Origin of the sequence: Aquimarina muelleri DSM 19832, assembly GCF_000430665.1 — a bacterium.
GTDB classification, from domain to species: domain Bacteria; phylum Bacteroidota; class Bacteroidia; order Flavobacteriales; family Flavobacteriaceae; genus Aquimarina; species Aquimarina muelleri.
In genome coordinates, this window is the sequence record NZ_AUML01000040.1 from 1 (window position 1) to 43211 (window position 43211).

Annotated in this window: 36 protein-coding genes; 9 read left to right on the top strand and 27 right to left on the bottom strand. The window is 31.2% G+C overall.

The genetic code is table 11. The features are described 5' to 3' along the window. Window positions 1–322 (bottom strand): type VI secretion system tube protein TssD (gene tssD, locus H527_RS0115380; RefSeq protein ID WP_027413518.1); only part of this gene is annotated, 322 nt, incomplete at its 3' end. A 936-nt stretch (window positions 323–1258) separates the two neighbouring features. Between tssD and H527_RS0115395 the strand changes: the two genes are divergently transcribed. The 4 genes from H527_RS0115395 to H527_RS0115410 all read left to right on the top strand — a co-directional run bounded on the left by H527_RS0115395 (window position 1259) and on the right by H527_RS0115410 (window position 6912). Further along, the gene (locus H527_RS0115395; RefSeq protein WP_027413521.1) at window positions 1259–2770 is read left to right on the top strand and encodes a carboxypeptidase-like regulatory domain-containing protein; all 1512 of its coding nucleotides are present in this window, start codon (window positions 1259–1261) and stop codon (window positions 2768–2770) included. Between the two features lie 297 nt (window positions 2771–3067). Next, window positions 3068–4483, top strand: a complete 1416-nt coding sequence (locus H527_RS0115400; RefSeq protein ID WP_027413522.1) for an FAD/NAD(P)-binding protein — start codon at window positions 3068–3070, stop codon at window positions 4481–4483. A 1-nt stretch (window position 4484) separates the two neighbouring features. Continuing rightward, entirely contained in the window at window positions 4485–5744 is a 1260-nt protein-coding gene (locus tag H527_RS0115405; RefSeq protein ID WP_027413523.1) for an ATP-grasp domain-containing protein, read from the top strand. Next, entirely contained in the window at window positions 5710–6912 is a 1203-nt protein-coding gene (locus tag H527_RS0115410; protein WP_027413524.1) for an MFS transporter, read from the top strand. The genes H527_RS0115405 and H527_RS0115410 overlap by 35 nt, the downstream gene beginning before the upstream one ends. Here the strand turns inward: H527_RS0115410 and H527_RS0115415 are convergent. The 14 genes from H527_RS0115415 to H527_RS0115480 all read right to left on the bottom strand — a co-directional run bounded on the left by H527_RS0115415 (window position 6907) and on the right by H527_RS0115480 (window position 25913). Then, window positions 6907–7500, bottom strand: a complete 594-nt coding sequence (locus tag H527_RS0115415) for a GNAT family N-acetyltransferase (RefSeq protein ID WP_027413525.1) — start codon at window positions 7498–7500, stop codon at window positions 6907–6909. The two genes, H527_RS0115410 and H527_RS0115415, sit on opposite strands and share 6 nt — an antisense overlap. Window positions 7501–7555: 55 nt before the next feature. Then, window positions 7556–8137, bottom strand: coding sequence for a nicotinate (nicotinamide) nucleotide adenylyltransferase (gene nadD, locus H527_RS0115420; protein WP_027413526.1), 582 nt, complete (start codon window positions 8135–8137; stop codon window positions 7556–7558). 53 nt (window positions 8138–8190) lie between these two features. After that, entirely contained in the window at window positions 8191–8763 is a 573-nt protein-coding gene (gene gmk, locus H527_RS0115425; RefSeq protein ID WP_027413527.1) for a guanylate kinase, read from the bottom strand. Beyond that, on the bottom strand, window positions 8763–9620 hold the full coding sequence (locus tag H527_RS0115430; protein ID WP_027413528.1) for a YicC/YloC family endoribonuclease: 858 nt from the start codon (window positions 9618–9620) through the stop codon (window positions 8763–8765). The genes gmk and H527_RS0115430 overlap by 1 nt, the downstream gene beginning before the upstream one ends. 631 nt (window positions 9621–10251) lie before the next feature. After that, window positions 10252–10803: a CopD family protein gene (locus tag H527_RS0115435; RefSeq protein ID WP_027413529.1), complete on the bottom strand. Its 552-nt coding sequence runs from the start codon at window positions 10801–10803 to the stop codon at window positions 10252–10254. A gap of 408 nt (window positions 10804–11211) precedes the next feature. Next, window positions 11212–11874, bottom strand: a complete 663-nt coding sequence (locus H527_RS0115440; RefSeq protein WP_027413530.1) for an ABC transporter ATP-binding protein — start codon at window positions 11872–11874, stop codon at window positions 11212–11214. Between the two features lie 83 nt (window positions 11875–11957). Then, window positions 11958–14375: an ABC transporter permease gene (locus H527_RS0115445; RefSeq protein WP_027413531.1), complete on the bottom strand. Its 2418-nt coding sequence runs from the start codon at window positions 14373–14375 to the stop codon at window positions 11958–11960. Between the two features lie 29 nt (window positions 14376–14404). After that, window positions 14405–16828: an ABC transporter permease gene (locus H527_RS0115450; protein ID WP_027413532.1), complete on the bottom strand. Its 2424-nt coding sequence runs from the start codon at window positions 16826–16828 to the stop codon at window positions 14405–14407. A 57-nt stretch (window positions 16829–16885) separates the two neighbouring features. Then, entirely contained in the window at window positions 16886–19276 is a 2391-nt protein-coding gene (locus H527_RS0115455; protein WP_027413533.1) for an ABC transporter permease, read from the bottom strand. A 58-nt stretch (window positions 19277–19334) separates the two neighbouring features. Beyond that, window positions 19335–21749 (bottom strand): ABC transporter permease, encoded by a 2415-nt coding sequence (locus H527_RS0115460; protein ID WP_027413534.1) that lies wholly within the window; start codon window positions 21747–21749, stop codon window positions 19335–19337. Window positions 21750–21795: 46 nt separating this feature from the next. Continuing rightward, window positions 21796–22545 (bottom strand): head GIN domain-containing protein, encoded by a 750-nt coding sequence (locus tag H527_RS0115465; protein ID WP_035088369.1) that lies wholly within the window; start codon window positions 22543–22545, stop codon window positions 21796–21798. A gap of 38 nt (window positions 22546–22583) precedes the next feature. After that, window positions 22584–23279, bottom strand: a complete 696-nt coding sequence (locus H527_RS0115470) for an ABC transporter ATP-binding protein (RefSeq protein WP_027413536.1) — start codon at window positions 23277–23279, stop codon at window positions 22584–22586. A 23-nt stretch (window positions 23280–23302) separates the two neighbouring features. Then, on the bottom strand, window positions 23303–24553 hold the full coding sequence (locus H527_RS0115475; protein ID WP_027413537.1) for an efflux RND transporter periplasmic adaptor subunit: 1251 nt from the start codon (window positions 24551–24553) through the stop codon (window positions 23303–23305). A gap of 1 nt (window position 24554) precedes the next feature. Further along, entirely contained in the window at window positions 24555–25913 is a 1359-nt protein-coding gene (locus tag H527_RS0115480; protein ID WP_027413538.1) for a TolC family protein, read from the bottom strand. Window positions 25914–26134: 221 nt separating this feature from the next. On the opposite strand from H527_RS0115480, the gene H527_RS0115485 reads away from it, so the two are divergent. Further along, complete coding sequence (locus H527_RS0115485; protein WP_027413539.1) at window positions 26135–27499, top strand: sigma-54-dependent transcriptional regulator; 1365 nt, start codon at window positions 26135–26137, stop codon at window positions 27497–27499. Beyond that, entirely contained in the window at window positions 27499–28851 is a 1353-nt protein-coding gene (locus H527_RS0115490; protein ID WP_027413540.1) for a sensor histidine kinase, read from the top strand. The genes H527_RS0115485 and H527_RS0115490 overlap by 1 nt, the downstream gene beginning before the upstream one ends. A gap of 10 nt (window positions 28852–28861) precedes the next feature. Here H527_RS0115490 and H527_RS0115495 read toward each other — a convergent pair whose 3' ends face one another. The 9 genes from H527_RS0115495 to hemA all read right to left on the bottom strand — a co-directional run bounded on the left by H527_RS0115495 (window position 28862) and on the right by hemA (window position 36957). Next, a complete protein-coding gene (locus tag H527_RS0115495) occupies window positions 28862–29266 on the bottom strand; it encodes a hypothetical protein (protein ID WP_027413541.1) in 405 nt (134 codons plus the stop codon). Window positions 29267–29322: 56 nt separating this feature from the next. Further along, the gene (locus H527_RS0115500; protein WP_027413542.1) at window positions 29323–29925 is read right to left on the bottom strand and encodes a hypothetical protein; all 603 of its coding nucleotides are present in this window, start codon (window positions 29923–29925) and stop codon (window positions 29323–29325) included. A gap of 583 nt (window positions 29926–30508) precedes the next feature. Then, window positions 30509–31411: an oxygen-dependent coproporphyrinogen oxidase gene (gene hemF, locus H527_RS0115505; protein ID WP_027413543.1), complete on the bottom strand. Its 903-nt coding sequence runs from the start codon at window positions 31409–31411 to the stop codon at window positions 30509–30511. 25 nt (window positions 31412–31436) lie between these two features. Next, complete coding sequence (locus H527_RS22350; protein WP_051316807.1) at window positions 31437–32225, bottom strand: EI24 domain-containing protein; 789 nt, start codon at window positions 32223–32225, stop codon at window positions 31437–31439. Window positions 32226–32510: 285 nt separating this feature from the next. After that, window positions 32511–33002, bottom strand: a complete 492-nt coding sequence (locus H527_RS0115515; protein ID WP_027413544.1) for a DUF6973 domain-containing protein — start codon at window positions 33000–33002, stop codon at window positions 32511–32513. Window positions 33003–33004: 2 nt separating this feature from the next. Further along, on the bottom strand, window positions 33005–34036 hold the full coding sequence (gene hemE, locus H527_RS0115520) for a uroporphyrinogen decarboxylase (RefSeq protein ID WP_035088372.1): 1032 nt from the start codon (window positions 34034–34036) through the stop codon (window positions 33005–33007). Between the two features lie 98 nt (window positions 34037–34134). Beyond that, a complete protein-coding gene (locus H527_RS0115525; protein WP_027413546.1) occupies window positions 34135–34791 on the bottom strand; it encodes a uroporphyrinogen-III synthase in 657 nt (218 codons plus the stop codon). A gap of 1 nt (window position 34792) precedes the next feature. Next, a complete protein-coding gene (gene hemC, locus H527_RS0115530) occupies window positions 34793–35707 on the bottom strand; it encodes a hydroxymethylbilane synthase (protein ID WP_155837917.1) in 915 nt (304 codons plus the stop codon). Continuing rightward, on the bottom strand, window positions 35707–36957 hold the full coding sequence (hemA, locus tag H527_RS0115535; protein WP_027413548.1) for a glutamyl-tRNA reductase: 1251 nt from the start codon (window positions 36955–36957) through the stop codon (window positions 35707–35709). The genes hemC and hemA overlap by 1 nt, the downstream gene beginning before the upstream one ends. Before the next feature lie 202 nt (window positions 36958–37159). Between hemA and H527_RS0115540 the strand changes: the two genes are divergently transcribed. Further along, the gene (locus tag H527_RS0115540; protein ID WP_027413549.1) at window positions 37160–38050 is read left to right on the top strand and encodes a helix-turn-helix transcriptional regulator; all 891 of its coding nucleotides are present in this window, start codon (window positions 37160–37162) and stop codon (window positions 38048–38050) included. A gap of 16 nt (window positions 38051–38066) precedes the next feature. Here the strand turns inward: H527_RS0115540 and H527_RS24035 are convergent, their stop codons facing one another. Then, window positions 38067–38237, bottom strand: a complete 171-nt coding sequence (locus H527_RS24035; protein ID WP_155837918.1) for a hypothetical protein — start codon at window positions 38235–38237, stop codon at window positions 38067–38069. Between the two features lie 319 nt (window positions 38238–38556). Here H527_RS24035 and hemH point away from each other — a divergent pair, with 319 nt between their 5' ends. Then, entirely contained in the window at window positions 38557–39594 is a 1038-nt protein-coding gene (gene hemH / locus H527_RS0115550; protein ID WP_027413550.1) for a ferrochelatase, read from the top strand. Further along, complete coding sequence (locus tag H527_RS0115555) at window positions 39594–40988, top strand: MATE family efflux transporter (RefSeq protein ID WP_027413551.1); 1395 nt, start codon at window positions 39594–39596, stop codon at window positions 40986–40988. The genes hemH and H527_RS0115555 overlap by 1 nt, the downstream gene beginning before the upstream one ends. 258 nt (window positions 40989–41246) lie before the next feature. On the opposite strand, the gene H527_RS0115560 is transcribed toward H527_RS0115555, so the two are convergent. Beyond that, entirely contained in the window at window positions 41247–42407 is a 1161-nt protein-coding gene (locus H527_RS0115560; protein ID WP_027413552.1) for an SH3 domain-containing protein, read from the bottom strand. A gap of 6 nt (window positions 42408–42413) precedes the next feature. Beyond that, window positions 42414–43211: hypothetical protein (locus H527_RS24220; protein WP_051316808.1), on the bottom strand; the 798-nt coding region annotated here is incomplete at its 5' end.

The following is a 43211-nucleotide window of genomic DNA, read 5'->3' on the forward strand; positions in this document are numbered from 1 at the left end:
CCTCTCTATACTCTACTATGGCAGCATCATTAAATTTATATCTTTTTAAAGGGGGATTATCAAAAGAGTTAAAGTAAAATACCACCTCTCCTTCGCTTAAATAATAAAAATCTTCATTTTTTTTATTATGTACCGATGGCATTTGCATAAAGTACAAAAACACCTCCTCGTTATAACCTGTTATAAAAGTACATTCTATTAATCCACCCAATACCATAGGGGCAGGTTTTCCTTTTTTGTCTATAAGCGTTTGGTAGAGCATGGTACAGTTTTGTAACTCTCGTACCTGACCAAAAATAGTAAGTTTTGCTAGTATGCCCATTGTAGATATGTATCTTATGATTATCGAATTATTTTGGTTTAAATTCAGCTAACAAAACAGGTTTTGGGTACGCAAAGTAACGTAAAATATTGCGGCTTTTTATACGTACGTTAAAAGTTTGTGGTTTTACCATAATATTTTGTCTAATATCTTATAACAGAAGGTCTTTTATATAAAAAAAGATCTACTTCGATCTTTAAATTTTTAACCAAAGGCCTTGAAATTTTAACCATGAAGGTTAAAAATTCGACCTGCTGCGTTAAAAATTCTGCTTTTAAGGTTAAAAATTTCGTCTTTTTAATCAAACGGAAGGTCTTTTGAGGTAAATACATCTGTTTTGATATGCTAGCTTTAATCCAAAATCTGTAATTGTGGGGTTTTGTAACAAAAAGTTTACTTCTGGCTTTTGAGTTTTTAGAAAAAAGTGCTGTTTTTAATAGATTCTTCTGCATACCTTCTGCCTTTTATTTTTTTATGTAAAAGATACCCACTTATACAAGTACCCCTACCCACTTGTTAAGTACCCCACCCCACTTAAGAAGTACCCCTGGGTACTACAACTGTTAAAGCTCGCGGTAACTTTGTCAGTGTACCCACTTGCTTAGTAGGGGTGGGGTACTTCAGAACCGGGAATTTTATGCAACTTTGTCAGTGGATCCACTTGGTTGTATAGAAATACCCACTTCATTACTTGGTCATCGGGGTAACTTTGCTATCTGTAGGGCAAATTTTGAGGTACAGCTTGTCTTTTTTGTAGGAGATCGTACAAAAATGGATGTCCTTAATCTCTTTTTGGATATCCAACCTAAAGAATTAATACCCCTATATAGTTTGTAACAATTCTATACCAGTATCGTCTTCTTTTTATCGAGACGAAGCAACTTATAAAAGAATGTCTTGTCTATAGTATCATAGGATCTCCTAAATTTTAGAATTATGTTATATAACAAAGTATTATTTACTACTTTTTGGATTAGTCTTATAAGTACTATCGCAGTAGGACAAACTATTACGTCTAAGATAGTGGATAAAAAAACCAACCAACCCATACCTTATGCTACGATACAAGTATCTAAAAACGAAGGAGTAATCACTAATGAAGAAGGTAGATTTAGCTTAAATCTAGGAGACAACTTTTCTAAAACAGATTCTATCTATATATCTTCAATGGGTTATGAAAAAGTGGGAATTTCGATTCAAAATGTTACTGATAGTATTATTTATATAGAGCCTAAGGCTATAGAGTTAAAAGGTGTTTTTATTTCTAATAAAAATCTTACGGTCGATGAAATAATGGAAAATGTAGAAAATAATTTATCCAAAAATTATGATTTTAAATTATCTCATAAACGATTATTTTTTAGAGAATCTGAGTTTAATACCGTAAAAAAACTGAAGGTTGATTTTAAAAAATCTACTATCAAAGAGCTTAATAAAAAATTTATTGATAGCGTAACCTCTATTATTCCTAAAAAATCTGAATATTATACAGAAGTTTTATGTGATTTTTATAACAGTTCTGAAAAAGCAAAACTTCATATCATTAAAGCTGCCGAACTATATGATAAAAACAATATGGGATCTATGGATGCTATATCCAAAAAGATGGAGACAATTTTTAAGGATAATGTAAAACCCGACTCCTATTTAAAAATAAAATCAGGAATATTTGGTACCAAAGTACAAGTCGACTCTATTCTCGAAAACGATAAAGAAGCTTCGGCAGTAAAAAATGAAATAGATGAGCAAAAGAAAAAAGAAGATAAAAGCAATTTTTTAAACAATCAAAAATCTGGACTAAAAAACATTTTATCCAGTTTGTTTTTTAACAAAGATGTACTATCTAATTTTATACATAAGTCCGGACGATATAATTTTGAACTTGTAGATTATACTTATATCCATGATAATAGTGTATATATTATTGAATTCTCTCCTAAATGGAGAGGAGATTTTAAGGGTACCTTATATGTAAATACGCAGGATTTTGCAATCCTTAGAGCTGATTATGAAAATGTAAAACCTCTTAAAAACTTTAAACTTCTAGGGATAATGTATCAAGATAATCTGTATCGCAATACCATAATCTTTACTAAAGGTCAAAATAATATTTACGATCTTAAATACTTAGAAATGCATAGAGGCAACATTTTTGGTTTTGATCGCCCTTTAAAAGTGATCGAAAAAAACAAACACGTTAAAGGAAAGCGTAAACAAAATGAATTATCTCTTGATTTAGAAGCTTTTATGTCTAACAAGAATAAAGTAGAAATCGTAGTTTTTGATTCTAAACCCATAACCGAAACCGATTATAAAAACAGTACTGAAAACAAAAGTATACAACCTGAATATTTATCTGCTTACAATCCAGATTTCTGGAAAGGATATAACATCATAGAGCCCAATACTGCTATTAAGGAATTTACTGCTGTTCCTGAAACTGAGTAGATGTATAGTAAAACTTGGGTTTCATTATCAATATCGATTCTGTCTATTGTATTTTAGAATAATTATAAAGTTGAGGTGCTTACAACTTTTTTACTATATATAGTAACACGAATAATACATCAATACTTAAGCCCCCTTCTTAACTTAAGTATAATAATATCTCCTAGTTTACAACAATTCTATAACATAGATAATATTTACTCTTAATTTCAAAGAAATATTAATTCACTTCCTTTACTATATATTTGATTATCATTTTTATAACATCAATTTAAGCCAACTTAAATAATAATAATTATGAATATTTGTATAATAGGAGGAGGAGCATCTTCTGTACTTATTTTAAATAGAATTCTTAAAAAACATCACGAATTTAAAAATACAGAGATTGTTATTTATGAAACAAGACCAGCTATTGGCCCAGGTTTAGCCTATAACGAAAATAATGGATATCGTATTTTAAATACTTCTCCCAACAAAATGAGTATAGGAGAGGATAAATATGATTATGTAAGCTGGTGTCTAGACCAAAATAAAAATGAATTATTAAGGAAAACTTATGGTAAATATCTAGAATATAAATTTTTAGAAATATGCAAAGAATTACACCATCATAATATTATAGTTAATGCTAAACATGAAGAGGTAAGAGATATAAAAATTCAAGAAGATAAAGTGTGTATAAAAGCTGTTTTTTCAAATAGTTACTATAATATAGGCATAATTGCAAGTGGTGGTATTATTAATGAACCTTTTAGTTTTCTTCAAAAATCTGATAGATACTTTTCATTTTTAAATTTTTTAGATTTTGATAAAATATTATCTAATAATGCCAAAACCGTTGGAGTTATTGGCACTGGCCAAAGTGCAGTAGATGTTTCTTTGATGCTACAAAATAAAGGGTATACAGGTAAAATAATTATGTTTTCCAAAAAAGGTGTTTTACCAAAAGTTCGTCCAGATAATATTCTTACAGATGATTTTAATGAAGAATTAGAAAAACTTATCAATACCAATAAAACATCTCTTCATGATCTTATTAAGTTTTCAACTTCTAATATAGAATTTGGTATCGCAGATGAATATCAGGATTGGAAAAAATTCATTAAAGAAATAGAAGAGTCCAGAAAAAGCTTACCTAGATGGAATAAGCTTATGAACCAATTTACACCTCATATTATCCAATTGTGGAGTAAACTAAGTGAAAAAGATAAAAAGATTTTTAAACTCAAATTTCTTGAAACAACTCAAAGATTGAGAGGAGGCATCCCTTTATTTAGTGGTGAAAAAATCCTAAAATTAATTTCTAATGAGCAACTTAATGTTATTAAAGATATTAATAAAATAGAAATTTTAGAAGATGGGTTTTCTATACATCATCTGGAAGGAGAAAAATTTGAAGTTGATTTTATAATCAACGCTGCTGGTATTTCTGCAAATGGAGTGTTTAAAATCATAAACGGATTATTAAAAAACAGAAATGTTTTAATGAGCGAATATGGAGGCATAGAAGTAGATATAGCAACTAACCAACTTATAGATCATAATCACAATGCTATCAAAAACCTCTATGCTATCGGTTATCCAACAAAAGGTGTTTGCCAATTTGTAAACTCTATTGAGTTTTTAAAAACATTTGCAGACAGAATTATCAATAGTATAATAGTCGAAAAGAATAGCAAATTAAAAACTGTATCAGAAAATTTTATTTAATATGAAATTACAAGCTATTTTATTATCCTCAAGAGGGATTAAGTTTTTGGGATCAAAAATTTTTGAAAAAACGGATGTTCATTTAATTTGTAGTACAAAACAGGAAGAATCCATCCCACAATTTATACAAGATAAATTAAAGAAAAAATACATTGTAGAAGAAAATTTTAATAAAACTACAATGGTTATGGAGTACAATAAAGATGAGGTAATTCGAATTTTCGAAAAACTTTTGAAAGAATTTTCAGTACAAAATATCAGAGTCATTTGTAGCCAAGAAGCTAATCTAGAACTAGCTTCAAATATACGAGATAGATTTTCAATAAAATATGGTTTAAAACCAGATTCACTTGTGTTTTTCAGAGATAAGATCAAAATGAAAAAGAAACTTTTGAATAATGAGATAAGAGTACCAAAATTTTTAGAAGAAATACCAAAACTAGAAAAAAATCAAAACTTGTTTAAAGAGTTACAATCATTTTTCAATAGCCCAATGGTTATTAAACCTAGGTTTTCTGTAGGAAGCAGAGGTGTTTATAAAATAAGAAAAGAAAAAGATCTTATAGATTTTTTAAACGACTGTCGAGACGAAATACACCTTTATGAAGTAGAAGAACTGATAGAAGGAGATATGTATTATTGTGATTTTGTAATCCAAAACAGAGAGATTCTGGTAGAACTGGTTTCCAAATATAGTTTCAATACTACAGATTTTCAAAAGGGTAAAAATCTAGGTTCTACTCCTTTATTAAACAAAGATCCATTAACACAACGTCTGCTTGGTTTTGCAAGAGAGGTACTCAATTCTTTTGGAAACATAGATGGTTGTTTTCATATGGAACTGTTTTTAAGCATATCCAATGAAATTGTTTTCTTGGAAATAGGTGCAAGACCCCCAGGAATATTAGCCGTTCCTGTTTATATAGATACTTTTGATATTAATTTATTAGAAATGGATTTCTTTATCCAGACAGGTCTTCCTATAGAGCAAAAAAACATTATTTTAGAATCTAATAATTATTCATTTTTTATGATGTTTCCTAAATTGAGTGGGAAAATTGAAGCCTTAAATCATCCAGAATTAGACAGTAAATATAATTTAAACTGGAAGGTTAAGGTTGGAGAAGTTACTCAAAAAACAGATACAAATATTAACTATGCAGGTGTAATTCAAGTATGGAATGAGGATTATGATAATTTACAAATTGATTTTGAATATTTAAAAAATGAATTTATCCCAATCCAATACAGTACAAACTAAAAAATTAAAGGCTTATACTCCTTTGCTAGCTTCAATTTTAATATTAATTGTGGCACAATTGGGTATAAGTCTTTATTTGGTTGCTTTACCAGAAATAGCACTTTTTTATAAAACAGATCAAAACACGGTTGCTGCTACGCTCTATGCATATCTTTTACCGTATGGGGTTTCTCAACTTCTATTTTCAGTGGTCTCACTTAGATTAGGTTTTAACAAAAGTATCTGTATAGGGTTTGCAATATACTGTTTAGGCATTGTGATTCTAATCTTTTCTACAAACATTGAATTATTTACCTTTTCTAGAGTTATTCAAGGATTTGGTGCAGGAATTTTGTCTATTATCGTAAAGCTTACTATCAAAGATAAGTATAAAGGAAATCAAATTAATATTGCCTTTTCTTATCTAGAGATGTTTGCTACCATTACTCCTGCATTAGCACCATTATTAGGTTCTTTTTTAATTAAAAACTATGAATGGCGATTTTTATTCGTTTTTATGTTATTGCTTGCAGGACTGATCTTCTTTATTGTATACCTTATTAAAATCAAATTAACAGAGAATTCTAATTTAAGTATTGTAAAAGGGTTTAAAGACTATGGTCTGGTAATACAAAGTAAAAAGTATTTATTAAGTATACTCGCCATTCTATTGGTTTATTCTACGATATTAATTTACTTATCTGGTTCTTCATTTTTATTCATATCCAAATTTAGGCTTTCTCCTTCTTCATATGGATATGTTATGATTTTACCAGCTATTGGTACGTTTTTAGGTTCCAATCTTTCTGCTTGGATGATTAATAAGTCTTTTTCTGATTTAATTTTTAAAATTGGATTAACCCTTACCTTTTTATCTGGCTTTTTTATGATAGTAGGCTATGCTATTCTAAATACTTTAACTTGGGTTTCATTATTAATATCGATTCTGTCTATTGTTTTAATATCTATTTCATATGGGCTCTTATTTCCAAACATCATTGCTAAAATTATCAAGTTGAAATTAGGAAACTCAGGAGCTGATATTGCTTTAGCAAGCAGCATACAATTAATAGGTGCCTCTATTATCAATTTATTATTAACACAAGTACAATTTGATTGGCAGTTAATGATGGGAGTATTATTTATGATCGTTGGAGCAATCTTAGTTTATTTATTAAAAAGATTATAGTTTTTTTAATAAAATAGATTTTACAGTATCAAACCATTCATTTTTGAGTATACTAAGGATCATACTATCTCTTCTTCCATTTTCAATTGTATAATTGCTTCTTAAAATACCTTCTGGGGTTGCTCCAATACTTTTTAAGGCATTTATGCTTCTTATGTTATTACGATCTACTTTAAACTCTATTCGCTCTACCTGCATCTGTTCAAACGCGAACTCAAGTAATAAAAATTTGCAATGTTTATTTAATCCTGTTCCTTGAAAATTTTTTCCATACCAAGTATATCCTATTCCTGCTGTTTTATGAAAAACTTTTATATCATAAAACCGAGTGCAGCCAGCATATCTATTTGTTCTTTTATCATATATAATAAAAGGATAAGAGTCTTCTTTTTCTCTAGCTTTTATAGCAGAGTTTATGTATCGAATAAGGTTTTCTTTACTATTAGGAGGAAACAGTGAATGTTGCCAAATCTCAGGTTCTTGAATTGCAAAATATAATAGATTATCAAAATCTTCTTGAGTTATTGGTCGTAGTAAAATAACTTCATTTTCAATAGCGTAGTATTGATCAAATTTTAAATGGATCATTTCATCTTAATTTAATGCTTCAAACACTTAAAAATAGAACAAAAAATTGATAGTTTTATTTATAAAAATTCATTTCATCTATATACTTCCAGACTGTAGCAGGAAGTAGTGGTCTTATATTTTTACCCTCGGCAATAGATTTACGAATAAAAGTTGAGGAAATCTCCATAATAGGAGCGTTAATCCGTTGTATTTTAGAATGGTTAGAAAATTGTGTTTTCACTACTCCTTCTGCGATTCGAGGATATACATAAACATTGTGTTTTTCAAGAATTACTTCATAGTTTTTCCACTTATGAAAACTCTTTAGGTTGTCTTCTCCCATGATAAGGTGAAACTCTTTATCTGGGTATTTTTCTTGAAGATGTACAAGTGTATGCACTGTATAATTAGGCTGAGGCAACTTAAACTCTACATCACTTGGTTTTAATTTGGGGTAGGATTCTATTGCTCTATATACCATTTCAAGACGGTGATAATTATCCAGTAGTGTTTTTTTCTTTTTATGAGGATTATGTGGGGTAACAACCATCCATATTTCATCCAAATCAGAAAATTCAGCCATATGATTAGCTATTGTTAAATGACCAATATGAATAGGGTTGAACGTTCCGAAATACAAACCGATTTTTTTCATAAAAAAAGAAGGTTTTTACCTAGCTTAAAAGCTGGTTTTTGATTACTAGATAATTATTTTAAAAGAAATTTACTTACCAATTGATACACTTCATTTTTAGCTTTTTCTAAATCGTCATTAGTTATAATAGCATCAAATTGAGGTGCTGTAGCCATCTCTGTAGAAGCTTTTGCTACCCGCATATTGATTTTATCTTCAGACTCTGTTTTCCTTTTTTTTAATCTAATTTTTAATTCTTCAATACTTGGTGGTTTTACAAAAATTGCCAGAGTTCGATCTGGATATATTCTTTTAATATCCAACCCCCCCACTACATCTATATCAAAAATAACATGTTTTCCTTTATCCCAGAGTCGTTGTACTTCGGTTTTTAAAGTGCCATAAAAATTATCTCTGTACACTTCTTCCCACTCCAAAAATTCATCACTCTTAATCTTATTTTTAAACTCTCTTAAGGATAAAAAATAATAATCTGTTCCATGAATTTCTCCACCTCTTGGTTCTCTGGATGCTGCAGAAATAGAAAACCCAAGATTAAGTTCTTCTTTATGAAGTAAATATTTAACTAAAGTAGTTTTTCCGCTTCCAGAAGGAGCTGAAAGCACAATAAGTTTACCTTGGTTCATTACAATACGTTTAGCAATTGTTCTTTAATTTTTTCAAGCTCATCTTTCATTTGTACTACTAATTGTTGCATAGGCGCATGATTAGATTTACTACCAATAGTATTAATCTCCCGACCTATCTCTTGTGTAATGAAACCTAGCTTTTTTCCATTAGAATCAGCAGAATTTAATGTAGTATCAAAATATTCTAAATGATTAGATAGCCTAACTTTTTCTTCCGTAATATCAAATTTTTCGAGGTAGTAGATTAATTCTTGTTCAAACCGATTTTGATCCACCTCTTCTTTTAAATCAGAAACTGCTTTGTGTAGTCTTTCTTTAACAGTTTCCATACGATCAGGATCCATTTGTATTACTTGCTTTAGTAATTCACTTATGTTTTTAATGCGAATAGCAAAATCCTTTTCTAATGCTTTTCCTTCGTCAACTCTATATTGTTCAATTTTTACTAATGCATCTGCAAGAGCTGTTTCGATTGCTTTAAATTCTTTTTCATCAATTTCTTCACGCTCCGTTTTTAAAGCATCAGGCATACGTACCGCCATTTTCATTAGCTCCAAACTATCTCCATTATGTATTGCAGATAATTGTTTGATATATTCTTTTACAATTACTTCATTAACCTTGGTAGATGTTTCCTCTCCTGTGGCCTCTACATATAGTCCAAAATCAACTTTCCCTCTTTCTAAAGCTTTAGCTATAGTGTTTCGCATTTGTAACTCCTTTTCACGATATTGAGAAGGTGTTCTTGCATTAAGATCTAAGTTTTTGCTATTAAGTGATTTAACTTCAATAGTTATTTTTTTTGTAGGTAACTGAAGGATAGACTTCCCAAAGCCGGTCATAGATTTGATCATATAATTATGCTAAAAGTTGCACGAAGATAAGGAAAACTACTGAGGTTAGCTCTCTAGGCTTTAATGACATCCATTTTTTTATACAGAAAAAGAGTAAAATAATGTATCGATCCAATAATACAAATCAATAACCTTGAAGAATTAAACTCCACAATGTGGATCTAAAAAGAAACTTTATAGCAATCCAGATAGTTTAAAGCCCTATTTTTATATAATGTGATACCTACCAGATTAGTTGCGTATACTTCTAACCAATATTTTTTAGTAAAATATTGGGTCTTAATCTTGAAAAAAAATAATTCAATGTAATTATACGCCATCAAAAAATTAAATTAAATATAATATCTTGATATTTCCAATAACATTCTCCCCCACACTCTACTACTACTAGTAATAAGCTGCTAACTTAAATTTGATAGAAGAAAATTTACGTCGGTATATTCAGTAGATAAAATTTTTATTGAATGTCTCAATTTGATAGCTTTTTTTATGAATTTATTACTTCAAAATGAGATTCTTAGGCTGTTTTTTTAGATACTCTACTTTTAAGTTTAGCATTTTTTTACCTCCTTAATTATAACCAGAATACCAAATCTGGTTGTATATGATTTTTATAGAATTATTAAAACTATTATGCGTTAGGATTTTTATCTCGTATTTTTTTATAAAGTTTAATCCCCATCATAAGAGATATAGCTAAAACCAGAATGCCAATTACACCATAAATCCAATTTACAGCATCTCGTACAATTACCAAAAATATAACAGAAAAAAGAATAATAGTAGAGCCTTCGTTCCACATTCGCATTTTACCAGAAGACCATTTAATAATATCCTTTTGTAGCTGTTTATATATATAGTGGCATTTTAAGTGATATGCTATAAGCAATATTACAAATCCTAGTTTTACATGCATCCAAGGTTGTTCTAGCCAGCCAGGCATTAAAACAAGTAACCAAACAGCAAATAAAGTTGCCAAAATAGCAGAAGGCCAAGTGATAATAAACCAAAGACGTTTTGCCATTAATTTAAGTTGATCCCCTAAGATTTTTTTGTCTGGTAAAGGTTTTTGAAATGCTTCAATCTGATAAATAAATAATCTGGGTATATAAAATAATCCTGCAAACCAAGTAATAACAAAGATTAGGTGTAAGGATTTTATGTAGTTATAATATTCAAGCATTTTTTTGTTTTAGTTACCTAAAATTTCACTCGCAATAATAAACGATTTTTTATTCTTCTACAAAAAGATAATTAAGTTGCAAGATATTGAACTCTATATTAAAAAAATTAATTTCTGAAGAAAATCAATAACCTCGGAGCAAGCTCACGAGGCATACTTTCGAAAATATATTTTGTTTTCGGGGAAATGAACTTTACAATATGGATTAAAATCTCTTATTTTTTATAGATTGATATGCTTGACCTGCTACTTTTATTGTACTAACTAATACCATTTATTCTGATACTGAGGCGAAAAAAGAACATTTTATTACGGTAAATTCAAATTGTAAATGGTATAAACAAGGATTCATAAGCGTTTTAAATGTATACATTTCAGAGCAGGTTTGGAATGATAATAATAAATGTCTTACTCTATCTTACCATCTAATAAATTAATAATTCGAGAACCATATCCAGCATTTTTCTCAGAATGGGTTACTTGTATAATGGTAACTCCATCTTTATTTAGCTCCGTAAATATTTCCATGATTTCATCCCCTTGTTTAGAATTTAGGTTTCCGGTAGGTTCGTCTGCCAGAATCAGTTTTGGGCTGGCAATAAGTGCCCTGGCAATACCAACTAATTGTTGTTGTCCCCCACTTAATTGCGAGGGAAACAAATCTTTTTTGCCTACTATATTAAAACGATCCAACATATCTGCAACCAAAGATTTTCGCTCGCTACTACTGTGTTTTTTATATAAAAGTGGCATCTCCAGATTTTCTTTTACAGTTAGCTCATCAATTAAATGATATGCCTGAAAAACAAATCCAATGTATTGTTTGTAGAGATTAGCCCTGTGTTTTTCTTTAAGAGAATGTACAGATTCTTCTAAAAAAGTATATTCTCCTTCATTAAAATTATCGAGCATCCCAATTATATTTAGCAAAGTAGATTTACCCGATCCCGATGGTCCCATGATGGATATAAAATCTCCTTCATGCACCCATAGATCCACATCTTTTAATAAAAACGTTTTCTGTCCGCCAGAGTTTACCCATTTGGATATGTTTTTTAGTTGTACTAACATTATGTATATATTTTTATTTTTTAGTTGACTGACAAAGACCTCGCAGATTTTTCAAAAACCTGTGAGGTCTATACTGATTTAATTTATTCGGTTCTTAAACTTTTTATAGGATTCATAGATGCAGCTCTAAAGCTTTTCCATCCTATAGTTATAAATGCTATAAACACAGTGATGCCTCCTGCCAAAACAAATACCCACCACTGTATTTGCGCATGATACGCAAACCCCTGAAGCCATATATTCATAAAATAAAAACCAAGCGGAAATGCTATTAAAAATGAAATAAATACCAGTTTTATAAAGTCTGCGGAAAGCATTGCTATAATTTGTGGTATGGTAGATCCAAGTACTTTTCGAATACCGATTTCTTTAAATCTTTGTTCTGCAGTAAAAGTCACTAACCCAAACAACCCCAAACATGCAACAAAAATGGTAAGGATAGTAAATATAGTAAGGATATTACCCATTTTTTGCTCGGTAAGGTAGGTTTGGTTATATGCTTGATCTAATAAGATATAATGAAATGGTTCGCTACTTTCAAAGCTGTTCCACGTGTTTTCAATACTTTTTATAAGTCCTGCCATTTGTGCTGTTTTTGCTCTTATAATTAATCCTCCATAAGGATTATTTAGCATTAGCAAAGGCTCTATAGTTTGGTGCAGGGACTTAAAATGAAAATCTTTTACTACTCCTGTAATGGTTAGTTGTTGTTTGCCATCATTAGTATCTCTTATAAATGTTTTGCCAAGGACATCATCTTTTTCAAAGCCAAGTACTTTTACCGCTTTTTCATTAAGAATAACATTACCAGAGTCTGCCCCATAATCTTTAGAAAAATTTCTTCCTGCTATTAGCTCCATCCCCATGGTTGGGATATAGTTATCGTCGATATTATAAACAAACATTCGTCTTTTAAATTTATTATCTACAAAAATCCCAGACATATTATTGTCGGATGGCCCAATAGGAGCAAAAGCCGAATGAGAAACATTTGCTACTCTGGCATCTTTTAAAATTTCATTTTTTAAAGAGATATTATTGTTTCCTAAAAGATACGACTCATTAAGTACCACTATTTGATCTTTATCAAATCCTAGTTTTTTATTTTGAATAAAAGACATTTGCTGTTCTATAATGAGCGTAGCAAATATGAGAGTGACAGAAATAACAAATTGAAAAACTACTAATACACTTCTAATACCTTTAGAATTTCCTGTACCAGAAAATTTACTTTTTAATGCGGTTAGCGGTGTAAAAGAAGATAGATAAAATGCTGGATAACCACCTGCCAATAATGCTATAAAAACGGTTAATCCTGTAAGAATAATAAATGTATAAGGGTTAAGTAAATAAAACCACTGTAGTTCTTTGCCAGATACGTTATTAAAAAACGATAGGGAACACACCACTAATACAGCTGCTAGTATCATTGCTAGTATGGTCGTTAATAATGACTCTGTTAAAAACTGATATATCAAATTGTTTTTTCCAGAACCTAATACTTTTTTAACTCCAATTTCTTTACCTCTTTTTGCTGCGGCTGCAGTGGACAAATTCATAAAATTAATACAAGCAATAAGCAACATAAACAAAGCAACAGCACTAAATATATAAATATACTTTATGTCTCCTCCTTGTTCTAATTCTGAAGATGCTACAAAATCTGACTCTAAATGAATACTTGTTAATGGTTGTAAAAAAAGCCCTAATTGATTGTCTTTTGTAAACTCATTATACGATACTCCAAGTTCTTCTTGTACCTGAGGCCCCATATATTTTTTAAGGATTTGTGGCAATTTTGCTTCTAATAATTTATAATCATAGTCTTTTTGTAATACGAGATAGGTATGAAAATTTGAATTTGTCCACGAGGTAGATTGTGCATCCTCCCGAGAATTCATAGAAGCCAATATATCAAAATGAAAATGAGAGTTTTTAGGCATTTCTTCTATTACCGCAGTAACCTCATATACCGCTTCTTCATTATTTAGCGAAACCATTTTACCTATTGCTGCATCTGTGCTTCCAAAATATCTTTTAGCCTGTTTTTTTGTAACAACAAGGGTATTTGGTTTTTGTAACGGTGCAATCGTATTACCTTTTATAATTGGTAAGGTAAATACCTCTAAAAAATTAGGGTCTACATACGCAAGAGTACTATTCCTATACGAACTGTTTTGATACGTTATTTTTGAATTTCCGATATTTCTGATGCGTGTAGTTTGTACTACCTCTGGAAATTCGTTTTTTAAAGTTTGCCCAACAGGGGCCATAACCACTGCTTCTTTTATTTCTTCTCCATTTATTTTGGCATTAAATACCACTCTTACTATCTGCTCTGCTTTTTTATGAAAACGATCATAACTAAATTCATCTATTACAAATAATGCGATGATTAATGCGGTAGCAATCCCTATTGCTAAACCAATACTATTTATGGCAAACAAACTTTTATGCTTTAAAAGGGTTCTCCAAGCTATTTTAATATGGTTTTTAAACATAATTTTGTTTTTTATTCATTGATACCCTACTACTCATCTCTTAGTACATTAACGGGGTTTCCGCTTGCAGCTACAAAACTCTTCCAACTTACTGTAAGTAATGTAATTACCAGCGTTACTATTCCTGCCAGCACAAATATCCACCAGCTTATCGTGGTCTTTACTGCAAAATTTTCGAGCCAGGAATTCATAGCGTACCAAGCTATTGGAATCGCTATGACAAAAGCAATTCCTATCCATTTGATAAAATCAATGTTTAGTAATTTCAGAATCTTAAAAATACTTGCTCCGTTTACTTTTCTTATCCCTATTTCTTTTTTGCGTTGTACACAGGTATACGATGTTAACCCAAATAACCCTAAGGCTGCAATACATATGGCAAGTATGGTAAAAGCTCTGAATACTTTATTAAATTGCCTGTCATCGTCATATTGTGCATCAAATTGCTTATCAACAAATGTATAATCAAACGTACTTTCAGGAAATGTTTGTTTCCATACATTTTCTATTTGAGTAATGGCTTGCGTATACCCTGATGCAGAGGTTATGGTAGTATCAAATTTGACTAACATATAATTATCTACTTTACTATAGCGTATAATAATTGGTATCACAGAGGCTTTTAATCCAAAATGGTGGTAGTTTTTTACGATTCCTGTAATATTCCATTCTTCGTTCCAAAATTTTATTTTTTTACCTACGCCTTCTTTTGGATTACTAATCCCTATCATTTGTGCCATTTTTTCGTTGATTACCACTTGTTGGTTTTTCTCTTTGTGGTTAGGCAAAAATGTACTTCCGGCAACAAATTTCATATCCATCATTTCAAAATACTCTGGATTATTTACTTCATAACTATAATTTACGTTATGATCATCTTGTGTTCCGTCTGGATAAGTTATTCCTACAGAAGAGGATAAGTTTCCAAAACCATCCCCAGGAAATGTATTAGAAGTCACCACATGGGTAACATAAGGCAGCTTCATAATTTCATTTTTCATTACCTCATATTTTTTCTCTAAAACTGCGTCTTTTTTAGTGAGCAATTCTCCTGAAAAAGCTATAATGTTATTCAATGAAGTCCCCAAAGGCTGATTTTGCAAATGATTAATTTGCTTGGTAATCACTATAGTACTCATAACCAATACTATTGTAGCTAGAAACTGTGTAATAATTAATCCTTTTCTTATATGCAAACCATTGGCAGAAGCTCTTATTTTTCCTTTTAAAGCTTTTGAAGGACTATAGCTACTTAATACCCATGCGGGATATAAACTAACCAGTAGTATTGCAAGAATTACAATGGCGATAACAGGAGATAGTTGTTTTATTGTTTCTACAGTTAAAGCTAATTCACTACCAGTAGCTTTGTTATATATAGAAAGTACAAATATACTTATGCATATAGCCAGTAGTATTGCCCCAAAATTTAGAATCATTGATTCTATAACCGATTGTATCCCTAATTGTGCTCGTTGCGCCCCTGCTACCTTGCGAATACCTACTTCTTTGGTACGCTCCAAAGATTTTGTTGTAGATAGATTAATATAGTTTAACCAGGCAAGGACAAGAATAACAATGGCAATGGCAGTCAAAAATTTCACTCGCACCGCACTTCCGTTTACTTCTGCCTCGTAGGGTTTATTAGAGTACAAATGAATATCTTCTAGGGATTCTATATTATGCCGTTCCCGAAAATTGCCTTGAAAATCCCAAGCGATTATTTTTGATTTGAGCGCATCGATATTTGTATTTTTATCTACCTTAAAGTAGGTAAAAAAGTGATTTTGATTCCAATTTGGTTCTCTATAATAGTTTCCGAATGTATCCCAAGTATGGATCGTGGCATATGAAATCAAAAAATTTGTTTTCATATGAGTAGTCTTGGGTACATTATTCATGATACCAGTAACCCTTAGTAGTACTTCGTTTCCTGCTGAAAAAGCGACTATGTCTTTACCTATGGGATTTTCATCTCTAAACAACTTTGTTGCCAAATTTTGTGTTAAAACAATGGTATTAGGCTCCTGTAAAACACTATTCAGATCTCCTTTTAGTAATGGATATTTAAAAATATCAAAATAGGATGGATCTGCCAATGCCCCATCTTTTTCTTTAAAGATCTTATTGTTGTAGGTAAATACTACTTCATCAAATTTATAAAGGCGTACTTGCTCCAATACTTCTGGAAATTTATTTTTTATCGTGGGTCCAGTAAGGTTGTAGGTTTGCGCATCTCCAGGAACAAAAGTATCTCCTTGTTTATAATCCATATATACACGATATACATCTTCAGACCCATCAAAACTGTCATAACTACGCTCATAATTAACATAAACCATGATCAAAATGAAAGAAGCTACTCCGATAGATAATCCCAAAATATTGATTACAGAATAGAGCTTATTCTTTAAAAGATATCTAATTGCTATTTTAAAATATAAGGTATACATGATATATTATTATTTACCCCTAACAAGTTTTATAAAACTTGTGAGATTAGAACTTATTTATTCTGTTCGTAAACTTTTTACCGGATTAACAACAGAGGCTTTTATGGCGTGAAAACTAACCGTTACTAATGCGATGAGTACTGCAGATATTCCTGCTATAGCAAACATCCACCATTGTATTTCTATTCTATATGCAAAGTCTTCTAACCAATACTTCATTATAAACCATGCTAAAGGTGCTGCTATTATAAATGCAATACCTACCAGAGTTATAAACTCTTTGGATAAAAGAGTAACTACTTTGGTAACAGAGGCTCCTAATACTTTTCGTATTCCTATCTCTCTTTTACGCTGTAAAGTACTGTATGCTACAAGTCCTAACAATCCCAAACAGGATATCAAAATTGCCAATACTGCAAAGCACAAAAACAAGTTTCCAAAACGCTCTTGTGTGCGATATTGTAGATCAAAAGCTTCATCCAAGAAATAAAAATTAAATGGATCATCGGGTAAAACTACTTCCCATTTTTGTTGTATTGCAGATAGGGTTTCTTCTATATTTTTTGCACTTATAGTAACCGCCAAAAGGTCTGTTCTATCTGGTGCTATTGTCATCGTTAACGGACGAATATTTTGTTGTAATGATCTAAAATGAAAGTCTTTTACTACTCCTATAACTTCTCCGTTTTTACCCCATTGCGAAAAATGAGCTCCTAAAATTTCTTGCGGGCTACTGTACCCTAATAACTCAACGGTTTTTTCGTTAACCACCATAGCTTCTGTAGAATCTGTTGCAAAATCCCTGGAAAAACTTCTACCTGCTACGATGTCTAAACCAAATTGGGATATAAAATTATAATCTATAAAAAAGGCATCCAGATTTGCTACCTGTTCTTCTCCATCTTTGTTTTTCATTAGCGAATATGCTGTATTGTTGTATGCCCCAGGAACACTTGAAACAAGACTGGTAGAGAGTACTCCTTTAAGGTTATCCAGATTATATTTTAATTCTTTTTGTGCCGGCGAAATATTAGTTTCTAAAACAAGGATCTGGTCTTTATTAAATCCCAGCTCCTGATTGCGCATAAAATGCATCTGGTTATAGATAATTATCGTGCCAATTATTAATGCAATTGCAATTGTAAATTGTGTTATAACCAGTCCTTTTCTTAAAACCACTCCTCTTTTTCCTGTAGAAAAACTACCTTTTAAAACATGAACAGGTTTAAAAGAGGATAAAACAAATGCAGGATACGTTCCTGCTAACGTTCCTATCGCAAAGGCTGTAAAAAAAAGAATCCCCAAATGTGCTGGGTTTACAAAAATACTACTGCTTATAATTTTTCCTGATATAGCATTAAATGTTGGTAAAAGCAATACTATAAAGACTATAGATACTATAGATGCTAAGAGCGCTATAATAATAGATTCTCCTATAAATTGTAATGCCAATTGTTGTTTTTGTGCTCCTATTACTTTGCGTACTCCTACTTCTTTAGCACGTTCTACAGAACGTGCTGTAGTTAGATTAATAAAGTTTATGCATGCAATTAATAGTATAAAAATTGCAATTATAGAAAATACATAAATCGAGTTCATGTCCCCACTTATCGTGCCTCCTCTAGGAGAGTGCAAATAGACCTCTTTTAATGGTTCTAAGAAAAGAGAGACATAAGCTTTATCTTCTCGCATGGATTCTCCAATATTTTTTTCTAAAAATTCTGGAAATTTAGACTCTAAATACTTGGGGTCTGTATTGGAGTGTACCAAAATATATGCCGAAGGGTCGTATGTCCCCCAATAGTCATCCAAATCTGTAAGAACACCTTGCGTATACGTAGTCATAGAAATTATCATATCTGCATGAATATGAGAGTTTTTTGGCATATCCTGCATTAATCCTGTAACAGTAAAACTACGATCATCTATATCTTCATTTTTGATTTTGAGGGTTTTCCCAATAGGGTTTTCGTTTCCGAAATATTTTTTTGCTGTGGTTTGAGATACCACAATACTAAAAGGCTCTTTAAGAATGCTGCTTCTATCTCCTTGCACCAATTTAAAATCAAACATATTAAAAAAAGAAGAGTCTGCTGCTATAGCATTTTTTTCTTTTAATTTCACTCTATCATTACGTACATCCAGGGTTATATTCATCACCCTAACTGCACTAATAATCTCAGGGAATTCTTTTAACAGATGTGGTGGTACTGCACAAGATGGCCTGCTCATTTCCATAAGATCTGTGGGCGTTTTAATATCTGCTACTACCCTATATATAGAGTTTGATTTAGAATGAAAACGATCATAACTTAACTCAAATCCAACATATAATAAGATTAGAAACCCGCAAGTTAATCCAATAGCCAATCCACATATATTTATAAGTGAAAAACCGCGATGCCTCCAAAGGTTTCTAAATGCTATTTTTACATAATTCTTAAACATAATTTTATTTTTTAATAGATCTCACAGATCTTGAAAGGCTTGTGAGATATGAACTGATTTATTCTGTTCTTAAACTTTTAACTGGATTTTGTAAGATCGCTTTTATGGTTCCGAAACTGATCGTGATTAACGCAATACTTAAAGCTAGTACTCCTGCTGATACAAAAACCCATATACTTAACTCCATTCTATATGGATATTCTTCAAGCCACTGATTTGAGTACCACCAGACAATAGGTACCATAATTACAAAAGCTATAATTACCAATTTGATAAAATCTTTGGCTAATAATACCAGTAATGATACTGTACTGGCTCCTATGATCTTGCGCACTCCTATTTCTTTAGTACGTTGATTAACCACTAAAAGGGATATCGCTAATAATCCTATGCAACTCAAAGTAATTGCTATTGCCGCTCCACTGGTAATAATGGTGGTCATCGTTTTTTCTTTTTTTAATGTTCTTTCAATATTGTCATCCAAAAAAGAGCCTAAGAACGTTGCATTAGGTTCTAATTTTTGCCAAGTCTCTTTTATACTATCAAAAGTGTGAGCAATAGTAGACGGTGCTATTTTTATATAGGTATACTTTACTTGTTTTTGATTTGTCATAAATAAGGTCATGGGTTCTATAGCCCTATTTAAGTCCTTGAAATTATAATCTTTCATAACGCCAATAATAGTATGTTTGAAATCACTTATAACTTCAAGCTGTTTCCCTATAGGGTCTTCCTCCTGAAGCTCTCTAGCCATTGCTTCATTAATGACAACAGATGTGCTATCTGCTATAAAATTACGGTCAAAAGATCTTCCGGAAAGTAGTGCTATGTCTAAGGTTTCTAAATAGTCATGATCCACAACCAACATATGGGTTCCGACTTTGTGATCTTTATAATCGAACCCTAAACGACTAGTGGATTGACTCCCATCTCTACCCCTGCCTAAATTATTGTCTGATGCAGTAATACTTATAACATTTGGGTTACTTTTTAGTGTTTCTTTTAATAATCGTACGACTTGATAACTATTTCTTTTTCCATTTAATGGTAAAGAAATTACCTGCTCTTTATTAAACCCTAGATCTTTATTTTTCATATACTGTAATTGCCCTCGCAACACGAAAGTGCCACTTACCAATAGGATAACTATAGCAAACTGTACAATCATCAATACATCTCGCACTTTATTACGACCATTAACCTGTACCTTGCCCTTAAGCGCCTGTAATGTTCCTAATTTGCTAAGCAAAAATGCCGGGTACCCTCCTGCTACCAGCGTAACACTCATAAAAACCAATATAAAGCCAATACATATTCCTAAGGATACGGTATTATCAAAAGAAGCATCTGTATTAAATAAGGATTTGAACGTATCTAAACATAGGATGCTTAATAAGATACCAAATGATAACGTAGCTAAAAAAACCAAAATACTTTCGCTCCAAAACTGAAAGAAAATATGCTTTTTTGCCGCCCCTAAACTTTTACGCATTCCTATCTCCTGCAATCTTGCTGTACTCTTAGCAATACTCATATTCATAAAATTAACACAAGCAATAAAAAGGAGTAATGCTGCAATTCCTAATATAATATAAGGGAACACTTTACTAACAGTTGCTCTTCCGTTTTGATAGTGGGTAAAATAAACATCCTTAATGGGTAAAAGATGTAATTGAATATATTGTCCGTTCTTATCTGGTAATGCACCATCTCGTTTTCTATCCTCAATGTTATCTTTGAAACGAATATTGGTAAAAGCACGAGTATTTTTTTCAAATTGACTTGCTTGCATTCCTTGTTGTAGTTGAATATATACTTCGTGATTTGAATGATCCCATCGATTTTTAAGTTTCTCATAACGAGGGTTGTTAATAAAATTACCAACAGCCTCAAATTCAATACTGCTATTGGCAGGTATATTTTTAGCCAATCCCGTTACTGTAAAGGGTTGTTTTTTACCATTTATTAAAAAGTCTACCGTTTTTCCGATAACATTAGTAGAACCAAAAATAATAGTGGCCATTTTTTGGGTTATTACTATTGAGTTTTCTTTTTTAAGAGGGTTTCTGGTATTTCCTTCGATTATAGGAAAGGAAAACATAGTAAAGAAATCGGGATCTACCCAATTTATATCTATTACCAATTCTTTATCTTGATAGAACAACAGAACCTCATCATCCAGATACCTCGATATCTTGTGAATTCCTGGAACATCCTCCTGCAAAGCTGGTGCAAAAGGAATAGCATTTGTTTCGGTGGCTTCTATTCCATCTGGGTTTTGTTCGCTATGGTATATTTTATACACATCATCTGCATATTCATGAAAATTATCATAGGACAATTCAAATAGTGAAGCCATACTTAATAATATTGCTACACCAAATGCAATGGAAAGCCCAATGATATTAAGAAATGTAAAACTTTTGTTTTTCAATAAACTTCTCCATGCTATTTTTAAATAATTTGTAAACATAACTGTCGTTTTTTGATGTGATGATTATAACAAGATTGATGAGTTCTTAGTTTATTTGTTTAATAGTTGCTTCTCCTATAATAATTCCTTTATTTACTTGAGGGGTTCCGTTATATGCTACAGTAGCCTCTCCATAAGCAGTTACTTTTAAATGATCCGAAACTTTTATTCTAAAGCTACCTTCTCCGTAGGCAGTTATCTTAGCCTTTTTATTTTCCATTCCCAATGTGTTTATCGTTCCTTCTCCGTATACGGTATATTTCTGGTTGCTAGTTATGCCTTGTTTAATTTCTAAATAACTTTCTCCATACATAGAAACGTATAAAGATTCTACGTTTACAGAATTCATTGTCACTTTAGATTCTCCGTAGATTTTTAGAGTAAAATCTTCTCTTTCTATTGGGCTTTCACAAAGCATTATCTCTTGTCCTCGTATTGAAAGTTCTTTTAGCTTTGTATAGGTAATGAGGGCTGTTACCATGGTACCTTTATATATTGGTTTCTTACTTTTCCAACCATTTTGGTTGGTTTTTACATTTTTGGTAGTTGTTTTTGCTCCCTCCAGATACATGTGAAGCGTTTTTCCTGTAACTTCAATATGAATTTTTTCTTGTGGTAAGCGTGTATCTTTAATAGTAACCGTTTGTGTAGTACCCTCTACAAATGTTACTTGAATATGAGGGCTTACAATTATCTTATCAAAATCTGTTACGGGTACGGTTTTTGACTGTCCATAACAGAAATGGATACAAAAAAGTAGAATTGTAATTGCTAAATGAAATACTTGTTTTACCATGACTATAGTTTTAATAAATTATTCAAAAAAGTAAAATATTATAGTTGAACTCCAATAGCGCGATTTTGACTTTCGGTAACAATTTGTCCATCAAATAGATTAATAACTCTATGTGCATAATGAGAATCTCTATCAGAGTGCGTTACCATAACAATAGTGGTTCCTTCCTGATTAAGTTCTGTAAGTAAGTTCATTACTTCGATCCCATTTTTAGAATCCAAATTACCGGTAGGTTCATCTGCTAAAATTAACTTGGGATTGGTTACTACTGCTCTGGCAATGGCTACTCGTTGTTGTTGCCCCCCAGATAGTTGTTGCGGAAAATGTTTTTCGCGGTGTGCTATTTTCATTCTCTCCAGCACTTGTCTAACTTTTTGTTCTCGTTCGCTTTTTTTAACGTTTAGATAGATAAGTGGCAGTTCTACGTTTTCAAAGACAGTAAGTTCATCAATAAGGTTAAAGCTCTGAAATACAAATCCTAGGTTTCCTTTTCTAATTTTGGTGCGTTGGTTTTCTTTTAGTCCACCAACTTCTTGCCCATCAAAATGATAGTATCCTTCGTTTGGATTATCCAGCATCCCAATAATATTAAGCAATGTAGATTTACCACATCCCGATGGTCCCATTATCGCTACAAACTCTCCTGTTTCTACTTTTAGATTTACATTATTTAGCGCCAAAGTTTCTACCTCTTCGGTTCTAAAACTCTTCTTTAACTTTTCTATCTGTATCATTTTTTGATTGATTTTTACGAATGCTATTTTAAAACTATTTTTTCTGCGTCTCCAAAGCTATCATAACTTGAAGTTATTACTTTTTCTCCTGCTTCTAATCCTTCTAGTAACTCATAGTATCGTGAGTTTTGCTTTCCTATTCTAATCTCTCTTCTCCAAGCGACTTCGCCAGACGTATCTACTACAAAAATCCATTGTCCCCCAGTACTTTGAAAAAAGCTCCCTCTGGGTAATAAAACAGCATCGTTAGATTCTCCTAATTGTAGCTTGATATTATAGCTCTGTCCGGATCTAATTGTTTCTGGTTTTTGGTCTACAAAAACCAGATCTACTTTAAATTTCCCGTTACGTACTTCGGGATACACTTTACGAAGGCGCAATTGGTATTCTTTACCATTACGATCCAAAACAGCAGTGAGATCTCTTTTTATTCTATCAATATAATGCTCATCGATAGTTGCTTCTATTTTATAGTCTGTTAATACGTTTATTTGTCCTATTCTTTGCCCTTGTTGAATATTCTGCCCTATCTCTGCATCTAAAAACCCTAGTTGTCCATCTGCAGGAGCACGAACATTTAAATGATCTATACGCTCATAAACCATAGATAGAGTTTTTTTCATTCTTGCCAAATCTTCATCTAATTCATGCAAAGAAGTGCTTCGTAATACATTATCTTGTTCTGTTTGTAATTCGATAATTTCAAACTGCTTTTGTGAAAGTTCGTAATTTTCTTTAGAAGTCAGATATTCTTCTTTGGATATTAATTCTTCTTCGTACAAAGCTTTATTTTGCTCATAATTTCTTTTAAGCTTTTGTAATTCGTATTTAGAGCTTACCAAATCTTTTTTACCTTCTACCTGTCTCGAATCAAAAGTTAATTTGGTAGATCGCAAATCATTTTGTTTTAATGCAAGGTTGTTTTCACTGGCAAGAATCTGCTCATAAAGCCCTCTATTTTCTAATTTTAATATAATTTCTCCTTTCTTTACCATAGCTCCTTCTTCGATAAGCTTTTCTGTAACTCTTCCTCCTTCATAGGCATCCATATAAATAGTACTTATTGGTGCCACTGCCCCATTAATGGTTATATAGTCATCAAATTTTCCGAAAGAAACTTCTGCTATCGATAGCTTTTCTTTTTCTGTTCTAAAAGTAGATGCAGATTTACCAAACACCATTTTCCATCCTACAAAAAACAGTACTATACCAATAGCAATGTATCCGTAATGTTTTGGTCTTAATCCTTTTTTCTTTTCAATTTTTACGTCCATTTTATTGTGTTCTATTTATATTAAAAACAGGAGATCCCTTATAAAAGTCTAATGTACTTTCGTTTACTTTTAATCGCAATTGTACTTGCAGGTTTTCATTTTGTGAATTTGCCAGCAAGTTTTTAGATTGGTTAAGCTCTATAGCGTTTATCAATCCTTTTTCATATTTTTTTTGTGCTATATCAAAAGTTAAGCTTTGTGCTTTCATTTTTTGTGAGCTCTGCAAATATTCTGTCTTTAAGGCTTCTCCTTCCTGAACAAGTTGTTGTATGAGTTGGTATACTTCTTGTTTTTGAAGATCCAGATTATTATCTGCTCGCATCATTTCAATTTTTTGCTGTTTTATTCGCGAACGATTTGCACCTCTGCTACTAATAGGGATATTAAGAGATACGCCTATATACTTAGATACATTATCTTTGATTTGATTACTAAAAGGTATGACTTCTAGAGTGTTTTCATTTACATTTGTTTCATAAAAGCCAGTTTGATATCCAGCAAAAAAAGACAGAGAGGGATACAGCCCCCCTCTGGCAATGGCTAATTGTTTTTTTGCTGCTTCTACTCTTAACTCTTGTGCTTTTAGTATTGGCACAAAAGTTTTTGCTGTATTATAAATAGAGTCTTTATCGGCTTGTAAAACTGTTTTTTCTGGGTAAGTTTCTGTACTCAATGATTGTATAGAGATAGTGGTAACGTCTTCTAAATTCATTTCCTGAATTAGTTTTAGTTTTGCTGCAGTTATTTTGTTTTCGTTTTGGGTTACCAATAATTTATCTGCTAACAAAGCAGATTCTGCTTCATACAAATCGGCTTTTGCTTTTTGACCAACTTCGACTTGCTTTTTTACTAAGGCATAGTTTTTTTGTGAAACTTGTTCTTGTTCTTTTGAAATTACCAATAAACCTTCTATAAACTGAATATCATAAAAAGCAGACATGACTCTAAATGCTAATAAATATTTTTGATGCAATGCTTCTTCGTTAGATGCTTTATATAATATTTTTGAAGCTTTAATTGTATTTAGTTTTTGAAAGCCTTGAAAAATAGTAATCTCTGCATTTAATTTATAGTTATTAGAGAAAAAATCCGTGTTTACAATATTATTATTATTTGGATCTACGGATCTACCATATCGAATGTTATAATCTGAAAATGCATCAACGTTAGGCAATAGGTTTCGTATAGATTGCCGATAGGTTTCTTGATTCGTTTCTTGATTGTATGTAAAATCTTTTAGTTGTAAATTATGTTCTATTGCATAGGTTATACAATCCTCTAACGACCAAGATTCTTGAGAATGTATAGTATTGCCTACTATAATCCATAAAATGTATAAGAGTTTTGTTTTAAAATTCATCTGTTTATTACTAGATATATAATTTTTGTACACAAACCCATAACCTAATCTCATGCCAAAAACACAAATAACTTATAACAAGGTCTTTACATGCAAAAAGGTAATAACTACATTTTTTTAATGTAAAATTATTATACAAATAGTGTCCAATAATTTTACAGTGCTATTTAAATACTATTGCAAATTTGTAGTTTTACCTTGTTAACAAAAAAAATCATATCATGCAAAATGGAAAAGTTTTAGTCATTGATGATAATAAGAGTTTATTGAGTGCTCTCGAAATTTTGTTACAGTTTGAATTTGAACAGGTAATTACTATTTCTAACCCTAATCAAATATCTTCATTTCAGAACTTAGAGGATATAGATATCATTTTATTAGATATGAATTTTTCGGCTGGTGTAAATACTGGTAACGAAGGGTTGTTTTGGTTACGAGAAATAAAGAAAAAAGCGCCACAGACCTCTGTAATTATGATGACAGCTTATGGAGCAGTGGATCTTGCTGTAGAAGCACTAAAAGAAGGTGCTACCGACTTTATATTAAAACCATGGAATAATGAAAAACTATTGGCTACTATAAAATCTGCTTACTCCTTACGCAAATCCAGAAAGGAAGTACAGGAATTAAAACAAAAAGAAAGTCATCTTAAGCAGGTTATCAATCAGGATAGTAATTATATTATTGGTAATTCTAAAGCTTTAACTTCGGTTCTTAACTTGGTTAGAAAAGTAGCAAAAACCGATGTAAATGTTTTAATTACTGGTGAAAATGGAACAGGAAAAGAGTTGATAGCTCGTGAATTACACAGAATGTCTACTCGTAAAAATGAAGTTTTTATAGGTGTAGATATGGGCTCAATTTCTGAAACTCTTTTTGAAAGTGAACTATTTGGGCATACAAAAGGAGCTTTTACAGATGCAAAAGAAGATCGTGCAGGAAAATTTGAGGCGGCAAACAACGGTTCTCTTTTTTTGGATGAAATCGGAAATCTATCTCTACAAACGCAAGCAAAGTTATTATCTGCTATACAAAACAGAACAGTAGTTAGGGTAGGATCTAACAAACAAACCTCTGTTAATATACGTTTGATATGTGCTACTAATTGTAATCTTAATCAAATGGTAAGCGATGGTATTTTTAGAGAAGATCTATTATATCGTATTAACACCATACATATAGAAGTTCCTCCTCTTCGGGAAAGAGATGCTGATATTTTGGTTCTGGCAGATTTTTATTTAAAAAAATATGCTTCAAAATATGCCAAACCATCTCTTAGAATAAATACTACTGCAGAAGAGAAATTAATGGCATATTCCTGGCCTGGGAATGTTCGCGAACTACAACACACCATCGAAAGAGCTGTGATTTTATGCGAAGGAAATGTTTTAAAACCTACCGATTTTTTATTATCCAAAAACTCTGTTCCGTCCTTAGATAAAAGCCCAGAAACCTTAGATGAAATGGAACAGATGATGATCCAAAATGCTTTGGATAAAAATAACGGAAACTATAGTGCTGCTGCTAACCAACTTGGCATATCCAGGCAAACTTTATATAACAAAATAAAAAAATTGGACGCCTAATGATAAGCCAAAGATTATACATACAATTAATTATTAGGATAATTTTACTTTCGGTTACAGCACTAGCCCTAAGCTTTCTTTTTGTTAAAGAATTGTATGCTTTTTCTTTTCTGGTTTTTTTAGTGTTCTTGCTGCAAATTATATTATTAATCCAAAACTTAAACCATACCAACAGAAAGATTGCTTATTTTTTTAATTCGATTAAAAATGAAGATTTTACGCTTAGATTTCCAGAAAATAGTGGTTTAAAATCTTTTGATGCCTTACACCAAAGTTTAAATATGTTGAATGATGTAATGCAAAAAGTGCATCTAAAAAATCAAACACAAGAGCAGTATTATCAAGAAATATTAAAACATGCTGAGATAGGAATTTTAACTTACAATAATAAGGGACATATTCTATTTGCAAATCCTAAGGTTGAAAAATTGTTAAACTATACTCCTTTAAATCATATAAAACAATTAGAACAAGTAGATAAAAATCTGTATGAGTTATTTATTTCTCTTCAACCTTTTGAGCGCAAACTTTTTCAATTTACCAATGAACGCGAAACCATAGAACTGTCTATTAAATCTACAGAATTAGTACTAAATAGAGAAGTACTAAAACTAATTACTGTACAAGATATACACAATGAATTAGACAAAAAGGAAACAGATTCCTGGATAAAACTCATTCGGGTTTTAACTCATGAAATCATGAATTCTGTTACTCCAATTACTTCTATATCAGAATCTATTTTAAAATACTATAAAGATGAAGCTGGAGTAATATCTACTACTCAAATTGATGAAAAAAAAATACATACTACTGTAAAAGGATTAGAAGTAATTAAAAATCAAGGAAATGATTTAATGAGTTTTGTACAATCCTACCGAAGTTTTTTGAATGTACCTGTACCGGATAAGAAAATAATTAAAGTAGAAGAATTATTAGAAAAAGTAAAGGTTTTGATGTTTCCACAAATAGATTTGAATACTGTTTCTTTTGGTATAGAAATACAGCATGAAAATCTTGAAATTTATGCCGACGAGAAACAAATAACCCAGATTTTGATAAATCTATATAAAAATGCAATTCAAGCGTTAAAAGATACTGAAAACCCTGTTCTTACTTGTATCTTGGGCATTACCGATGAGGATAAAAAGTATATAATCGTTAAAGATAATGGCTCAGGGATTTCTCCAGATATTATGGATCAAATATTTGTTCCTTTTTATACCACCAAAAAAGATGGTACAGGTATCGGTTTAAGTCTTTCTAAACAAATTATGCATTTACACGGCGGTAATTTAACTGTACATTCTGTTCTCCATAAAGGAACTTCTTTTTCCTTATTTTTCGAATAAATAATAGTCTCTATTTTACTTTATCTAATTTTAAAGTTTTAAGTAACGCATCAAAATAAAAATCTTCTTGATCGGGTATAATTACCACTTTATACGCCGTATTTTTTATGCTATAATAAGATGTAGTATTTATATCTAATTGTTCAGAATGAAGATGGACTATATTCTGAATAAAATTATTGATCAACAGCACCTCCTCATAACTTATTTCTCTTCGATATGTAGGTTTATCACTTTTATAAACCAAATAATCATTTCTAAAACTAATTGATTTTTTATCTCCATTAAGAGGGTTAAATTCGAAAGTAAAATCTCTAGAAGCAAATATTTTATTGATATTCTCTGGAGTAGGCTCTACTTTACGAGCGCAACTCACTATAAAAATTATTATACAGATTAGCTTAATTTTTTTCATTACAATAACTGTTTTTATTATAAATAGAAAATTAAGCTAATATAATAGGATTTCTTTTACTTTACAGCCAAACGTTTGATAGAGCTTTCAAAATCAATATCTTCCAGATTACTTATCAATAATCCTACACCTCCTGATTTTGATGCAACGATATATTCTGTCTGAAACTTTTTATCTTTTTTAAACGCTTTTAGATATTTCAGTTTTATAACTTTGGAGGTTGGAGTAAAGAAAAATCTACCGTGTATTCTTTTATATTTTACTTTTTGAGTATTAGATTCATCTAATAGCTGGTCATTAAGAGCTTGCACAACTCTTGCTGCTCTGTGTTCATCAAATTTATAAAAATCACAAGCATAGATAAAAACATAGTTTTCTACGCTTTTTTCGTCTACAAAAATTTCAAAGTCTACTTTTTTATCTTCAACCTTTTTTAATTCTTGCAAAGCTACTTTTTTAAATTTAGGTTTGTCTTTTAGCGAATCTAATCTACTTTTAAATTCTTCTGGAGAGCTTTTTGCATAACCACTCGTAAGAACAATAGTATTATTTTTAAACTCGATTGTGTTTTTAGAATACTTCGAAAATTTAGATTCCTTAGGTAAAAATTCGCATCCTACAAGCAGGATTGCGATTAACAATAGTAGAATTTTTCTCATAGGGTATTTGTGTTAAAAAATTATAATATTTTATAGATAAGCCCTAAGTGATTGTATTGCAATGTAATAAAAAAAAATCATCTAACAACCTTTCAGCTGATTTTTTAAGCTTTTAAACTGATTTTTATTGATTTTTTGTTATTTTAAGTAGGATTTTATTTGTGTTTTTTATACTCATAATAGTATTTCAAAGGCTCTGAGATTACTAAATAATACGATTTACGGATGAGAATTGCGTATAAATAATTGCAAAGGTTTTTCGCTAGATTGAGGAATCAAATTAAAGAATAGTCATAACTATTGTTTCATTTTATGAAGAAAATATAGTAGAAAAAGAATGCGATTATATGCGAGATTTTTATTCGTAAATCGTATAAGACTTCTTTCCTAAATTTTTACTACTAACTACATCGAAAAGAAAACTTATCTCCCTTCCTAATCAATAACCTCGGAGCAAACTCACGAGGTATTCTTCAGAAAATATATTTTGTTTTTCAGGCAAGCCTCGCAGAATTAAACTCCACAATGTGGATTAAAGGATTAGAATATAATTGATAAAAACTAAATACTTTTGTACTTTATTTTATACCCAATCTACTGGCTTTTTAAGAACTTTTATCAGTTTTTCTTCTTCACTCCCTGTTTCAGGATGGTGATCATACCTCCATTGCACGTTAGGTGGTAAACTCATCAAGATACTTTCTATCCTTCCGTTAGTTTTTAATCCAAATAAAGTTCCTTTATCATGTACCAGATTAAATTCTACATAACGCCCTCTTCTTATTTCTTGCCAATCTTTTTGTGCATCTGTATATTGTAGATCTTTTCTTTTTTCTACTATTGGCACATAAGCTTCCAGAAAACTATCCCCAACTTCGGTCACAAAGTCGTACCAATTTTGCATAGACATATTTTCATTTGCTTTGCAATAATCAAAAAATAAACCTCCTATACCTCGTCCTTCTTCTCGATGTGCATTGTAGAAATACGTATCACATTTCTCTTTATAGTTAGTATAAAAATCCGGACTATGTTTATCGCATGAATTTTTACATATTTGATGAAAATGTTGCGCATCTTCTTCAAATAAATAATATGGTGTTAAATCTTGCCCCCCTCCAAACCAACTATCTACAAGAGTTCCTTCTGCATCATACATTTCAAAATAACGCCAATTAGCATGTACTGTTGGAACCATTGGATTTTTAGGATGCAATACCAAGGATAATCCACAGGCAAAAAAATCAACATCTCCTACCTTAAAATAGCTTTGCATAGCTTTTGGCAAAGCACCATGAACTCCAGAAATATTTACTCCACCTTTTTCGAAAATAGCACCGTTTTCTATAACTCTGGTTCGCCCTCCACCGCCTTCTGGGCGTTCCCACAGGTCTTCCCTAAATTTGGCTTTACCATCAATTTCTTCTAGTTTTGAGGTTATGGTATTTTGCAGGTTTTGTATGTAGTTATAAAATTTGTCTTTCATCATCATTATTCTATTGAAAATAATTTTACTCTTCTATTTTAGAAATCTCTTCAGAGGGATTTTGTAATTCAACAAATCCTTTTTCTTTTAAAATCTTTACAGTTTCTGTAGAGGCTGCAACTACCGATATTGGTAGCGTAATAATAAATCCTATAACTGGCACAAACAACATTAATACAAATACAATCCCATTACCTATGGCTATTCCTCTGTTTTTTCGTACAAATGATATACTTTCTTTATAACTAAAATGACGCTCCATAGTATAATCCATATTTCCAAAACCTACATAATATGCCTGTATTAAAAAGATTAATATCGTAGCAATGATACCAACGACAGGAATAAAACTTAGGATAATTAATGGAATCATAAACAATAGTTCTTTAAATAGGTTTCGAACATTAATACGAATACCTCTGGATAGCTGTTGACTAAATGAGGTATTGCGATGTACATGTTTAGTTTCTCCCAAAAGATGCATTTCTACTTTTTCTGAAACTGGACTCATAAAAGGTGCCGATAATGCCATTACAATATGCTTGTATAATAATAATCCTATAACCAAAATGAATACAAATCCAATACCTGTACTAATAGTTGTAAAGGTTTCTGATCCCCATTTCCAAACCCAAATACGTGCAATTAATGCCCCCAAATTATCTGAAAAGAAATATGCTATTGCCACAAAACATAATCCTGTAATTAAACTTATTAAAATAGGTATTGCAAAATATTTCCACAATCCAAGTTTTGAGATAAGTTTGAATGTGCCAAAATAAGCTTTGATCCCGTTAATGATGTTTTTAAACATGGCTCCTTGTTTTTTAATTAGTTCGTTTCTGTATAATACGATTTACGAATAAAAATCTCGCATATAATCGCATTCTTTTTCTACTATATTTTCTTCCTAAAATGAAACAATAGCTATGGCTATTCTTTAATTTGATTCCTCAATCTAGCGAAAAACCTTTGCAATTATTTATACGCAATTCTCATCCGTAAATCGTATAAGTAGCTATTTTATATGTTTTGTTTCAATTTTAATGTACTTTTAAACTTCACGGGGTTTTTAAAATCTGTGTGGTTTGTATTTTATTTATTCTTCTAAAAGATAAACCAGATTGTTTTTATGATTCGAAATCTCTTTAAGATCTGTAATTCTTTTGGCTTTTTGAGTATTTTGTTTTAAAAAAGCAACTATTTCTTCTTCAGATGTAGTACTTAAATTAAAAAAATACTGCCTGCCAATTTTATTATTATGCAAATCCATTTCTTTTTCTATTGCAGAATTGGGTGCTAGCTTTTCATGCAAATCTGTTATTTTCTTTGCCCAATTAGTAGATTTTTCTTTGTTGTTTGTTCTTTTAAAAATAGCTAAGCAAATCCATATATTCCATAATGCATGTCTAAAAGCATTTGCCTTACCATTTCTGTGATGTTCTTTTTTATATAAAGCATCACAAATAACTAGAGTTTTTCTAGTTGCCTGTAGGGTTGGATAGATAAATAAAGGATTTTGTATTAATATTTTAGCTAATCGAAAGAGTTGCCAAAAGTTTAATTGTTTTACAAAGCCCCTGATATTCATTCTTATATGGTATACTCTTTTACTGCATCTACAAATGCTTTTGCATTATCTACGGGGATATTAGGTAAAATACCATGTCCTAAATTTGCTATATATCGATCTTTCCCAAATTCATCGATCATTTGCTTCACCATTTTTTTAATTTGTACAGGTGGCGACAACAATCGTGAAGGATCAAAATTACCTTGTAATGTAATATTTCCTCCTGTAAGATATCTTGCATTACGTGCAGAGCAGGTCCAATCTACTCCTAATGCTGCTGCACCTGATTTTGCCATATCTTGTAATGCAAACCAGCATCCTTTTCCAAAAACGATAACTTCAGTTTCGTCTTTTAATGCATCTACAATTTGCTGGATATATTTCCATGAAAACTCTTGATAATCTACTGGGGATAGCATCCCTCCCCAACTATCAAAAACCTGAACAGCATTAACTCCTGCAGCTACTTTTGCTTTTAAATAAGCAATGGTAGTATCTGTAATTTTTTGTAATAATTGATGTGCTGCTTCAGGATGTGCAAAACACAATTCTTTGGCTTTATCAAAATTCTTAGATCCCTGCCCTTGTACTGCATAACACAAAATCGTCCAAGGAGATCCTGCAAAACCTATTAAAGGAACTCTATTATCTAAACGTTCTTTGGTTAGTTTAATAGCATCCATTACGTAGCCTAATTCTTCGTGAACATTTGGAACAACTACTTGTTCTACATCTTTTAAAGATCGAATCGGGTTAGGTAACCACGGGCCAATACCGTCTTTCATTTCCACCTCTATATTCATCGCTTGTGGAATTACCAAAATATCGCTAAATAAAATAGCAGCATCAGGACCGACAATATCAATTGGTTGCACTGTTATCTCGGCAGCAAGTTCTGGTGTTCTGCAACGAGTAAAAAAATCATACTTTGCTTTCAAAACACGAAATTCTGGCAAATATCTTCCTGCTTGGCGCATCATCCAAACTGGTGGTCTTTCTACAGTTTCTCCTTTTAAAGCCTTAAGAAACAGATCATTTTTTAGTTGTGTCATAATAAAACTATGTGTAGCCTTTAATGATTTTAAAAACCATAAAGGTCTTTTTGTTATTCAAAAATGAGTTCTGGTATATTCCAGAATAGCAAATTTATTTATATTAAATATTTTACTGCTTGAACGATTACATTTTCTACAGTAGGTTTGTTTGCAACAATAATATTATTAGTATATTTTTTAGCTTCTGAGGCTGTTGTGTTTCCTATACAAAATGCTATAGTCTTTTTAGATATAGTATTTTTTGAGATATAACTTTGAACACCAGATGGGCTAAAAAATAATATTCCTTCAAAAAACCGTTTAAATATAATTCTGTTTAGATGTGTTTTATATACTATTTGTTCTTTTAAATCTACATTATTTTGTTTCAAAAGATTTGGTAATTCGTCTCTTCTTAAGTTTCCACAAAAAAACAAAAAAGAAATATTTCTATATTTTTTTATAATGATTTCGGCTAAATCTGAAGCATTTTTAGCTGTTTCTACTACATTTTGACCATTTTCCTCTAAAAATTTTTTAGTGTTTTCTCCTATACAAAAACAATTCTGAATTTTACAATTAGAATTCAAAACTACTTTTACTGCATTCTTACTTGTAAAAATTGCATTTTGAATTTCTGTTTTTATATCCGCTTCCAGAAATTCAATTTTTATAGCATCGTATTCTACAAATCCAAGATCGGCATTTAATAATAATTCTTTTTGAGATACAGAAAGTTTTTTAGTAGAGAGTATGGTGGATGCAGTATTCAAACTATTTAATTTCTGCTTTTATCACCTTCATTAATTCTCTTCCGCCATTATTTAAAACCTCTTGTGCACATATTTCTCCAAGATTTTTTGCTTGCTCAATATTCACCTCTTTAATCACCTCTATTTTATCTTTTCCGTCCAGACTAAACAGAGCTCCTGTAAAAAAAACAGTGTTTTCTTTAATTTGTGCCAGTGCTCCTATTGGGGCTGTACAACCTCCTTCTAGTTCTCTTAAAAATTCTCGTTCGATATGCACGCAAATCTCTGATGTTTTATCATTCAAATTAGATAAAGCCTCCAGACAATATGTATCTTTTTCTTTAGCTACTACAAGCATTGCTCCTTGTGCTGGTGCAGGAATCATCCAATCTAAATCTATAAAATGCTCTGGTTTTAAATTAATACGCTCTAATCCTGCTGCTGCAAATATAGCACCATTCCAATCGCTATCGGTTAGTTTTTGCATTCGGGTATTTACGTTTCCTCGCAGATCTACTACCGTATGCGTTGGATACTTATACAACCACTGTGCTTTTCTTCGAAGACTACCAGTAGCTATAGTTCCTTTAGTATTCAAAAAACTTAACCCTTTATGAACTAAGATATCTTTTACATTAGCTCGTTTCAAAATTGCTGCTTCCACAATTCCTGTTGGCAATGCTGTTGGTACATCTTTCATAGAATGTACTGCAATATCAATATCTCCATTTAACATCGCAACATCTAGAGTTTTAGTAAAAATACCTGTAATCCCTAATTCGTATAATGGTTTATCTAAGATAATGTCACCAGTAGATTTAACAGGAACTAAATGGGTTGTAAATCCTAAATCTTCTAGACGTTTTTGTACCGTGTTAGCTTGCCAAAGGGCTAATTCACTATCTCTGGTTCCTATACGAATCGTTTTAGTCAAGATTATTTATTTTGTAATTGAAAAACTTTTTGAATCCACTCTATACTCTCATCTGCCGAGGTATTATCATCTTTAAGGTGATTGGCAAAATGATTTGTTATTTTCTGAATAATCCTACTACTTATAATATCTGCATGTTCTTCATCAAAATCAGCATATTTTTTTCGTTGTAAATTAATTTCTGCATCTTTTAATGTGTTTAGCTTATTTTTTAAAGCTTTAATTGTAGGAGCAAATTTTCGGGTTTGTAACCAGGCTTTAAATTCTGATTTTATTTCTTCTATAATAGCTTCTGCATGTGGAATATGCTCTTTTCTGCGTTGCAATGTTTTATCTGTCATTTTTGATAAATCATCTAAATGAACCAATGTTACATTTGGTAACTCTTTTACATCTAGTGCAACATTACGGGGTATAGACAGATCTAAAATTAATAGCGGCTTATCCGAATGTATTAATTGTTTAGAAATCGTTGGTTTCTGAGCTCCGGTAGCAACAATTAAAACGTCAGAGTTTTTGATTTCTGCTTGAATGTTAGCATAATCTTTTACAACAAGATTAAATTTACCAGCTATTTTTTCAGCTTTTATCTTTGTTCTGTTAACAAGAACAATATGTTCGTTTTTAGTATGTTTTATTAAATTTTCGCAAGTATTACGTCCTATTTTACCTGTACCAAAAAGTAACAGATTTTTATCCGATACATAAGGAACCCGAGCTAAAATATATTGTACAGCAGCAAAACTTACTGAGGTTGCTCCAGAAGATATTTCAGTCTCATTTTTAATGCGTTTGCTAGCTTGTATTACGGCATTAATCAATCTCTCTAAAAAATCATTAGTAACCTGTGCTTTTTTAGAGGCTTTAAAACTTTGTTTTAACTGGCTTATAATCTCAAAATCTCCTAATATTTGGCTATCTAAACCAGTGCCTACTCTAAATAAATGTGTAACTGCCTGATTATTTTTATGTATGTATGCTACTTTTTCGAATTCTTCAACAGTTCCGTTGGTATGCTTACATAATAATTTTATTAATTGAAACGGATGCTGCGCAAACCCATGTATTTCGGTTCGATTACAAGTAGAAGTAATCAGTAAAGCTTCAATACCTTCTTCTTTTGCTTGTTTTAGTATTCCTTCCTTAGCTTGTTCATTTACGCTAAAATGACCTCTAATTTCTGCGTCAGCCTTTTTATAACTAAGCCCAATAGTGTAAAAATTTGTTCCTTTCGCTCTTAAATAAGGCTCCATGTAATCAATTCTATATATTCTAGCACAAAAGTATTTTAGATAGACCAGAAAAAGTAACGCTAGAAGAATTTTTAGTATCGAAATGCGTTATTTAGAACATTATTTAAGTCTAAACTACAAAAAACCCTTATTTTTGTGTTACTACAAAGGATTCCTTTGTCGATAGTTTAGATTAATTCTAAATAACTTAAGCTTCATAATTATGGAAATTGAATTAAAAAATAACGCTCTAGGGATTTTAGAAGAAACTCCAATTGAAGATGGCTTTCATGTTTTAAAATTTCAAAATGAAACTAATGAAAGTCAATGCGTTATACGGGATATCGACAGCAATTTTATTCAATTTCATTTCTGTATTAAAGGTGCAATAAAGTTTAATTTTAACAATGGGAGTTACGCAATTAATCTGGCTGAAGAAAACTCCTTGTTACTCTATAACCCCCAACGTGATTTACCAATGAATATAGAAATGAGGAAGGACTCCTGGTTAATCACTATACTTATTTCTATAAAAAAATTTCACTCTTTATTTTCCAGAGAAGCCGATCACATACCTTTTCTTGGAGAAGGGAATCGAGATAAAAAATATTATACCGACGCAAGTATTTCTCCTTCTATGGCTGTAGTACTAAACCAAATTATGAACTATAGTCTTCATACCTCTGTAAAGCTTTTATATTTTAAAGGAAAAGCATACGAATTATTAAGTCTTTATTTTAATAGACCTGAAGATGCTGATATAGAACAATGTCCTTTTTTGGTGGATGAAGAAAATGTATTAAAAATTAAAAAGGCTAAAGAAATTATTATCCATCGCATGTCAGAACCTCCTACACTTCAGGAATTATCAAAAGAGATTGGGTTGTCTTTAAAAAAACTAAAAGATGGTTTTAAGCAAATATATGGTGATCCAGTATATACTTTTTTATTTGATTATAAGATGGAAGTAGCAAGACAATTACTTGCATCAGGAAATAATAATGTAAACGAAGTGGGGTTAAAAGTAGGGTATAGCACATCAAGCCACTTTATAGCAGCATTCAAAAAGAAATTTGGTACTACCCCAAAAAAATATATAATGAGTTTAAAATAAAACTCACTTAATTAAACTATCCTTTAGTTGGAATTCCAACTCCTTTTTGTAAAGATACGATAGAATCATACATTCCTTTATCGTCTTCCGAGGTATCTGCCAAAACTGAAACAAAATCAAACTGTTCTAACAGCTCTAAAACAAAATCAAGTTTGTCTTTTTCAACATCTAAAATTATACGTTTCATGTGTTTTTATTTATAGTTATCGTCACATGGAACCCACTGTCTGCAAACAGAATTAACAATTAAATTTAAAATTTTAAAGTCTGAACAACTATTATTTTAATTGCACTAGGTTCATCTTTGCTTTTAACCCTTTAAAAATACTAAATAAAAATTACGCATCTTTCGGTTTCATATAATTTAACGTATTTTAAGGTATCTTTAATTTTTGACAAATAATTAGCTTACATAATTTTAATAATAGCCCTATCAAAAAGTCTTATGGCTTTTCGTTTTAATCCTCGGTATAGTTTGTACTTTTGTTAGTGCAAAAAGAAAAATTATGAGTAAAGGAGTTCTCCTTGTTAATCTAGGATCCCCAGATAGCACAGATCCAAAAGATGTAAAAAAATATCTTGGTGAATTTTTAATGGATCCCAGAGTAATCGATGTGCCTTTTTGGGCAAGAACCCTTTTGGTTAAAGGAATTATTTTAAATACTCGTCCAAAAAAATCTGCAGCAGCATATAAAAAAATCTGGTGGAAAGAGGGTTCTCCGTTAATTGTATTATCCAAAAGATTACAGAAAAAAGTAGCAGACCGAACTTCGATTGTGGTAAGTTTGGCTATGCGATATGGATCCATGAACATCAAAAAAGGGCTTCAAGAGTTACATGATAAAGGTGTAGATGAAGTTATGATTCTACCTTTATACCCTCAATTTGCTATGGCTACCACAGAAACGATTTTGGTTCTTGCCGAAGAATTAAGGATTGCTCATTTTCCCAATATGAAGATTATTGATCTTCCGGCTTTTTATAATAAACCCGAATATATTAATGTCCTTTCAAAAAGTATAGCCGAAAAATTAGAAGGCATTGATTATGAGCATCTTTTATTTAGTTATCATGGAGTACCCGAAAGGCATATTAGAAAAAGTGATATTAGCAATGGAAATTGTAAAATGGATGGCAAATGTTGTTTTAAAAAAGGATCAGAACAACATAAGTTTTGTTATCGCCATCAATGTGAAATGACAACTGTACAAGTAGCAAAAAAACTTGGGCTTAAAAACGGAACTTACTCAACTTCTTTTCAATCTCGATTAGGTTTTGATCCATGGTTGCAACCATATACAGACAGAACCATCGAAAGAATGGGAAAAGAAGGTATTAAAAAAATGGCAATTGTAACCCCAGCTTTTGTATCGGATTGTTTAGAAACTCTTGAAGAAATTGCAATGGAAGGAGAAGAGATTTTTCATGAAGTTGGAGGAAAAGAATTTACCACTATTCCTTGTCTTAATGATCGGGATGATTGGGCAGATGTTCTTGCAAACTGGATAAACGAATGGGTTTCTACAAAAACCCAAACCACATAATGGCAAAAGTATCGTCTGAAGCACTTGGCTCAGAACCTATAGGTAAATTATTAATAAAACAAGCCTTACCTGCATCTATCGGGATATTAGTGATGTCTTTAAACGTCCTAATAGATTCCATTTTTGTAGGTAACTGGATCGGCTCCATTGCATTTGCTTCTATAAATGTAGTGCTCCCTGTATCTTTTTTTATTGGCTCTTTGGGTATGGCTATTGGCGTAGGAGGATCCAGTATTATCTCTCGTGCCTTAGGTGCCGAGAACAAAGAAAAAGCTTTACAAACTTTTGGCAATCAGATTTCACTGGGATTTGTGTTTATGATTTCTTTAGTGGTGCTAGGATTAATTTTTGCTGATGATATTATCCCAAAATTTGGTGGAAAAGGAGATATCTTTGAACCCGCAAAAATATATTATACCATTATTTTATATGGCGTTCCTATTCTTGGTTTTGCTATGATGGGTAATACAGTAATACGAGCAGAAGGCAAACCTAAATTTGCTATGATTGCTATGATTATCCCAACAGTAAGTAATCTGATAATGGATTATGTTTTTATTAATCTAATGGATATGGGTATGAGTGGTGCTGCATGGGCAACAACAGGATCTTATCTTGCTTGTTTTTTATATGTTTTTTGGTTTTTCAATTCCAAAAACTCTGAACTAAAAATAAGCTTTCGTCATTTTAAATTACAAAAAGAAATTGTTTCTGAAATAGCTTCTCTTGGAGGCGTAACTCTTGCCAGGCAAGCTGTGGTAAGTGTTACTTATTTATTAATGAATAATATTTTATATAATATAGGACAAGAAGGTCTTGTAGCAGTTTATGCAATTATTGGAAGAATGCTAATGTTTGCTTTATTTCCTGTTTTTGGAGTAACCCAAGGATTTCTGCCAATTGCAGGGTATAATTATGGAGCGCATCAATACCAACGTGTTCGAGAAACAATCAATACTGCAATTATGTATGCTGCTGTAGTAGCTACTGTAGTTTTTATAGGATTGATGATTTTTCCTGCAGAAATAACATCCTTATTTATTAGTGATAGTACAAATTTGGCTCCCAAAGAGCTTGCTCTAAATCAATATGTTTTATCTCATACTGCAGAACCTATGCGATGGGTATTTGCAGCTACTCCTATTATAGCTCTTCAACTTATTGGAGCCGCATATTTTCAGGCAGCAGGAAAAGCTATCCCTGCTTTACTGCTCACCTTATCCAGACAAGGTTTTTTCTTTATTCCTTTGGTTTTAATTCTTCCTCAATTTTATGGAGAGTTGGGTGTTTGGATATCTTTTCCGATTGCAGATGTATTAGCAACCATTGTAACCGGATACTTTTTAAATAGAGAGATAAGAACAAAATTATTAAATTCAGATCAGATTACTTAAATTATTTGTTTAATCAAACTTTACCTTTATTGGTTCAGGTTATACTTTTTTCTTTCCTTGGGTTGATCATCTTCCATCCCCAGTATGCTAAAGCACTTGTCATAGCGTCTTTAGCATTATTTTTTAATTTATAAGGATGTCATCATCAACCCATTATCATCTGTTCGCTCGCGTATCGGGAATGATTTAAAAAACATAAAAAAAGAGCAGTTTATATTAAAATGAACCACTCTCTCTTTTTTAATGATAAAGTTTTACTTACTCCTTGATTACAGTAACCCTACTACTATGTATACGTCCTCTAGTACCATCTTCTGTAACCACTATCCACCACTCTCCTGTATTGGTTTCGATACCAAATTTTTCTCCTTCCTTTATCTTTTTGATCACTTTGGCAGAAGTACCTTTACCATCCCGTAAATTGGTATACCCATCGGGGTCATTAATAACACCATAAGCTATATAAGGATCGGGACCTATAGAGCTAAGACCAAACCTTTTGTTTTGTGGTTTATAAAAATTATCTGTAAAATCCTCCAGATCTTCGATACCATAAAAATCTTTTTTTCTAAAAACCTCGATCATTTTTGGGTTGGTATCATATAGGTATTCTATAATACCAGATTGCCCTGCTTTATAACAATGTGCCATAAGATAGGCATATAACTCCTCTGTATCCTCTTCATAAGATTCTGGATTTCCATTAGATACCATATTGGCTACCGTAGACAATTGTGATAATTCTGCACCGTATTCGATCATTTTATCCAGCATGTCTTTGCGTAATGTATATATTGGATGACAGTCTCCATTCTCTGCCCTCCAAGTACCTTTACATTTTACACTAAAAAGAAATTTTTCTAAAACCATTGGTTCATATAACTTAGATTTATTAAATGCAAATTTCAACCAATCTTTATTAGCTGAATAGCCGTAGATTCTTATTAAATCAATTAACAAATTTGGATTATTGGCTTTAATAAAATTAGTAGATTTGATATCATTACTAAAGATCATATCATTATAGTTGCAGAGTAACTCAAGATACGATTCTGTAATTTCATTCTTACTTTCAATATTTGGAAGCTCATTAATAAAAATCATTCTTTGATTCACTAGTATTTCATCAGAATGTTCCGAAGCTTCATTTACATATATATCATTATATTTGATTTCATCAAAATCTATATTATAGATTTCTTTTACCTTTTCTTGAAATGTTTGTTTTGAAACATTTTTTCTACATTTTTCTAACTTTTCATATGAATAATCATATATATCAACTAAAAAGCTCATTTGATTAGTATCAAAACTATATAAAAGTTGATCTTCCATTTTTTTATTATTTTTATTATCTATTTGTCCTTTACAGCTAGATAAAACTATTAATATTAATAATCCTGTAAATTTTAATCTCATAATATATTATTCTTTACCAAACCACTTTGTAGTTCCATATTTTATATCCTCCCATTGTTTCTCAATTACATCTCGTTCTTCAATTATAATTCTTACAAAACGACGTTCTATACTCATATCGTGTACTACTCCATTATTATCTATCATCTTTGCTTTTTCCATACTATTATGCAAAAATAAATCAGGGATTTCATTATAAAGGCTATTCGCATCAGAATTATCTGTTTTACTTCCTGAACAAGTTGTCATACATCCAACTGATGCTTTTCTATCATATTGATGAATTGCTATACCGTCTCTTTTTTTATCCATTAAATCTTTTAATTCTTCTTTCACTTCTATATCACTTCCTGTACTATTATCACTAACATACATCAAATATGTAGGTCCCTTGGCATCTTTACTTGAATTTAAAAAATATTTATCTCCTGGTGGACATTCATTATATTTACCATATCTTAAATTAGAATGTTTAAATGTTTTTTTCAATCTTTTAGAATACGTTTGGTGAGTATCTCTTGTGAGATATTCAATATAATCAGGAGGAGGCAAATTGTTATTATTTTTTAATTCATTATATTTTTCTAATGTCATTGCTCTATAAACAGAAGTTTTATATACTATATTTTCTGTAGTACCATATTTTTCAACTTTAGTATCAGTCCCACTAATCACCACTACAGATCCTTTTTGTCCTTTACGGCGTTTGTAATCTGGGCAATCTTCTACCTTTAAGGTTTTTACCGCTTCTTCCAGATAGGATTCTCGATGGGCATACCCTTTAAAAGCATTGTTGATTCTATA

Bases quoted from the DNA above. Each gene is read 5' to 3' on its own strand.
- H527_RS0115515 (WP_027413544.1), bottom strand. From the start codon at position 33,002: ATGAATATCAGGGGCTTTGTAAAACAATTAAACTTTTGGCAACTCTTT.
- H527_RS0115475 (WP_027413537.1), bottom strand. From the start codon at position 24,553: ATGGACGTAAAAATTGAAAAGAAAAAAGGATTAAGACCAAAACATTAC.
- H527_RS0115465 (WP_035088369.1), bottom strand. From the start codon at position 22,545: ATGGTAAAACAAGTATTTCATTTAGCAATTACAATTCTACTTTTTTGT.
- H527_RS0115455 (WP_027413533.1), bottom strand. From the start codon at position 19,276: ATGTTTAAGAATTATGTAAAAATAGCATTTAGAAACCTTTGGAGGCAT.
- H527_RS0115540 (WP_027413549.1), top strand. From the start codon at position 37,160: ATGGAAATTGAATTAAAAAATAACGCTCTAGGGATTTTAGAAGAAACT.
- H527_RS0115410 (WP_027413524.1), top strand. From the start codon at position 5,710: ATGAATTTATCCCAATCCAATACAGTACAAACTAAAAAATTAAAGGCT.
- H527_RS0115430 (WP_027413528.1), bottom strand. From the start codon at position 9,620: ATGATCAAATCTATGACCGGCTTTGGGAAGTCTATCCTTCAGTTACCT.
- H527_RS0115415 (WP_027413525.1), bottom strand. From the start codon at position 7,500: ATGATCCATTTAAAATTTGATCAATACTACGCTATTGAAAATGAAGTT.
- H527_RS0115555 (WP_027413551.1), top strand. From the start codon at position 39,594: ATGGCAAAAGTATCGTCTGAAGCACTTGGCTCAGAACCTATAGGTAAA.
- hemH (WP_027413550.1), top strand. From the start codon at position 38,557: ATGAGTAAAGGAGTTCTCCTTGTTAATCTAGGATCCCCAGATAGCACA.
- H527_RS0115500 (WP_027413542.1), bottom strand. From the start codon at position 29,925: ATGAGAAAAATTCTACTATTGTTAATCGCAATCCTGCTTGTAGGATGC.
- H527_RS0115495 (WP_027413541.1), bottom strand. From the start codon at position 29,266: ATGAAAAAAATTAAGCTAATCTGTATAATAATTTTTATAGTGAGTTGC.
- H527_RS0115470 (WP_027413536.1), bottom strand. From the start codon at position 23,279: ATGATACAGATAGAAAAGTTAAAGAAGAGTTTTAGAACCGAAGAGGTA.
- gmk (WP_027413527.1), bottom strand. From the start codon at position 8,763: ATGAACCAAGGTAAACTTATTGTGCTTTCAGCTCCTTCTGGAAGCGGA.
- H527_RS0115480 (WP_027413538.1), bottom strand. From the start codon at position 25,913: ATGAATTTTAAAACAAAACTCTTATACATTTTATGGATTATAGTAGGC.
- H527_RS0115445 (WP_027413531.1), bottom strand. From the start codon at position 14,375: ATGTTTAAAAACCATATTAAAATAGCTTGGAGAACCCTTTTAAAGCAT.
- H527_RS0115435 (WP_027413529.1), bottom strand. From the start codon at position 10,803: ATGCTTGAATATTATAACTACATAAAATCCTTACACCTAATCTTTGTT.
- H527_RS0115485 (WP_027413539.1), top strand. From the start codon at position 26,135: ATGCAAAATGGAAAAGTTTTAGTCATTGATGATAATAAGAGTTTATTG.
- H527_RS0115450 (WP_027413532.1), bottom strand. From the start codon at position 16,828: ATGTATACCTTATATTTTAAAATAGCAATTAGATATCTTTTAAAGAAT.
- H527_RS0115490 (WP_027413540.1), top strand. From the start codon at position 27,499: ATGATAAGCCAAAGATTATACATACAATTAATTATTAGGATAATTTTA.
- H527_RS0115440 (WP_027413530.1), bottom strand. From the start codon at position 11,874: ATGTTAGTACAACTAAAAAACATATCCAAATGGGTAAACTCTGGCGGA.
- hemF (WP_027413543.1), bottom strand. From the start codon at position 31,411: ATGAAAGACAAATTTTATAACTACATACAAAACCTGCAAAATACCATA.
- H527_RS0115395 (WP_027413521.1), top strand. From the start codon at position 1,259: ATGTTATATAACAAAGTATTATTTACTACTTTTTGGATTAGTCTTATA.
- hemA (WP_027413548.1), bottom strand. From the start codon at position 36,957: ATGGAGCCTTATTTAAGAGCGAAAGGAACAAATTTTTACACTATTGGG.
- H527_RS0115560 (WP_027413552.1), bottom strand. From the start codon at position 42,407: ATGAGATTAAAATTTACAGGATTATTAATATTAATAGTTTTATCTAGC.
- H527_RS0115460 (WP_027413534.1), bottom strand. From the start codon at position 21,749: ATGTTTACAAATTATTTAAAAATAGCATGGAGAAGTTTATTGAAAAAC.
- H527_RS0115405 (WP_027413523.1), top strand. From the start codon at position 4,485: ATGAAATTACAAGCTATTTTATTATCCTCAAGAGGGATTAAGTTTTTG.
- H527_RS22350 (WP_051316807.1), bottom strand. From the start codon at position 32,225: ATGTTTAAAAACATCATTAACGGGATCAAAGCTTATTTTGGCACATTC.
- hemE (WP_035088372.1), bottom strand. From the start codon at position 34,036: ATGACACAACTAAAAAATGATCTGTTTCTTAAGGCTTTAAAAGGAGAA.
- H527_RS0115400 (WP_027413522.1), top strand. From the start codon at position 3,068: ATGAATATTTGTATAATAGGAGGAGGAGCATCTTCTGTACTTATTTTA.
- nadD (WP_027413526.1), bottom strand. From the start codon at position 8,137: ATGAAAAAAATCGGTTTGTATTTCGGAACGTTCAACCCTATTCATATT.
- H527_RS24035 (WP_155837918.1), bottom strand. From the start codon at position 38,237: ATGAAACGTATAATTTTAGATGTTGAAAAAGACAAACTTGATTTTGTT.